Raw genomic sequence first — 54,965 nt, 5'->3', positions numbered from 1 at the left:
CGGCCCGTACAGGTTCAGCATCGCGTTGAGGGCGTGGTAATCCAAGCCCTCGGTGTCCGACTCCATCCGGGGGGCCGAGCGCTCTACGCGCCCAGCCGGTGCGAGCGTGGTTGACGTTGCCACTGAGTTCCTTCCCAGAACGATCCCAGGCCTTCTCTGACGCGCGCAACGTCGTCGGCCGTTCCCATCAACTCGAAGCGGTACAGGTACGGCACCTGACACTTTCGAGAAATCACATCTCCTGCGGCACAGTATGTTTCACCGAAGTTGGTGTTGCCGGCCGCGATGACGCCGCGTATCAGCGAGCGGTTGTGCGCATTGTTGAGGAACCGGACGACGGGCTTGGGCACCAGCCCCCGCTCCCGGCCGACGATGTGCGCTCCCCCGCCATAGGTCGGGGTGATCAACACGTAAGGCTCGTCTACCCGGAACTCGCCGCCGGAGTCGTGCAACGGAATACGCACGGCGGGCAGTGCGAGCCGGTCGACGAATCGGCGGGTGTTCTCCGAAACGCTGGAGAAATAGACCACCAATCCCATGCCGTCAGCCATGTCGACACCGTTCCGCGAAATTTCGGCGTGCTGCGGCCTCAGGCGGCCACTACTGTCAGCGACTTGATGCGGTCGGGACGGAACCCGGACCAGTGCGTGTCACCGGCCACCACGACCGGAGCCTGCAGGTAACCCAGCGCCATCACGTAGTCGCGCGCTTCGGGGTCCTGAGAGATGTCAACGACGGTGTATTCGATACCGGCCTTGTCGAGCGCGCGGTAGGTGGCATTGCACTGAACGCAAGCCGGCTTGGTGTAGACGGTGACGGTCATAGAAACTTCCCCTTTTCCATGGCCCCGGGGTAGTTACTGCATCGCTCCCGGAACTGGCTGACAGTTGTCGTTAATGGTTTGCTGCTCGGTGCGGAAGTGACACGAATCACGCCGGATCTTCGGGGTTGCTTTCGGCATCGGAGCGAAATTTTGCGGCTCGAGATGCCCTGAATTAGTCCTTCATGGGTTGTGCTTCTTCCGTGCCCCAGACACTACACCTAGTGGCCGACAGATTTAGCAAACACGAGATGTTGCGACTCACATTCATGAAATTCCCTGGTCGTAAGACTTCGGCCGGGAAAAATTACGAAGCCGCCTCGGCGTGTCGCACATCACACCGAGGCGGCTGGCGTGTCGAGGCCGCGTAGAGCTCAGCGCACAGGCAGCAACTCTCGCCGCGACGCCGCGACCAAGCCGTTGATGACCGCACGCAGCTCGTCGGCGAATTCAGCATGCTCGCGCGGATGCTCGGCACCGAACTTCTCGATCGTCTTGCCCACGGTCAGGCCAAGATCATCATGCACTACGCCGCGCGCGACGCCGACCGCCTTCGCGGTGTCGGCCTGCGCCCAGGCGGCGCCGTTGGGGCTCGGCGACGCACTGATGACCGCAACGTGGCGCCCTGCGAGCGCGCCCGCGCCGAAAGGCCGCGACAGCCAGTCGATCGCGTTCTTCAACACCGCCGGGATGGTGCCGTTGTATTCGGGAGTGACCAACAGCACCGCATCGGCCGCGGCAACCGCCTCGCGCAGCGCAGCTGCGGCGGGGTCGAGGCCATCGGCAACGTCGATGTCTTCGTTGTAGAAGGGCACCTCGCCGAGGCCGTCGTACACAACGACGTCCACGCCGGCCGGCGCCGCCGCCGCTGCCGCCTCGGCGATGCGACGCGACATCGCGTCCGCACGAAGACTGCCGTACAGGACCACAATGCGACTGTCACTCATGAACTTCTCCTCGCTTCGAAACTCTCCGCCAGCACGCGGACACACTGCCAGTACAAACGGACCGCGGTCCGAGTTCATTCCCGGTCGGTCGCCGCTGCGTACGATGGCTACTGTGTCCTCGCCCGAATTGCCCGTCCTCAACGGTTTTCCCGCGTTGACCGTGGAGAGCTCCGAGCGCGGTGATGCGGCGCGCAACCGGCGGTTGTTGCTGGAGGCCGCGGCCGAACTGGTCGCCGAACGCGGAGTGTGCGCGGTGACCATGGACGCGGTGGCCAACCGGGCCGGCGTCGGCAAAGGCACCGTCTTTCGCCGGTTCGGCAGCCGCGCCGGCCTGATGAACGCCCTGCTCGACCACTCCGAGCGCGAGTTGCAGCAAGCCTTCATGTTCGGTCCCCCACCGCTGGGCCCGGGCGCCGAACCCGTCGAGCGACTGGTGGCCTTCGGCCGCGCGCGACTCGCCCGCACCGAGGTAGAGGGCGAGGTCCGCATCGCGGCCGAGGATGCCGGCGGGCAACGCTACGAGTTGCCGCCCTATTTGTTGTCGCTGTCACACGTGATGATGCTGCTGCGCTCAGCCGGCGTGGCAGGCGACGTGCGTCTGCTCGCCGATGCACTGCTCGCGCCGCTGGATGCCGAACTAGTTATGCACCAACTCCGCGGTTTAGGGATGCCGATCGAGCAGATCGCCGACAATTGGGAACTGATCGCGCGCCGGGTTTTGGCGGGCGGGTGCGACAGCTAGACCATCGACGCGGAGTGAGAAGGTGACGAGCGGCAGCTTCGATGTGGTGGCCATCGGGCGCTGCGGTGTCGATGTCTACCCTCTGCAGACCGGCGTCGGCCTCGATGAGGTGCAGACCTTCGGCAAGTTCCTCGGCGGCAGCGCGGCCAATGTCGCCGTCGCCGCGGCACGCCTGGGTTGCCGCAGCGCGTTAATCTCCGGCGTGGGCGCCGATCCTTTCGGCGGCTTCGTACGCACCAGCCTGCGCGAGCTTGGGGTGGACGACCGGTACGTCGTGGTCGACGACCATCACCCGACGCCGGTCACTTTCTGCGAGATCTTTCCGCCGGACTACTTCCCGCTCTATTTCTATCGCGGCCCGGCACCACCCGATCTGCAGCTGCGCGCCGACGACATTCCCGCCGATGCCGTGGCCGGCGCGGGGGTGTTCTGGTCGACGGTCACCGGCTTGTGCGCGCAGCCGAGCCGCTCTGCGCACTTCGCCGCCTGGGACCACCGTCGTCGCCGCAGCCACACCGTGCTCGACTTGGACTACCGGCCGATGTTCTGGCCGTCGGTGCAGTCCGCGCGCGAGCAAGTCCGGCAGGCGTTGGCCCTGGTGACGGTCGCGGTGGGCAACCTCGCCGAGTGTCAGATGGCGGTCGGCACCGCGCAGCCGGACGACGCGGCCGAGCGTCTGCTGGACCTCGGTGTCGAGTTGGCGGTGGTCAAGCAGGGCCCGCTCGGCGTGCTGGCCAAGACCAGGACGGAAACCGTCCGGGTGCCCGCCCTCGACGTCGCGGTGGTCAATGGCCTCGGCGCCGGCGACGGATTCGGCGGCGCGCTCTGCCATGGACTGCTACACGGTTGGTCGCTGGAGAAGACCGTGCAGTTCGCCAACGCCGCGGGCGCGATCGTCGCGTCCCGGCTCGAATGCTCGACGGCCATGCCGACAGTCACCGAGGTCACCGATCTGCTCGCCGGCGGTGCCGATGTCTGATCGCCGCTACCACCTGCCCGCGGGTTCCCTTGCGACGCCGCGCTTTTCCTGCGTGGTGACGCCAAAGCGCGCCGGATGGAGCGAAACCAGCCTCTGGATCATCGAACTGGCGCCAGGCGAGGCCGTGCCACTGGAAAGCGCCGAGGACGAGATCGTCGTGCTGCCCCTGCGCGGTTCGGCCGAAGTATCTTGCGGCGCAGAATGCTCCGTGCTGTCCGGGCGCCCCTCGGTGTTTGCCGGCCCCACCGACTTCGCCTATGTGGGCCGCGAGAGCGCGTTCACCGTGACATCGGCGGCTGGTGGGCGGTTCGCATTCTGCGGGGCGCGGGCCCGAAAGACACTGCCGTTCCGTTACGTTCCGGCCTCGGCCGTGGCGGTCGAGTTGCGTGGAGCCGGGCAGTGCAGTCGGCAAGTCCACAACTTCGCCACTGCCGACACGTTCGACGCGGACTCGATCATCGCGTGCGAAGTCATCACGCCGGCCGGCAACTGGTCGTCGTATCCCAGCCACAAGCACGACGAACACACCGAGCACGAGTCGCGGCTCGAGGAGATCTACTACTTCGAATTCTCCGACTCTGACAACGGTTTCGGCTACCACCGGGTATATGGAACCAGCCAGCGCCCCATCGATGTGCTTGCCGAGGTGCGCGCCGGTGATGTGGTGCTGGTGCCGCACGGCTATCACGGGCCGTCTATCGCGACGCCCGGATACGACATGTACTACCTCAACGTCATGGCCGGCCCCGATCCCGAACGGGCCTGGCGGATCACCGACGATCCCGCGCATGGCTGGATTCGCGGCACGTGGGCAGGCCAGCCGGTGGATGCCCGACTGCCGATCGGTAGGCCGCAATGAGCACGATTCGACTTACGGTCGCACAGGCCACAATTCGTTTTCTGGCCAATCAGTACAGCGAGCGCGACGGCCAGCGCCAGCGCCTCGTGGTCGGCTGCTTCGGCATCTTCGGGCACGGCAATCTGGCCGGCCTCGGAACGGCGCTGCTCGAGTCCGAACTCGACGACCCCCGGCGGCTGCCGTATGTGTTGGGCCGCAACGAACAGGCGCTTGTGCATGCGGCGGCGGCCTACGCGCGTGCCCGTAACCGCCTGCAGACGTGGGCAGTGACGTCGAGCATCGGACCGGGAGCGACGAACATGGTCACGGGCGCCGCGCTCGCGACCATCAACCGCCTGCCGGTGCTACTGCTGCCCGGTGACGTCTTCGCCACCCGCAGCGCGCCGCCGGTGCTGCAAGAGCTGGAATGCTTTGGCGCAGGCGATATCAGCGTCAACGACGCGCTGCGGCCGGTGTCGAAATACTTCGATCGAGTGTGGCGTCCGGACCAATTGCCCGCCGCGCTACTGTCCGCCATGCGGGTGCTCACCGATCCGGTCGAGACGGGTGCCGTCACCATCGCGTTGCCGCAGGACGTCCAGGCCGAGGCGTTCGATTGGCCGGATGATCTTTTCGCGGAGCGGGTTTGGCGCGTGCCGCGGTCGGCGCCGGAGGGCGCCGACATCGCTGAGGCCGCCGCCGCGATCCGTGCGGCCCGTCGTCCGCTCATCGTCGCCGGCGGTGGGGTGCTGTATTCGGAGGCGTCGCACGCGCTCACCGAGTTCGCCGCCGCCACCGGCATTCCCGTCGCCGTGACCCAGAGCGGCAAGAGCGCGATCCCCTCGCGTCAGCCCGAATGTGCTGGTGCCATCGGCGTTACCGGCACGGCGGCCGCCAACGCGCTGGCCCGTGACGCCGACGTGGTCATCGGAGTCGGCACGCGCTACACCGATTTCACCACCGCATCGCACAGCGCATTCGGCTGTGCGCAGGTGCGCTTCGTCAATATCAACGTGGCCCGCTTCGACGCGGTCAAGCTCGGCGGAATCGACGTGGTCGCCGACGCACGTGCCGCAATCGACGCTCTCACAAAAGAACTGGGCGGCTATCGGGTAGAGGACGCGTATCACCGCACAGTCGCCGAACGGGTGGCGGACTGGGACCACGCCGTCGCCGAAGCCACCGCCGTCGACGGGTGCGAGCCGCCAACCCAGGCCGCGGTCATCGGCATGGTGAACGCGGCCGCCGGGGAAGACGACGTCGTGGTGTGCGCCGCCGGGTCCATGCCCGGTGACCTGCACAAGCTCTGGCGGGTGACCAAGCCGGGGACGTATCACGTGGAGTACGGCTACTCGTGCATGGGCTACGAGGTGGCCGGCGGCCTCGGCGTCGGACTGGCGCGCCCCGGCGGGGACGTGTTCGTACTGGTCGGTGACGGTTCGTGGCTGATGATGTCGAGCGAATTGGTCACTGCCATCCAGGAGGGCGTCAAGCTGATAGTCGTGCTCGTCGACAACGGCGGCTTTGCCTCGATCGGCGGACTATCCGAATCCGTAGGCGCCCAACGGTTCGGTACCGCATACCGATTCCGCTCGCCATCGGGCCGCCTGGACGGCCCGCCGCTGCCGGTCGACCTCGCCGCCAACGCCGCCAGCCTCGGCGCGCACACCATCAGCGCGACAAGCTGTGCCGAGTTCGCTGATGCGCTCCGGGAGGCGAAGGCATCTGAACATACGACGGTCATCCACGTGCGCACCGACCCGCACACCGTCGCACCGGCGAGCGAGTCATGGTGGGATGTACCGGTTTCGGCAGTACCAGGGGTCGCAGACACCGCCCGCGCCCGCACCGAGTACGACTCGCACAAACGCGCGCAACGAGACTACCTGCGGCCGACTCGCGACTCGCTGAGGGAGGACAGCTAATGAGCGTGATTCATATTGGCACAGCACCCGATTCGTGGGGTGTGTGGTACAGCGACGACCCGCGCCAACCACCGTATCGGCGGTTCCTCGACGAGGCCGCCAGCGCCGGATACGGCTGGATCGAGCTCGGCCCCTACGGCTATCTGCCGACCGATCCCGCACAGCTGCGCGACGAACTCCGCGCGCGCGAGTTGCGGCTGGCCGCGGGAACGGTTTTCGAGCAACTGCACGGCGAAGGCTCCTGGGCGCAGGTGTGGGAGCGGGCGCGTAGGGTCGCCGAGCTCACCGCCGCCGTCGGCGGCCGCCACATCGTCGTGATACCGCAATTGTGGCGCGACGACCGCACCGGCGCCGAGGTCGAGCCGCGGATGCTCGACAGCGCCGCGTGGGATCGGAAGATCCAGGGCATCAACAGGCTTGGCCGCGAGCTTTACGAACACTACGGCGTCCGGATGCAGTACCACCCGCACGCGGACAGCCACGTCGCCAGCCCCGAGCAGGTCGAGAGGTTTTTGGCCGAAACCGATCCGGACTACGTGAGCCTGTGCCTCGACACCGGCCACATCGCTTACTGCGGCGGCGACAACGCGGCACTCATCCGCAATCACCCCGAGCGCATCGGCTACCTGCACCTGAAGCAGGTCGATGCGGAAATCGCCGCCAAGGTCAGCGCAGAGGACCTTTCTTTCGGCGCCGCAGTGGCTTTGGGCGCGATGGTCGAGCCACCGCTCGGCGTTCCCGAGTGGCCGCCGCTGCTCGACGCCATCGCCGGCCTGGACCGAGACATTTTCGCCATCGTGGAGCAAGACATGTTTCCATGCCCGGCCGACGCACCCGCCCCGATCGCCCGGCGCACCCGCAACTACCTCGCCGGCTGCGCCGGTCCGGCGGTTCGGTTCCGATGAGCACCCTGCGCGTCGGCGTGATCGGCGCCGGCGTCATGGGCACCGATCACGCGCTGCGCATCACCAGCGGCACAACGGGAGCCAAGGTGCGGGTGGTCAGCGATGTGTGCGAGGACCGGGCGCGTGCGGTTGCGTCGACGGTTGGGGCGCGGGTCGTCATCGATCCCTTCGACGCGATCACCGATCCCGACGTTGACGCTGTCCTCATCGCCTCGCCTGCACATGCGCACGAAAAGCAGCTGCTGGCCTGTCTGGCCGCAGGTAAGCCTGTGCTGTGCGAGAAGCCGCTCACCACCGACGCACACACCGCGCTGGGGGTCGTCGAGGCGGAGGCCGCGACGGGTCGCAGACTGATCCAACTCGGTTTCATGCGCCGGTTCGACAGCGAGTACATGCAGATGCGCGAGCGAATCGGCAGCGGCAGGCTCGGCACCCCGCTGCTGATCCATTGCACCCATCGAAATGCCTCGGTGCCAAGCTATTACGACAATGCATCGGTGGTCAACGATTCACTCGTGCACGAGATCGACGCCGCCCGGTTTCTGCTTGGCAGTGAAATCGCCGCGGTGACCATGGTTTCCGGTCGATCCTCGCCGAAGGCGCCTGAGGGCCTGCGGGACCCGCAGCTGGCGCTGCTGGAGACCACCGACGGCGTGCTCGTCGACGTCGAGCTGTTTGTCACCACGGGGACCGGATACGAGGTGCGCGCCGAGGTGGTCGGTAGTGACGGCAGCGCGGTGCTCGGCCTACGCGACGGCGTGACCGGTGACTTCCGCCAACGCTTTTCGCACGCCTATGCCCGGGAACTGCAGTGCTGGATCGATGCTGTGCGCGGCGCGCCGGTCGACGTAGCAACCGGTTTCGTGGCCGCCGGATCCTGGGACGGGTACGCCGCGGCCGCGGTGTGCGCGGCGGCACGGCATTCGCTCGTCACCGGCGGACGCGTCACCGTGGAGATGGCGAGCCGTTAGGCCAACCGACGAGTCCGCACCGCCGCCTCGTGCAGCGCCCGGCCGTAGCCGGCGCCGTATCCCGCGGCGTGCACGGCCAGCGGATGCAGTTGGTGCACCGGCACTCTCGCTCGCCAGCCGTCGCGCAACCGATGCTGGTCGGTGTAGCCCGCGATGATCTCGTCGAGATAGGCACAGCCGAACAGGTCGAGCATGGCCAGATCCGTCTCCCGGTGACCGCCGTGCGCCGCCGGGTCGATCAGCACCGCGCCATTGGTCGTCCACATGACGTTGCCGTTCCACAGGTCGCCGTGAATGCGCGAAGGCGGCTCACCGTCATCGAACGTGCCGGCCGCGACGAGATCGCAGGCGCGTTCGATATCACCCAATTGCTCGCCGGTCACGCTGCTGGCGTCGACGGCGATGCGCAGGTAAGGCAACACCCGCTCGGTCACGTAGAACTCGCCCCACCGCGCGTGCTCGGTACTGCTCATCGGGCGCTTACCGATGAAGATCTGGCCGGTGAAGTCGTCCGGGGCACAACCGAAGCCGCGACCATCAACCCCGGCATCGTGCATGCGGGCCAGCGCACCGCCGAGCGCGCGGGCCGCCGCGGCACGCGGTGCAGCGCTGTCGACCCGTTCCAAAACGATGTGCGAGCTGTCCACCTCGAGCACCCGCACTACCGGCGCTCCGGCATCGGCCAGCCACCGTAAACCCGCGGCCTCCGCGGGAAAGAAGTCCGGGTGAACGCCGGCGCGTTGTTTGCGGAAGGTCCGCTCCTGCATCAGGCCGGTGCCGACAGTCGCTGTAATGCGTACTCGGCCACGGCAATCAATGCCGACTTTGCCGAATCCCGCTCGCGCGCATCAATGGCCATCATCGGGACATCCGCGGGAATGGCCAGCGCCTGCCGGATCTCCTCCAGCGGATACCGCGGAGCATCATCGAACACGTTGAGCGCCACCAAAAACGGCAGGTTCTTGGCCTCGAAGTAGTCGACCGCCGCGAAGCTGGAGTCGAGTCGGCGGGTGTCGATCAGCACGATCGCACCGATCGCGCCGCGAATCAGGTCGTCCCACATGAACCAGAACCGCGATTGCCCGGGGGTGCCGAACAAATACAGCACGAGGTCGTCGGCAAGGGTGAGCCGGCCGAAGTCCATGGCGACCGTCGTGGTGTCCTTGTCCGGCGTGGCCGCCAAACTGTCCACGGCGGCACTGACTTCCGTCACCATCGCCTCGGTGCGCAGCGGCACGATCTCCGACACCGCGCCGACCAGCGTGGTCTTGCCGACGCCGAAGCCGCCCGCGATGACGATTTTCGCCGACGTCGCGGCCCGGTCTTGGTTAGATACTCCGAAGCCCACTCAGCACCCTTTCGATCAGCTGCCGCCGCTCGTCGTCGGTGGCGTCGTCGCGCAAGGTGGCCAGCACCTGCACATATCCGGCCTCAACCAGATCCGCGACCAGCACCCTGGCGACGCCCAGGGGCACCCCGACCCGCGCCGCGATTTCAGCAACCGAGGGCGACTGCGCACACAGCGCCACGATCGCCGCCTCGACATCATCGAGTTCCCGATGCCTGTTCACCGGCTCGGGAAGCGCCCTGATGAGCGCCTCCACCGCAAGCTCCACGGCCGGCTTAGTGCGGCCGGATGTGAGCGAGTAGGGCCGAACCAGGCTCGGCCCCTGCGGCTCCGGCGAGCGGTCAGTCATGGTGACGCCCGCCTGTCAGTACGCCGTCGAAGAGCGCGGCGAGGCCTGTACCGCCGCCCCGACCCGGTCGACGAGCAGCGCCATCTCGTAACCCACCTGACCGATATCGCACTCCGAGGAGGTCAGCACCGCCAGATGCGAGCCGTCGCCCACACTCATCAGCAACAGATAACCGCGCTGCATCTCGATCACCGACTGCAGCACGCCGCCGCCGTCGAACAGGTTCGAGACGCCGGTCGACAGGCTGGCCATCCCGGCGGTCACGGCAGACAACTGCTCGGCGCGGTCCAGGGGCAAATGCTCGCTCGCGGCCATGAGCAATCCGTCGGCGGAGACCAGCGCCGCATGCGCGACGCCGGACACTTCGCGAGTGAAGTTGGTCACCAGCCAGTCCAGTGGTCGCCCGGGTGCACCGGCGCTGGCGCTCATCGGGTCGTTCATCGCTCTCCTTCGGTACTCCGCCGCCGCGCCTGGTCGGCCCGGCCGGTTCGCACCCCCCGCTGATGGCGGCCCAGGCTGGACCGGACCGCATCAGGATCGCGGCGCCCCTGCCTCCCCGCCGCTGAACTCGACACCGAGCCCGGCACCAACCGGCTGCCCGGCTGCCGCTTCGGCAACCCCGCTGCCGTACGGCCTTGCACCGTCGCTTCGGTGGCCATGCGGGCCGCCGTCCACCCGGCGTCGGCACGGCTGTTCCACACGTCGGCGACATTGAAGTCGACCTTGTCGGAGTCGGCGAGCCACGCGGACACCATTTCGCCGAAGATCGGCGTGTCCTCGATCGGCTGCGGCGCCTCCTCGAGCCGGGAAGTGAAGAACGACGCCGTTTTCGCGGGGTCGCCGCGGTGCCGCGTCGGTGCCGCGGGCTCGGTGGCGGTGGCGGCAACAGGTATCGCAGTCGGTTCCGGGGCCGGCGCGGCCGGCTGGCGTTGCGGCAGCCCTGCCCCTGGTTGACCCTGCGGCAGCCCTGCCCCGGGTTGGCGCTGCGGCAATCCGCTGGCCGGTTGCCGCTGCGGCAATTCTGGGCTGGGTTCGCCCTGCGGCGGCGGACTGACGGGTTCGCGCTGGGGTAATCCCGGCCCAGGTTGGCGCTGCGGCAATGCGCTGCCCGGTTGGCGCTGCGGTAGGCCGGTGTGGACCGCGTCGACGCCATTCGGCGCGGCAGCGGCGACCGGGGCCAGCGGCGGCCTTGGAGCGACTGGCTCGCGCGGCTCGGCCGACGCCTGCGGCACCGGTGCTGGTGCGGGCGACGGCGCGGCAACCGTCAGTTGCGGGGGCAGGTGAATACTGGCGACGATCCCAGCGTTGCGCGCGGTTTCCAGCGTCGGCCGCAGCCGCACGCTGATCCCGTGGCGGTGCGCGAGCTGGCCCACAACATAGAGGCCCATGCGGCGCGCAGTCTCCGCACTCACCGTCGAGCCTTCGCGCAGTTGCGTATTGATCGCGTCGAGCTGCGCCGGCGGGATGCCGATGCCGGTGTCGGCGATCTCGATGATCCAGCCGCCGTCGATCGCGCGGCCGTAGTGGAAGCCGACCTCGCTGTCCGGCGGCGACGCGCGCAGGGCGTTGTCGAGCAGTTCGGCGATGATGTGCACAACGTCGGCCACCGCGCTGCCGGCGATCAGGCCGTCGGGAACAGCCCCGATGCGCACCCGCTGGTACTCCTCGACCTCCGAGATCGCACCACGCACCACGTCACCGAGCTGTACGGCCGCGTTGCGCTGCTGCCGGGTCTTGGTGCCCGCCAAGATGAGCAGGTTGTCGTTGTTGCGGCGCATCCGGGCGGCAAGGTGGTCGAGCCGGAACAGGCTGTCGAGCCGAGTCGGGTCCTTCTCCTCCTGCTCGAGTGACTCGATGAGGTTGAGCTGGTGATCCACCAGCGACTTGTTGCGGCGCGACAGCGTCTCGAACATGTCGTTGACCTGCAACCGGAGCTGGGCCTGCTCGCCGGCGAGGCGCAGCGCCTGGCCGTGCATGTCGTCCACGGCGCGGGCCACCTGACCGATCTCTTCGGTCGTGCGCACCGGAACGGGCGACACCTGAATGTTCTCGAGCCGCTCGCCGGCCTTGATCCGATCGATCTCTTCGGGCAGTTCGGCGTGCGAGACGCGCAGCGCGCTTTCGCGCAGCCGGCGCAGCGGCGACAGCAAGGAGCGCGAGACCAGGACCGCGAGCACCGTCGCGATGATCAGTGCCGCCAGCACGATGGCGATGTCGCGGATAGCGACGTTCCGAGCGTCGGCCACACGCTGGTCGATCACCGAACTGATGTCGGCTGCCGCCTGGCGGGTCATGTCGGTGTAGGCGGCCTGGCTGGCCAGCAGCGAGGCACGCAGCTTGTCCACCGGCAACGGCTGGTTGTGGCCGCGCGCGTCGAGCAGGGTGGTGATCCGGTCGTTGGTGAGTTTCTGCAGATCGGCGATCTTGGCGGTCAGGTCCGGATTGCTGCGGCGCAAGTTGTCGAGCATCGCGAGTTCGCCGCCGGCCTGCGTGAGCACGTCGGTGCCCGGGTCCTTGGGGTTGAGCAGCATCTGCACCCCGGCCAGCGTCTCGTCGCGCAGCGCCCGGTAGGCCCCCTGCACCTCGAGCAGCCGGTTGGCGGCCTTGTCGATGGCGCTGTCGGACATGGGCCCGACGATCAGGTCGATCGTCTTGGCAGTCTCGTCGGCGAGGCGGTGCAGGACGGCCGCAGTCTCGGGCAGGCCGCGTCCCGGCTGCTTACCGGTGGACCGGACCAACTCGGCCGTGTCGATCATCTGGCTGATCGCGCCCTTGGCGTCGGGGTACAGCCCCGATCGGTTCAGGTCGGCGCGGGCGGCTTGCAGTTGCTTGTCGAACTCGGCCAGGTCGGCGTCGGTCACCGTGTTGGACAGCTGGCCGCCGGAGACGATTCCGGTGATGCCATTGAGCTCGGCGACCGTGGAGATGACGTCCGCGTACTTCGCGGCGTCGTGCAATTTGGTGGCCTGCTGAATTTCACTCGCCACCTGCATGGCACCGAGTACGATGGCAGCAATCAGCGGAACCGCCACCACGGCAACCACTTTCCAGCGCAATCCCCATTGCTGGATGTTCCATGGGCGCGCGGAAGGGGCGACGGGTTCACTCACGTTCGGGTGACTCTCAATCTCGGGTAGCGCATCTGGCGCACGTGCCGGGTTGGCACGGCCTTGAGCATGTCGAAAAGTTTACCGAGAGGGGCTGCCGCCAGCGCAAATGCCTGTGGTGGAGGTAGCCACGACCTTGCTCTCGTGGCTATCGTGGCGCAGGTGACCAGAGCACAGATCATTTCCGAACTCGGCGTCGCCGCAACGATCGATCCGGCCGCCGAGATCCGCCGGCGCACCGACTTCCTCAAGCAGTACTTGGTCACCTCCGGAGCCAAAGGTTTCGTCCTGGGCATCAGCGGCGGCCAGGACAGCACGCTGGCCGGGCGGCTGTGCCAGTTGGCCGCCGAGGAATTGCGTGCCGAGGGGCATGATGCGACGTTCCTGGCGGCGCGGTTGCCGTACGGCACCCAGGCCGATGAGGCGGATGCGCAGATCGCGCTGAAGTTCATCCAGCCCGACCGGACGGTCGAGGTCAACGTCAAGCCGAGCGCCGACGCCGCGGCGGCCGAGAGCGCAGCCGCGATCGCCGACCTGCTCGACGGCGAGACGTCGCTGCGGGACTTCGTTCGCGGCAACATCAAGGCCCGCGAGCGCATGGTGCTGCAGTATGCGATCGCCGGCCAGCTCGGATTGCTGGTCGTCGGGACCGATCATGCCGCGGAGGCCGTCACCGGCTTCTTCACCAAGTACGGCGACGGCGCGGTCGACGTCACCCCACTGGGCGGACTGACCAAACGTCAGGGTGCCGCACTGCTGCGTGAGCTCGGAGCACCCGAGTCCGTGTGGGTCAAAGTGCCCACGGCAGACCTCGAGGACGACCGTCCTGCGCTACCGGATGAAGAGGCGCTCGGCCTGCGCTATGCGGAGATCGACGACTATCTCGAGGGCAAAGACGTCACCCCGGAGGTGGCCGAACGCATCGAGTCGATCTTCAACACCACCCGGCACAAGCGCGCCACCCCGGTCGCGCCGTTCGATGACTGGTGGCGCAGCTGAGCGGCTACACCGGCTGACGGGTGCTGCGGTGCAGCCGCACGTTGCCGTTGCCGGTGCGGGCGCGGATGTCGATGACCGCCTTGCCGGTCGGCGGTGTGTCCTCAACGGGAAGTTCGCTGTGCACCCGGCCGTTGCCGGTGAGCACGTCGAGCCGCGCGGTTTGACCGGCCGGTAGGCCTATGCTCATTCCGCCGGAGCCACTCACGAAATCGATGTCGCCCTCCGCGCACTCGATGCTGGCCGTGCCCGACCCGGTCCGCATGTTGACCGGTCCACGGGCCACCCCGATGTCGAGGCTGCCGCTCCCGCAACGCACTTCGACGCCGCCACGAATCTGATCGATGCGGGCGCGACCCGACCCGGTCTTGACGCTGACATCGCCGGTGACCTCGGTGCCCCGCGCCTGGCCGCTGCCGGAACGGAAACGCAGGTCGCCGTCGACGGTTTCGAAGATCAAATCCGCAGCGCCGGTGACGATGTCGGCGGTTCCGACGGTGCCGGTCAGCGTAATCTGCGACCCGCGAGTGGAGATGCGCACCGGCGTGCCGGTGGGAACGGTGACCTCCACGTCCAGGGCGTCGCGGCGCCCGCCGATCAGCGCGGCAATGTCGGCAAGCCCGAACCGCGGTTGCTGCTCCTCGACGGTCAGGGTGGTGCCCCTCATGTCCACCGTGACCATGGCCTCCGCCGCCGAATCGGGGTGGCGTGACGACAGCGTCACGGTGGCTTCGGTCACGTCGTCGCGGGCGTGCACGGTGAGCGCACCGTAGCCGAGGCGGCAGGCGAGGCTGATGGGGCCAGAGACGGGAAGCGTATAGGTGGTCATAGTTTTCTCTCCCAATGGTCGTGGTCGGCTTATCCGGTGACCCAGCCGGTGACGCGGCCGTGGGTCTGCTTGCCGTAAGACGTTGTGCGCAGCGATAATCCGGCGCGGGCCGTGCGCACGAGCCAGGTGTTCACCGACACCGACTCGCGGTTGGCGGCGCGCTCGATTTCGGCCTTGAGGGCATCGGAGAGCCGCAACGAGATTCGGGCGTTCGCGTCGCCGTCGTCGGATTGCGGTTCGGGCGCGGGGCTGGCCGCCACGTGGATGCGCAGTTCGTCGCCGTCGAGTTGCGTGGAGATGGCCGGTGCACCGTGTGCGTCGGCGTCGATGAGCGCGGCGGTCATCTCATGGGCGGCGTCGGTGACGGCAGACAGGATCGCGAGCCGGACCGCAGACTCTGCCGCGCCGGCCAATGCCGCCGCTGTCTGTTTGGTGCGCTCGTCACCGAGCGCGGCGGCCGCCTCGAGTTGGCGGTGTACCTGTTCGACGTAGGGTTCGAGAAGCATGATGTCATGATGACATCACTTTGGCGGCACTGCAATGTCGACCGCGAAAATCAGCCGCCTGCGAATGGCGGGAGGACGTCGACCCGGTCGCCGAGCAGCTGTCCGCGGTCCCGGGTCAGCTCGTCGCCGACCAGGAACGCGGCGACCCCGAGGATGCGCGTCATGGCTGCGCCGTACTTGTCGGCAAGCACGTCATGCAGGTCGGCCACGGTCGCAGCAGCGGTCAGGTGCAGATCTTCCTTCGCGCGTCCGGCCGCCTCGGCGGCGGCGGCGAAATAGCGAACCTCAACAGTGCGGGTATCAGCCACCGATAGCTCCCATGCTCCGCTCGGGCGGCGCGAAATCGGCCGCATCGATGCCGTGCCCGGCCCACTTGTTCCACATGGCGGCGCGCCACAACTGCGCGAGTTCGGCGTCGTCGGCGCCGTTGCGCATCGGCGTACGCAGGTCGAACTCCCGGTCACTGAACAAGCACGAACGGATCATTCCGTCAGCCGTGAGCCTCGTCCGGTCGCAATCGCCGCAGAAGGACCGGGTGACCGAGGCGATGATCCCGACGCGCTGCGGCCCGCCGTCGACCAGCCACTGCTCCGCCGGGGCCGCGGGATCCGACCGGCCGACCTCGGTGAGCGTGAAGCGTGCAGACAGCACCTCGAGCAGCTGCGCAGCGGTGACCATATTGGTACGAGCCCATTCGTGGTCGGCGTCGAGTGGCATTTCCTCGATGAACCGCAGCTCATGGCCGTGCTCGAGGCACCAGCCGAGCAGATCGGCCGCGCCCGCCAGTGTCTGCGGCATCAGCACCGCGTTGATCTTGACAGGCGTGAGCCCGGCGCCGTGGGCGGCCCGGATGCCGGCTAGGACCGACGGCAGCCGGTCACGCCGGGTGAGCTGAGCAAACTCCGCGCGGTCGACTGAGTCCAGCGAAATATTGACCCGGCTCAGCCCCGCCTCGGCGAGTCCGGGCGCCCGGTGCTGTAGACCGACGGCATTGGTGGTCATCGACAGCGGCACGTCCGGCGCCTTCTCCCGGCAGCCGGAAATGATCTGCTCGAGGTCGCGGCGCAGTAGCGGTTCCCCGCCGGTGAAGCGCACCTCATGGATGCCGAGTAGATGCACCGCTATCCCGACCACCCGCGCGATTTCCTCCGCGGTGAGCAATTCCTCGGCCGGAATAGCCGGCAACCCTTCGGCCGGCATGCAATAGGTGCAGCGCAGCGAGCACTTCTCGGTGATGGAGATGCGCAGATCACGCGCCACCCTGCCGAAGCGGTCGACGAGTTCGGGCACCTCCGGGCGGCCCGCCGCCGTCGGGCGGGCACCACGGACAGCGGGGATGCCCACGTCAACCAGCGTCATTGGTCCAGTATGCCGCGGCCAGCGGCGACCGGGCGCGGGGAGCCGTTAGCCTGAACCCATGACGCGGCGGACCGTGGACGAGCAGATCAGCAAAGTCACGGCGCTCCTGCAGCCGATCGGTGCGCAGCCCGCCGAGCGGGTACCGCTGCGAGAGGCCCTCGGGCGACTGCTCGCCACGGACGTTGTCGCCCCGATCGATCTGCCACTGTTCCGCAACTCGCAGATGGACGGTTTCGCGGTTCATGCGGTCGATCTCGGCGCGATTCCGGCGACGTTACCGATCGTGGGGACCATCGCGGCCGGAGACACCGGCGCCACACCATTGCCGCCGCGGTCCGCGGTGCGGATCATGACCGGCGCACCGCTGCCCGACGGCGCCGACTGCGTCGTCCCAGTGGAGGACACCGCCGTCGACGGCGAAAAGGTGACCATTCACCGCAGACGCACGGCGGGCGAGTTCGTGCGTGAACCGGGCAGCGACGTCGCCGCCGGCGCCAACCTTGTCGACGCGAACACACTGCTGCGGGTCCGACACCTCGCCGCGCTGGCAGCCGTCGGTATCCAGACCGTGGACGTCCGCCGCCGTCTCCGCGTCGCCGTTATCACCACCGGAAACGAGCTGATCCCGGCCGGAGAACCGTTGCGGCCCGGGCAGATCTACGACTCCAACGGGCTCGCTCTCGCCGCGAGCGTCGCCGCCAACGGCGCCGAGGTGGTGTCGGTCGGCCACAGCAGCGATGACCCCGCGGAGTTTCTCGTTGTCTTGACCGCGGCGGCCGCCGCGGCGGATCTGGTGCTCACCTCGGGTGGGGTGTCGATGGGTGATTTCGAAGTGGTCAAGGAAACCTTGCAACCGCGCGGCGGCGACTTCGCGCATGTGGCGATGCAACCTGGTGGACCACAGGGGATTTCGAATTTCGACGGCGTTCCGGTGCTGAGCCTTCCCGGGAATCCGGTGAGCACCCTGGTGTCGTTCGAGATCTTTCTGCGCCCGTTCCTGCGCGCCGCCGCGGGCCTGGCTGCGCGCAAAACGTGCGAACTGCCTACCCAGCGCCGGATCACCTCGATCCCCGGCCGTCGCCAGTTTCTGCGCGGGCGCACCACCGATCTTGGGGTCGAGCAGGTTTCGGGTCCGGGATCGCATTTGGTGGCGGCCATGGTCACCGCCGACGTGCTCATCGACATCGGCGAAGACACCGTCGAGATTCCCGCCGGCGAGTGTGTGCGAGTGTTGCAGTTATGAGCACGTTCTCCCACCTCGATGCCGAAGGCCGGGCACGGATGGTCGATGTCAGCGCCAAGATCGACAGCAGCCGAACGGCCGTCGCGGCGGGCGAGTTCGTCACGACACCCGAGGTGGTGACGCTCGTGCGCGCCGATGGTCTGCCCAAGGCGGACGTGCTGGCCACGGCCCGGATCGCGGGCATCGCAGGGGCCAAGAAGACCTCCGAGTTGATCCCGCTGTGTCACCAACTGGCGTTGTCGTCGGTATCGGTGCGTTTCGACTTCACCGACACGGCGATCACCATCGAGGCGACGGCAAAGACCAAGGGCCCCACCGGGGTCGAGATGGAGGCCCTCACCGCCGTGGCGGTGGCCGGTCTCACGTTGCATGACATGGTGAAGGCCGTCGACCCGGCGGCCACCCTCACCAACGTGCGGTTGTTGACCAAAGACGGCGGTAAGCACGGCCACTGGCAGCGTGAAACCGCCGTCCCGGCAACGGCTCCCGCCAAGCGCTCCGCCACCGTGCTGGTGGCCTCGACGGCCGCGGCCGCGGGCAGTCGCACCGACACGACCGGTCCGCAGATCGCAGACTGGCTGCGCGAGCGCGGTTTTGCGGTCCGCGGTCCGTTGGTGCACGCCGACGCCGACATCGCTGCCGGACTCGCCGACGCCCTCTCGGATTCCCCCGCCCTGGTACTGACTACCGGCGGCACCGGCGCGTCGCCGACCGATGCCACGCCGGAGGCGACCCGCGCCGTGATCGACCGGGAACTGCCCGGGATTGCCGAAGCGATTCGGCAGCGCGGCGCTGCGGCGTTTCCGCTGGCGTCGCTGAGTCGCGGCATCGCGGGCCTTGTGGGTCGCACTGTCGTCGTCAACCTGCCCGGCTCACCGGGTGGCGTCCGCGATGGACTGGCGGTGCTGGAACCGATGCTGGATCACCTGTTGGATCAGGTCGCCGGAGGTGGTCGTCATGACTGAGTTGGTCGCACGGATCTCCGCCGAACCGCTCGACCCCGCAGTCGTGGACGCAGCGGTGGCCGGCCCACGCCACGGCGCCGTGGTCGTGTTCACCGGAGTAGTGCGTGATCACGATGGCGGCCAAGCTGTTTCGATGCTGGAGTATCAGTGCCACCCCGACGCGGAGCGATTCTTGTCGCAGATCTGCGCCGAAATCGCGGGCGCCAACGACCTTCCCGTTGCCGCGATTCACCGGGTCGGCGAACTGAAGGTCGGTGACCTGGCGCTCATCGCGGCCGTGGCGGCCCCGCACCGCGGCGAGGCGTTCCGGGTCTGCGCCGAGCTGGTGGAGCGGATCAAACACGAGGTGCCGATCTGGAAGCGTCAGCACTTCGCCGACGGGGTGTCCGAATGGGTGGGCCTGTAATCACCGGGTGAGCGCGTCGACGCGGAGCATGGCGTGCGGGTCGGGCGGCTGATCCTCGTCGTGCTCTGTCGCCCGGAGTCGGGCGAGTACGTCCGCGCTGTCCAGGCCGATGCCGATGAACACGAGTTGGGTGCGCGCCTGCTCGCCGCGGCGCCACCGGGTCGCGGTGAAGCTGACATGTCTTCCGACCGTGTGCACGACGTGTTTGCGATGGATGTCGGCGGCGAATCCGACGATGCCTTTCGCCCGGAAGAGTCCGGCGGGCGGGTGCTCCAGGAAAGCCATCAGCTTGCGCGGATCGAGCGGGACGTCGGTGCTGAACTCCACAGACTGGTAGCGGTCATGCAGGTGCTCGTGCGTCTCGCATCCGGTTTCGCGCATCAATTCGTCGAGTGAGAGTTGCGCTCCGGCCTGCGAAGTGCGCTTCCCGGATACGTCGAACAGCATGGCTGGGTCGACCCGCCCGTGCGCGGTGGGAAGCACGGGCACGGGTCCGGCCAGCGCACGCACGCGCGCGATGAGGTCGCTGAGTTCGTCCGACCCGACGCGATCCGCCTTGTTGATCACCACGAGGTCCGCCAGCCGTGCGTGTCGTGCAAGCTCCGGATGCGTGTCACAGGTGTCGTCGAACTCGACCGCGTCGACCACATAGACCAAGCCGCCGTAGCGAATTCGCTCGCTGCGGGCGCCGAGCACCATGCGGATCAGCGCGCGCGGCTCGGCGAGACCGCTCGCCTCGATGACGATGCTGTCCAGCGCCGGGCGCACGGCGGCCAGCCTGTGCAGTACCCGGTCGAGGTCATCGGTGTCCACGACACAGCACACGCAGCCGTTGCCCAGTGACACCATCGCATCGACCTGGCCGGCCACCAGCATCGCGTCGATGTTGACTTTGCCGAAGTCGTTGACCACCACGCCTATTCGCGCGCCGGACGGATGCCGTAACACATGGTTGAGTAGGGTCGTTTTGCCCGCGCCGAGAAATCCGGCGACAAGGAGCACAGGAACGTGGGCCACCATCGCAGCCCAGGGTAGCGCTGCTACCCGGTGCCCTTGCCCAGTGCGCCCACCAGCGCTTCGGCGAGCCCGGACAGCAGCGACACCGGGCTCGTCCCGTGCAGGTCGATACCGGCGGCCTGCAGCAGCGGCTGCAGGGTCGAGATCAGGGTGGAAAGCAGCTCGTTCGCCTTGCCGCTGTAGGCCGGCGCGGTAGTCGTCTGCGACAGGCTGTCGCTACCCGGGATCGACTGGGTGCCGAGCGCAGTGGCCGGCGGCAGCGCAGAGGTCGTCACCGCGCCGACGGGCGGCACCGCGTCCGTGGTCGGTACTGCCGCGTTGGTCATGGGCATTGCGTTGGTCATCGGCACTGCGTTGGTCATCGGCACTGCGTTGGTCATCGGCACGGCGTCGGTGGTCGGAATTGCCGCGTTGGTTGTGGGCACGGTGTTGGTTGTGGGCACCGCGGCGTCGGTGGTGGGCACCGCGACGTCGGTGGTGGGCACCGCGTCGGCGGTCGGCAAGGCATCCAGCGGCGTGGCGGCCGCCGCGTTGGTCGTCGCGGCGGTCAGGGCTGCCTTCGGCGAGTTGGCCGACCCGAGCAGGTAGGTGACGACGCCCGTGGTGATGGCGATCGCATTCTTGAGTTGACCGTCCTGCGAGTCGAGAACCTTGGCGTCGTCGGCGTTGGCGCCGTTACCCATCTCGATGAAGGCTAGCGGGATCTTGGTCAGCGCTGGTCCGGCAATGTCGCTGCGCGGCATCACGCCGTCCACCCCTGCATAGGTCGACGGCGTGAATCCGTTCTTCACATATGCATCGCGCATGTCGCGGGTGAACTGCAGGCCCTTTGTCGACTGCACGTCGTTGACTGTCTTGTCCGGAATGGGGAGCGTGGGCACGATCAGGTGGAAGCCGTGGTCTTTGCCAGCCACATCGGCGGGCGTGCCGTCGGCATGGATACTGACCGCGACCTGCGCACCGGAGTTGTTAGCGGCCTGCGCGCGCTCGTCGATGCAGCCACCCCAGCCGGTGTCGTCCTGCCGGCTGAGCACCACCTTCGCGCCGAGGCTCTCCAGCGCACTCTTGGTTAGTTGCGCGACCTTCCAGGCGATGGTGTGCTCCGGCACGCCCTCGACGGTGGTCATCCCGGTGGTCTGGCAGTCCTTGTGACCGCCGCGACCGTCGGGCACCTGCTTGCTCAGCTGTTCCGGCGTCGCGCTGGCCTGGTGACCGGGGTCGAGGAAGATCGTTTTGCCGGCGAGCACCGTCTTGGTGTCGGTACCGGTCGTCGCAGTGGCGGACGTACCCGCGCTCGCAGTGGATTCGGTGTTAGCCGTTGTCGTGTCGGGATCACCGTGGGCGACCGCCGGCACCGCGACGGACGACGCCAACGCGGCGGCAAGGCCGGCTTTAAGAACAGTTCGCTTCATATTTCGGACCGGCGCGGCAGGGCAATGCCACGCCGCCTCCTTCCACATCAATCACACAAGTAGTGATGTTTCACTGTGACAACAGAAGGCAACAGACGCAAACTCTTTGCTCGAGCTCGTTATGAAACCGTTGCGCCGAGCGCGCTTTACACCGTCAAGGGACACTCGGTAGATAATTTCTGGGAAAAACAGTCCTGAAGTTTGAAAAACTCCGTGTAACACCAACCCGTTGCCTGTATACATAGAGGTAGCCCCGCGCTGCTGCTCGACCCCCGACCGTGCAGCAGTGTGGGGTTCTTTACTGCGCATAGCCCGGCTCGTTTCGGGTACTTCCTGCGTCGGACGTCCGGCCCCGGTCGCAGGAGCTTCTCAGCAATGAACCTCGAAGGCTTCCTACTGAAGCAGTTCCGCAAGACGCGGCTCTACCGCATGCTCACGGTTTACCAGTACGTGGCGCTGAACCTGCCCAAAGTGATCACGCTCGTCGGCGCCGGGCTGCTACTCGGGCTGGCGGGCGTGCACATCTACATCCTGGTCAGCGAAAGTGCGCTGCCGACATGGGCTTTCGCGGCCACGGTGGCGTTCATCGTCATCTGCTTCGTGGCCGCGGTCATGCTGACACTGAGACCGGTGGTGTGGGCAGGCTGGGCGCTGGGCGTGATTGCCTCGATCGCGTTCGTGGTGTTCTACGTGGTCAGCCGACTCGCCGGACTGCCCGGTATGCCCGAAGCGCGGACCTGGTGGGACTACTCCCCCGGCAGCCTGGCCGGCGCGTGCGCACTGATGTACCTCGGCCTGTCCGCATCGATCCCGCTCGGCATCGTCATCGCCTACCCCCAGAAACGAGCCTGGCATGACTGAACTCGACTTTCCCGCCTGGCTGCGCATCGAGCACTGGCTCAACGTCCTGTTCATCACGCTGCTCATCCGCAGCGGCATCGAGATCCTGGCCAGCTACCCGAAGCTGTTCTGGCGCGACGACAGCAAGCCGGGCGAGGAATGGGCCCGGTTCACCCGCAAGACCATGCCGACCGACAAGCTCTACGACACCCTCGACGAGGAGGAGAGCTACTCGTCGATCATCGCGCTGCCAGGGCACAAAAAGCTTGGTATGGGCCGACATTGGCACTTCGTCAGCGTGATGGGCTGGATTCTGGTGGGCGTCGCCTATTACGTGTTGCTGTTCGCGACGGGTCAGTGGCGCCGCTACATCCCGATGTCGTGGTCGATAGTGCCCGAAGCATGGACCGACGTCGTCACCTACCTGAGCTTCAATCTGCCGCCGCTACTGCCCGGCGAGCCGCTCGACGCGATCCAGAAGCTCACCTACGCCGGTGTCATCTTCCTGCTGGCACCGTTCCAGATCTTGACCGGTGCCGCCCAATCCCCCGCGGTCGAGGCGCGGTTCCCCTGGTACGTCCAACTGTGGGGCGGGCGACAGTCGGCACGCAGCCTGCACTTCCTCGGCTTGCTCGCGTTCATCGTCTTCATCATCGTCCATTTGTTCATGGTGTTCTTCTGGAGTTGGGGCCAGCTCAACGCGCTGATGATCTTCGGCCACGTCCACAACCTCAACTGGGCCATCGGATGTTCGTTCGGGATCATCGCCGGCATCGTGGCGATCCACGTGGCGGCGACCGTGTGGAGCCTGCGCAGTCCGCGGTCGGTGCAGAAGGTGCTCGGCGCCATTGTCCGCCAGGCCCGGCTCGGTCTGCTGCGCCCGATGACGTCGCGGCAGGACTACTCCAATCGGACGATCTCCGGCGAGCACCGGGTCAACGGCAAACCTCCCGACTGCACCGCCTACAAGGTCATGGCGGTGCACAACTTCGCCGACTGGCGCCTCGACGTCGGCGGACTTGTCGAGAACCCGCGTCAGTTCACCCTCGACGACTTGCGCGGGATGCGGGAAAAGCAGGATCAGACCGTGCTGCACAACTGTGTGCAGGGCTGGTCCAGCATCGGCAAGTGGAGTGGACTGCCGTTGCGCGACCTCGTCGCCGCGGTGCGGCCGCTGCCCGACGCCAAATACATCTGCTTTCTCACCATGCAAGAAACGGGCCGCGACGACCCGAGCGCAGAAGGCGTCGGCCAGTTCTACGAGGTGCTGGATCTCAGCCTCGCCGACGACCCGCAGACACTGCTGGCCTACGAGATGAACGGCGACCCCTTGCCGATCAAACACGGTGCGCCGCTGCGACTGCGGGTAGAGAACCAGGTCGGCTTCAAGATGGCCAAGTGGATCGACAGGATGGAGTTCATCGACGACTACTCCGCCATCGGTAAAGGCATGGGCGGCTGGCGGGAGGACAACGTCTTCTACGACAAGGACGTGGAGGTCTGATGGGCAGCAACGGGCGTCGACCCGAGAACACCGAATTGTCCGACCCGGAAAAGGATTTGGTCCTTGCCCACGTCGAGGACATCGGCGCAAAGTGTCACAGTTGCGGCGGCACCGACTTCGCCGTGGGCGATGCGCTGTATCTGGGATTCCTGTTCCGCAGCGAAGATCAAGACGCCTACATGGTTGCGCTGACGTGCAAAAACCCAGACTGCGAGGTGCCGCACACGGGCGTTCATCTGCACCGCGATCAGTTCTTGCGCGGCGCCTCCCACGAGTCTGCTTGACCTGTAATGATTTTTGGTCGCGGCAGTTTTAGTCGCTGCATATCTGACGCCAATGAGTTCAGGTCCGAACACAACTGACCGTAGCGAGCCCGTTGGTGCTCGGAAAGCACACCGCGATCGTGATAGTAGGCCAGCCGCGGCAGCCGACCGGAAATCATCGCTCCCCACCGGATGCTGAAGTCGTACACCTTGCCGTCGTCGGCGGCCAGATCGGGATTCGCGGCCAACTCGCGCAACAGTTTCACCTGCTCGAACAGGATGTCGAGATCAGTGTCGGCGCCGATGACTGTGCTCATACTCGTGGCTTCGCGACGCTGATGAGATACGGCTCGTCCCGCAGTGTCAGATACACCCGGTGCGGCCCGACCGTCATGCCTGACACCGGCGCCGTGACCCCAGAGGGTCGCACGCTCGCTATGTCGAACGTGCGGACGACGGGGATCGCGCCGTCGGTGTACCCCTCGAAGCTGCGGGTTTCGAGCACCACCACTTTCCGGTCGGTCGCGGCATAGATGCGCGTGTCGTCGGTGCCGATCGCTCTGATCTGGCCACCGAGGTCGGCGGAGCCGACGATCGTCAATCCGTCGCCGCCAGGCCGGGAATCGATCGCGAGTAACCGGTTGGTGCCTTTTTCGGCGATGTAGACGCGGGTGACCTTCGTGCCGTCACCGGCAATGGCGGCCACCGCGGTGGAAAGGTTGCCGGTGTCTTCTGCCGGCGAGGACATACCCTTGTAGTGCGCGATGCCGTTGTTCCCGACGACGTGGAACTCCACCTGCCGGCCGCGAGCCGCGCCCTCGAGTTCGGCGTCGGCGCCGGCGTGCACCGAGGTGGGCGCGAGCGTCGTGCGACGGTGCAGGTCAACGGGAGTCACGGTGGAGCCGTCCTTCGACAGCGCCAACAGGACGCGCAACCCGGAGTCCAGACCGAGATAGGACGGCGACGCACCGGCCGCGAGGGTGCCGGCCGCGCTGAGGTCGGTGGTGCGGATCAGCGCGACTCGATCGCGGGTTGGTTCGGCGACGAAGGCAACAGTGTCGTCGACCGGACTGATCTCGATGTTTTCGCCCACTTCCGGCATCGGCGCGGAAAACGTGGTAGCGCCATGGTCTTTCGCGTCGACCTTCGCGATTCGGTTGTCGCCGGTCAGGCCGAGCAGCGCGGCGTCGGAGAACGACCAGACCGGCGCATGCAGCGGCGCCCCGATCCGTTCGATGTTCACCGCAGGCGACGATTCGAGCACCTCACCTGGCGCAGCGCACCCAGCAGCCACCGCGGTCGCCGCTACCACTAGTAGGTACCTGCCTCGCACCACGTCGCTGGAGGTACCCGGCGGCAGTGTGGCTAAACAGTGGTCAACGTCCGGATCAGTTCCGTCACCGAATCGACCGCGCGGCCAACGGCTTCCGACACCGGCGGACTCAGCGCGATGCCGTCCGCGGTTTCGGCGACCTCGCAGCCGACCACGATTGTGCGCGGCGGGGTGGCACCCAATGCGGTGACGCCGGCGAGCACGGCCACCGGATCCATGCTGTGCGCGTCGAGTTGGCCGGCACCTGCGCCAGCGGTGTCCGCCTCGAACACATGCAACCGGCCGGGAGTGCCGCGATTGGGGATGGCGTCGACCAAAACGAGCGTCTCCCAACCGTTGAGCAGCTCGTAGGCCAGGTGCACACCGCGGATGCCGTAGTCGACGGCACGCACACCGTCGGGCAGCCGGACTGTCGCCATCCGGCGCAGCACCTCCGGCCCGAATCCGTCGTCTCCGAAGAAGATGTTGCCGATCCCGGCGACCAGAATCTTCATGAGTGGCGGGCGGCGATCCAGTCGAACCACTTCGACATGCCTTCGCCGGTCTTGGCCGAAACCGTGAGCATTTCAAGTCTCGGATTGATCGAGCGGGCATAGCGTTCACACGTGTCGACGTCGAACTCGACGTACGGCAGCAAATCCACTTTGTTCACGAGCACCAGGTCTGCTGCGGAAAACATGTGCGGATATTTCAGCGGCTTGTCGGTTCCCTCGGTAACCGATACCACCACCACTTTCGCGGCTTCGCCCAGGTCGAAGAGCGCTGGACACACCAAATTTCCGACATTTTCGACAAAGAGCAGGGAATGCGGTGGCGGATCCAACGAATTGAGCGCGCGCTGCACCATTTCCGCGTCCAGGTGGCAGCCGGCGCCGGTATTGATCTGCGCCACCGCGCAGCCGGTTTGGCGGATGCGTTCGGCGTCGAGCGTGGTCTCCTGGTCGCCCTCGATCACCGCGACCGGCCGCTCCACCTGCGTGATCGTCTTCTCCAGCAGGGTCGTTTTGCCGGCGCCCGGCGAACTCATCATGTTGAGCGCGACGATGTCGCGCCCGGCCAGCCAGCCGCGATTGTGTGCGGCTGCCAAGTCGTTTTTGGCCAGTACCTTCTGTTCCAGCGAAATGGTCTCGGTGGCCGGTGCGTGCGTGTGGCCGTGACCGTGGCCATGACCGTGCTCGTGCGTATGGGCGGCGTTGTCGCCCAAGGTGATTACGGTCGTTTCCGCTTCGCCGCATCCGCAGGTCGCGCACATGGTCAGCTCACTTCCATCGACATGATCCGCAATTCTCGACCGGACATCACCGTCACGTCGGCGCTGCCGCAACGGCACAACACGATGAAGTCGGTAACCTCGAAATCGGCCCCACATTCATGGCAATGCGCGGCCCCGGGCGGCTGTTCGATATCGAGCCGGGCGCCCTCCATGACCGTGCCCTGGGTCGCCAACTCGAAGCAGAACTGCATGGCGTCGGGGACGACGGCGCACAGCACCCCGATCTGCACTTGGACGCTGTGCACCGTGCGATCGCCCGCGTGCTCACACACGGCATCGACAACACTCTGAGTGATCGACATTTCGTGCATCGCTTTTCCCGGTTACCCCGAAATACCGCTTGCGATCACGATATGACTGATCGATTCCGGGGTACAGCAAAAAGGGGTAACGTCGAATTCGCAGCCACACCAACATTGGTGAGGAGGTTCGTCGGGGTGAATTTCGGAATTTCGCATTCGCCGCGCACGTGAGCGCACGCCGCAGGTTGACCGTCCGGGGCGTCGTTCAGGGCGTCGGCTTCCGGCCGTTCGTCGCCCGGCTCGCCGGTGAGCTCGACCTGTGCGGTTACTGCGGCAACGACGATTCGAGTGTCTTCATCGAGGTCGAGGGTCGCCACGACGCCGTCGAAAACTTTGTTCGCCGGCTCCCGGCCAGCGCACCACCGCTCGCCGTGATTTCCGCCGTCGCCGTCGATGACCTGCCGCCGCAGGGCGACCGCACCTTCCGGATCGTCGAAAGCCGGCACACCGCCGGCGGCCGCACTCTTGTGTCCCCCGACATCGCCACCTGCGCCGACTGCCTACGCGAACTTCGGGATCCGCGCAATCGCCGCTATCGGCACCCGTTCATCAATTGCACCAACTGCGGGCCGCGGTTCACGGTCATCACCGACCTGCCCTACGACCGCCCGGTCACCACCATGGCGTCCTTCCCGATGTGCGCCGACTGCGCCGCGGAATACCGCCGTCCCACCGACCGCCGCTACCACGCGCAGCCCATCTGTTGTCACCAGTGCGGCCCGCGGATCTGGCTCGAGACCGACGCCGGGCGCGTCGACGGTGACGACGCCGTGCTCAGTGCAGCGCAGGAGGCGTTGTCGGCGGGACTCATCGTCGCGATGAAGGGGCTCGGCGGGTTCCATTTAGCGTGTGACGCAACCAATCCCGCAGCGGTGCGCCGACTTCGCGAGCGCAAGCACCGGCCGGCCAAACCGTTTGCCGTGATGGCGCCGGACGTTGCGGCGGTTCGTCGCTGCTGCACCGTGTCCGCCGACGAGCAACGCCTACTCGAGGCGCCCACGCGCCCGATCGTGCTGCTGCGCAAGCACGGCTGCGGCCCGATAGCCGACGAGGTGGCTCCCGGAATCGACGAACTCGGCATGATGCTGCCCTACACGCCGCTGCACCATCTGCTGTTGGAGCCGCCGTCGACCCTGTTGGTGATGACCTCGGGCAACCTCAGCGGTGAACCGCTCTGCTACACCAACGACGACGCCCGGGCGCGGCTGGCCGACATCGCCGACGTGTTCCTCATGCATGACCGCGACATCGCGGTGCCGTGCGAGGACTCGGTGCTCGCGGTGTCGGCTGGTCGGGAGGTGCCGATTCGGCGGTCGCGCGGGTTTGCGCCGCTGCCGGTGCTGCTGGACTCACCGGCACCCGTTGTGTTGTCCGTGGGCGCCGAACTGAAGAACACCTTTTGCCTGACCCGGCAAGACTTTGCGTTCTGCTCGGCTCATCTCGGTGACATGGGCACGCTGGAGAGCCAGCGCGCCTTCGAACGGTCGGTCGAGCAGTTGACCACGATGCACCGTGTCACTCCCGAACTCGTCGTGGCCGACGACCATCCCGGTTACGCCACGCGGCAGTGGGCGCAGCGCTACAGCGACGCGACCGGCGTGCCGATGCGCACGGTGCAGCACCACCACGCCCATGTGGCCTCGCTGCTCGCTGAGCATGGTCGGGTCGGCACCCGCATCCTGGGTGTCGCGTTCGACGGCACCGGATACGGCTGCGACCGCACCGTGTGGGGCGGCGAACTGCTCCTGGTTGGGCCGGATCTTCTTGCGGCCTCGCGGGTTGGGCACCTGCGTGACTTCCTGTTGCCGGGTGGCGAGGCGGCCGTGCGCAACCCCGCACGCGTCGCACTGGCGTTGCTGCACGAGGCAAGCATCACCGACATCGACGGGTTGCCGTGCACCCGAGCACTCGACGACCCCGAGCGGGACCTCGTTGCCTCGCAATTGCGCACCGGCGTTGGCTGCGTGCGCACCACGAGCATGGGCCGACTGTTCGACGGCGTGTCGTCGCTGCTCGGAGTCCGGCATCGGGTCAGCTACGAAGCCCAGGCGGCGATCGAACTCGAAGCACTCGCCCGGTCGGCCGACGATGCTGCTGCCGTGCCGATGGCCTTGCGCGACAACATCCTCGACTTCGAGCCGGCACTGCGCGGCATCATCGCCGGTCTGCTGGGTGGAACCGACCCGGCCGCGCTGGCGCTGGGCTTCCATCACGCGCTCGCCACCGCCACCGCGAACCTCGCCGCCACCCTTGCCGACAGCGCCGGCGTCGGCACTATCGGTCTGACCGGCGGGGTGTTCCAGAACCGCATCCTGCTGCGCGCGCTTCGAACGGACCTGGAGCGCCGCGGATTCGAGGTACTCGACCACAAGATCGTGCCGGCCAATGACGGCGGCCTGTCGCTCGGACAGGCCGTCCTCGGGATTGCCGCAACACCTTCGATCGGAGTAGCACCATGACAGCTCAGATATCCGCTCCGCTCATCGATGCCGACCTTGCCGCCGACCTCGCCGCCGCTGCCCTCGCGCTGGCCCGAAAGTTCAACGCCGGCGCCACCTTGTGGGTGATTTCGCCGCAGTGGGAGCCGCACGCGCATCACGTGGCGGTCGAGTTCGTCCACCCGGTGATCATGGGCCTGCGCGCCTTACCGTCGGTGGCGCTCGTCGAGCCCGATCCGGTGGCGCAGTGCCGCGTCGCTACCCGGCCCGGCGACGTGATTATCGCCGTGGCGTCCGCCGACCAGCCGCAGGTGATCGACGCGATGCGCCGAGCGCCGGCGTGGGGTGCGATGACGATCTGGATCGGCTCAGGTCCCCGCCCACCCGTCGGCAGCGCGGATCACACGCTGTGGCTGGCCTCCGACGACCCGATGATCCCGGCAACCGGTCGCTTCGTCCTGATGTACCACCTCCTCTGGGAACTGACGCACGTCTGCTTCGAACACCCCGGCCTGCTCACCGTCGACAGCAGCCACAACGTCTGCATCACCTGTGGAGACGAGGGCCGGCTCGCCGAAGTGATCCTTCCGCCCACCGACAACCAGGCCTTGGTCCGCACCGACACCGGCGAAGAGCTCGTCGACACCACCGTTCTCGGCGACGTCGACGTGAACGACCTGCTGCTCGTGCACGGCGGCACCGCCATCACCCGACTGGAGGAGGTCCAATGAGCGACACCGAAACCACCAACTTCCTCTACCCCTTCATCGACGCCGAGGAAACCGACGCCGACTCGCTGCTGCGCGACCTGGCCAGTTCAGCCCAAGGCAAAGCGACCGAAAGTGCTCGTCTCCAACGAGTTTCGATGGAGGAATGGGGTGAGCAGATCCGGGCCGCCGGGCAGCAGATGGCCGAGCGGTTCCAGCGCGGCGGCCGGCTCTACACCTTCGGCAACGGCGGCAGCTCGACCGATGCCGCCACCCTCGCGACCTTGTTCAGCCGCCCGGCGCGTGGCCGACCGGTGGCGGCCTGGTCGCTCGCGGCTGACCAGGCCGTCGTGACGGCCCTTGGCAACGACGTCGGCTTCGAGCTGATCTTCTCCCGGCAGATCATCGCTCACTCTAAGCCGGTCGACATCGCGATCGCCCTGTCCACCTCCGGTAACTCCGACGACCTCATGACCGCCCTGGCCGAAGCCAAGAAGCGCGGACTGCTCACCATTGGCTTCGCCGGCCACGACGGCGGTCGGATGGCCACCACGCCCGATTTGGACTACTGCTTCACCATTCGGTCGCAAAGCATCCACCGGATCCAGGAGAGCCACGCACTCGTGGGATACCGACTGTGGTCGGTGGTGCAGGACCAGTTGGCGGGTGGCCGGCCATGACCACCCCGACGGACCGTGAAGACCGAGTCCTACAGCGCATAGACGCGTTCCGCCAGCGGCGTCCGCGGTTGCGCGACACCGTGGTGACGCTCGCACACGGCGCCGGCGGAAAGTCGTCGGCGGCGCTGCTCGACGCGGTGTTTCTCGAAGCCTTCCGCAATCCCGAGTTGGAGCAACTCGGTGATGCGGCGGCGTTGACATTGCCGTCCGGCGACAGGGTGGCGTTTTCCACCGACTCGTATGTCGTTTCGCCGCTGCGCTTTCCGGGCGGTTCGATCGGCAATCTTGCCGTCCACGGAACGGTCAACGACCTCGCCGTGTCGGGTGCACGACCGCAATGGCTCTCCGCGGCGTTTGTCATCGAAGAAGGGTTCGAGATCGCCGGGCTGGTCGAACTCGTCTCCGACATGCGCGAATCCGCGCACAACGCAGGCGTGGACATCGTCACCGGTGACACGAAGGTGGTCGGCAAGGGCGCCGCCGACGGCGTGTACATCTGCACCGCCGGAGTCGGGGTAATTCCAGCCGGTCGCGAACTATCGCCGAGCCGGGTACGAGCGGGTGATCGGGTGGTCGTGTCGGGGACCATCGGCGAGCACGGCATGGCCGTGATGCTTGCCCGCGGCGACCTGGCGTTCGAGGCCGACATCGACTCGGACACCGCGCCGGTCAACGGCATGGTCGAGGCACTGCTGGCCGCCGCGCCGGCGACGCGGTGGATGCGTGACGCGACCCGAGGCGGCGTCGCGACCGTGTGCAACGAGCTCGCCCAGACCGCCGGTGTCGCAATAGTTCTGGACGAGGACCGGCTTCCTGTCCAGCCGCAGGTGCTGGGCGCGTGCGACATGCTCGGCATCGACCCGGTGTACGTCGCGAACGAAGGCAAGTTCATCGCGATCGTCGCGCCGGACGAGGCGGACGCCGCGGTTGGGGCGCTGCGATCGCACCCGCTCGGCGCAAACGCGACCGTGATCGGCGAGGTATTGGAACAACCGCACGGCGTCGTGGCGCTGCGCACGGCATTCGGTGGCAGCCGCATCGTCGACATGCTGGTCGGCGACCCGCTACCCCGAATCTGCTGATAACACACAGGAGAACCGCTATGTGCTTGGGAATTCCAGGGCAGGTGACAGAGATAACCGATGCCGAGCAGCACCTGGCCAAGGTGGACGTCAACGGAATCCGGCGGATCATCAGTGTCCGCCTGCTCGCCGAAGACGGCCTGCGGCCCGGCGATTGGGTATTGGTCCATGTCGGCTTCGCCATGTCGAAGATCGACGAGAAGGAGGCGCAGTTGACGCTCGATCAGGTGCAGAAGATGGGCGCGGACTACGTAAACGAAATCGACGCGTTCAACTCGTCGCAGATTGCTTGATACGAAAAACGGGGTGACAGAATGAAGTTCGTCGACGAATTCCGCGACCCAGCGGCTGCTCGGGCGTTGGTGCGCTCGATCACCGAACTTGCCGGTGACGACGAGTTCAAGTTCATGGAGGTGTGCGGCGGCCACACCCACACCATCTACCGTCACGGCATCGAGCACCTGCTGCCGCCGAATGTGGAACTCGTGCACGGTCCGGGCTGCCCCGTGTGCGTCATTCCGATGGGGCGGGTGGACGACGCGATGTCGCTCGCTGATCGACCGGGCATCATCTTCACCACCTTCGGCGACATGATGCGGGTCCCCGGCTCCAACGGAAACCTGTTGGAGTCCAAGGCGCGCGGCGCGGATGTCCGATTCGTTTACTCCCCTCTCGACGCACTCAAGATCGCCGTCGACAATCCCGACAAAGACGTGGTGTTCTTTGCGGTCGGGTTCGAGACCACGGCACCATCGACCGCGGTGACATTGGTGCGCGCCAAACAACTCGGGGTTCGCAACTTCACCGTTTTCTGCAACCACGTCACGATCGTTCCGCCGATCCGGGCCATTCTCGAATCCCCCGACCTGCGACTGTCCGGTTTTCTTGGTCCAGGCCATGTTTCGACAGTCGTCGGTACACGGCCCTATCGATTTGTCCCGGCGGTGTACGGGAAGCCGTTGGTGGTGGCAGGTTTCGAGCCGCTCGATATCCTCGCCTCGGTGCACATGTTGCTGCAGCAAATCCGTGATGGTCGCTGCGAAGTGGAGAACCAGTACACCCGCGTGGTACGCAACGAGGGCAATATTCAGGCGCTCAAGTTGATGGCAGAGACCTTCGAATTGCGGCCGCACTTCGAGTGGCGCGGCCTCGGGTTCATCTCGCAGAGTGCGCTGAAAATCAGCGCCGCCTATGCCGACTTCGATGCCGAACAACGCTTTTCGATGCCTGGCGTGCGGGTCGCCGATCCCAAAGCGTGCCAATGTGGCGAGGTACTCAAGGGCGTCATCAAGCCTTGGGAATGCAAGGTGTTCGGGACCGCGTGCACGCCCGAGACACCGATCGGCACCTGCATGGTCTCGCCGGAGGGCGCGTGCGCCGCGTACTACAACTTCGGCAGGCTGCACCGTGAGACCGCCCTCCTTGTGGGCCGGCGCACGGAAAGCACCGTGGGCTGAATGGCATTCGGCCCAGGCCACCGGCTGTTTGCGCAATATGTGCATGCACCGAATGCGCTGGGGTACTGCGGTCCGGCCGAGGCCCACGCGTTGGCGGCCACAGCCTGCGGCAGGCGCTCGGCGGACCTGACCGACATTGCGCGAAAGTTCACCGGCGCCTGGCCGTATCAGCAACTGATTGCCGAACTTTCCGATGCGCCCGACCCACTCGGCGCAGACGTGGTACGCGCGTATTGGACCGGCAGCGAACTCACTGACCGCATCGATCGACAGCGCTTTGGCGAGGCCTTGCTTGGCCGCTTCGCGAGTCAGGCCGGCCACTACTGGAAGCATCTGACCCCCGCGCTGCTCGATGAGGCGGCGCCCACGCATGCGTTCCACGTGCTCGGCGTCTACCCCTGGTCGCGGTTGCTGAAGACCGGCATGCCACAGCCGCTCGAGGTTCTCGACTCCTGCCGGATCACCGACGGTGTTGTCGTCGACGTCAATGATGAACGCGCGCTTGTGCGCTCGCGGAGGCTGCGGTTCGAGGGGACCCTCGCGCTCGCTGCCGAGGAAGACCGGCCCCTCCGCTATCGTCTCGCCGAAGGGGCATTCGTTGCCGACCTTCGTCGCGGTGACCGTGTCGCCGTGCATTGGGATTTCATCTGCGACCGGTTGACTCGAGAACAGGCGAACTGCTTGCAGCACTGGACGAATTGGCAACTGGACCGCACGAATCGCCGCTTGGCCCGCGAACAGTAGCCGGGCGGTCACGCTGCCTCCCTGGGTATTCGTCTTCGATTGTGAGCCGGGATGGGTTTTCGGTCGGGGTCGAGGGTTTTCGGTGGGAGGAACCAGGGGTGGCCGTCGTCGCCGAGGAAAACCTGCCAGGTGCCGCGGTGGATCATGCGGTGATGTGCTCGGCAGAGGAGCACCATGTTGTCCAATGTTGTGGGGCCGCCTTCGGCCCAGTGTCGGATGTGGTGGGCGTCGGTCCAGTGCGGTGGGCGCCCGCAGCCGGGTACCGCGCAGCCGCCGTCGCGCACGATCAACGCTTTGCGGATGGCGGGGGTGACCAGGCGTTCGCTGCGCCCGACATCCAACGGCACCCGGTTGCCGTCGACCACGACCACGGTGACCTCGCAGTCACAGGCCAGCATCTGGGCGACCTGGCGTGACACCGACCCGGTCCAGGACAGGTGAAACGGCCACCGGGTGTCTTTCACGCGTCCGGCCTCGTCGACGAAGGTGGCCTTGCCGACCAGGTCGTGGGCCTCGGCGACCAGCGTCACCTGCGCCCGCCCCACCCCACCACCACCGCGACCACTCAACTGCGCGTCCAAGAGGTCGCTGAGGGCGTCGGCGCGGCGCTGCGACGCCGAGCGCGGGTCGGGTTCGGCGTCCGGTCCCGGGCGCGGCGCAGCGAGCGGTTCGAGGACCGAGCGCAGTTTTTCGAAGGTGAGTTTGTCCAGGTCGGCGCGCAGTTTGCCGCGCCCGTCACGGCCGGTGCCGTAGTCGAGGCGGTTGAGCTCGGGGTCCTCGGCGACCGGCTCCTGCTCCGGCGCGTGGCTCAACACCAGCTCGCGGCCGGTTTCGCGCACCGCCGCCGGAGTCCCGGCCAAAGCCATGTCGACCAATTGTTGTTCGGCCGCGGCCAGGTCCGCGGCCGGGCACGCCCGTTGCAGGGCGCTGATGGCCGCCACGATCGCCTCGGCGTGCGCCGCGGAAATCTCCCCGCGCTGTAGTGCCGCGGCCATGACCGGCAGCGCCTGCAGTGAGCGGGCCACCGCGACCTGTCGTTTCGCGGTCGCGGGATCCACCCGCCCGGAATCGGCCAGCCACGCCGCCGTCGACGTCGCCCCCAACTGCGCAGCCAACTCGGCGGCCTCGACCCGCGCCAGTAGGCGCGCCTGCACCCCGGCCAACACGTTCTGCGCCTGCGTCACCGAAGCCACCGCGCACACCAGATCCTGATCGGTCAGCTCATCGACCGCCAGCAGCATCCACTGCTGCAGCTGCTCGGGGTCGATGATCACCATGCATCGAACATACCTTCGACCACCGACACATTCACCCCTCACCAGCACCGCCGCGCGCAAAGTTGCTCAGCCGCGCGCGAATTCGCGCCGCCGCGCGCGAATTTGCTGAGGTACAACCGACCAGTGAATCTCGTCAGGCAAGGCCGCCATCGACCCGAATATTCCGGCCGGTGACCCACGCACTGTCCGGTCCGCCGAGCAGGGCTACGAGGTCAGCCACGTCCCTGGCTTGACCGATCCGCCCGAGCACGGTCATGCCGGCCGCGCTTTCCAGCGCTCCGGTTTCAGCACCGGCCGGTACGAGATCGGTATCAATTGGGCCGAGCGACACGCCCGCCGAGCAGGTCGCTCTCCCCTCGGCTTCCGTGCCGAGGCCGAACGCACACCGGATCTGGCGGCGGCCGTCAGCACACTCGCCGCCCGCTACACGACGGCCACCGGACAGCGGCGGGCGCTCAAGCGACCGTCGATCGCGCCGACCTCACATACGCTCAATCTTCATGTACCGCACCATCGCCGGATACTCCCGGCCGATCAGCGCGAGGAAACCTAGCCCGAGAATGGCCAGAACAATATTCCGCTTGTTCATCGAACCCTCCCTCGAATCGATCAGCCCGGTGGCAAATTCGGCATGTGCGGCAGTATCGGCCCGTGCCTCTTCGGGCTCACGCCGGTCGACCGCCGTGCATCGACCGTCCCGTCCTTCTTGTGCCCGATCTGCTTCTTGAACGATCCCGGCGCGTTACCCTCGCGGACACCCTTGGTGTGCGCCGAAATATCGACCTTCACCTGGGGCTTGCCCACCCGAATCTCGCCCATCTCACTCCTCTTTCTCAATTCCATTCTGCGACGTGCGGCGGCCTCGCAGACCGGCGAAGAACTCCTCGATCGCCGGCCACACCCGACTCCCACCCGACAGGCCACGCCATTCCTGCCGAATGACGGCCACCAGTCGGAAGCAATCGTCGATGGGCACGATCCATGCCTCATCGGCCGACCGCGCCGTGTTCAGCAACAGCGCCTGCACGCCGGGTTCCAGCTCACCCAACACTGGTTGCCGCTCGCACAGCGCCGCCCACACTTCAGAGTCCAGTTCCCACTGGGTCGCACCCATCGGACTCGGATAGTTTGCGACCACCGATCCATCCGGCTGAACGACAAAGAATGCCAAACCAACTGGCACCCCAAGCTCTTTCGGTGAAAGCGGCGGCAGCATGGTCCGACCCTCGGGAACGAGTCGGTAGTGCCCGCGGCCCGCCGCCTCCCGATTGAACAGCAGCGAGCAGGCCTGACACGCGCACAACAGACTGTTGTCCTGCAGGTCCAGCACGTGTCGGTGCCGAGCCATCAACCCCGCCCCGCACAGGTCACATCGCTCGAGCGCCGACCCTTCGACACGCGGCGACCGGGCGATGGCCCGTCGCAGGGCCGCCCCGGCCGCCTTCGTGGGTGCGTTCACGACCGCGCCCCCGCGGCCGAATGCGTTCGCACCTGCAACGATTCGAGCGGAACGAAAGTAGCGTCATGCCGGGCCGCCGCGACCACCTCGACCCCCGACAGCTCCGGCGCCACCGCCAGCACCCGGTCACGGACGGCATCGGCGACCCCGGCCGTGCTGGATCCGCAACCCTTGGCGGACAACGCAACCCGCGCCACACCCGCCTCCAACCCGACAAACTGCAGGTCACCCCCACCTTTGACGACGACGGGGCGCAACTGGTCGACCACCCGGGACACCCGCTGCTCGACCGGGTCGGGATGAATCCCATGCATCGCGAGCAGATGCCCCAACAGCTCGTCGGCGACAAAAGCCGCACGCACAGAATCCGATTCGAGCGCATAACCAACAGCGCGTGCGAGTGCCTCCCCGTAGATCTGCGCCAGTGACGACACCGCCTCCAGCGCGATCTCGCCCGCCGGTCCGGGTGTCTGCTCCAGCTGGGCCAACATGTCGTCCAGCTGCGAAAGCCGCTCGCGCACCGCGGCATCACGCAGGCGCGGCGGGCCCTCGTCAGCCATGATCGGCACCGAACATCGGCGAGTGCACCTTCTCAAGCGTCTTGCCGTTCCCCAGGTACATGTGCACACCGCAGGGCAGGCACGGGTCGAAACTGCGCACCGCACGCATGATGTCGACGCCCTTGAAGTTGTCCGGACCGTTCTCTTCGAAGATCGGCATGTCCTGCACGGCATCCTCGTACGGCCCTGGCGTGCCGTAGCTGTCGCGCGGGCTGCCGTTCCATGGCGTCGGTGGATACGGGTGGTAGTTGGCTATCTTGCCCTTCTGGATCACCAGGTGGTGCGACAGCACACCGCGCACCGCCTCGTGGAATCCGCAACCGATGGCCTCGTCGGGAACGTCGAAGTCCTGGAACACCTTCATGTCACCGGCGCGCATCCGCTCCATCGCCCGCTCCAGGAAGTACACCGCCATGGCCGCGGCATAGGCGACGAAGTAGACCCGGGCCCGGTCCCGTTCAATGGCATTGGACCACTGCGGAATATGCCATTCAACGGTCTGCTCGGGCAGTTCGGCGCTCTTCGGCAGGAAGATCTGCACGCTGTGTCCGGTGGACTTGACATACGGCGTGTCCACCAAACCGGCCAGCGCCGTGGAGTAGAAGCGCGCAAACGGGCCTCCGCCGGTGTCCAGCGCCAAATGCTCACCGGAATTCTTGTCGTACCAGCGTGGGCTCATCACCCAGCTGTACTTGTCACCGAAGTCGCGCTTCTGCGGATCCGGCAGTGTGGTCTGGTTCCACGGATGGCGGTGATCCACGGGGTTGCCCAGCGGGTCCCGCGTGACGAACGGCTCTTCGTTGACCCAGTCCTTGTAGTAGCTGCTGCCCAACAGGATTCGGATGCCGAGGTTGATGTCGACCAGATCCGTCGTCACCAACTTTCCGTCGACCACCACACCGGGCGTGACGTACATGGCCCGGCCCCACTTGGTCATGTTCTTGTAGTCGTAGTCGACGACATCGGGATCCTGGAAAGCGCCCCAACAGCCCAGCAGCACACGCCGGCGACCCACCTCTTCATACCCGGGCAACGCCTCGTAGAAGAAGTTGAAAACGTCGTCGTTCAGCGCCACCGACTTCTTGACGAAATCGAGGATGCGCATCAGCCGGCTGAGGTAGTCGGTGAACAACGTCGGTTCCGGCATCGTGCCCACCCCACCCGGATACACGGTGGACGGGTGCACGTGGCGGCCTTCCATGAGACAGAACATCTCCCGCGTGGTGCGCGAGACCTGCAACGCCTCCTTGTAGATCTGGCCTTCGAACGGGTTGAACGCCCGCATGATGTCGGCAATGGTGCGGAAGCCGTGCATCCCGGCGTGCGGGGCTTCGGTCTTTTCGGCGCGCGCCAGCACGCTCGGGTTGGTCTGCTTGACCATCGCTTCACAGAAGTCGATGAAGACCAGGTTGTCCTGGAAGATGGTGTGGTCGAACAGATATTCCGCCGCCTCTCCCAAGTTGATGATCCACTCGGCCATCACCGGATTCTTGATGCCATAGGCCATGTTCTGCGCGTACACCGAACAGGTCGTGTGGTTGTCACCGCAGATTCCGCAAATCCTGCTGGTGATAAATCCGGCGTCACGCGGATCCTTGCCCTTCATGAACACCGAATAGCCGCGGAACAGCGACGATGTGCTGTGGCATTCGGTGACAACCTGATTGGCGAAATCGATCTTCGTGTAGATGCCCAGGTTGCCGATGATGCGGGTGATCGGGTCCCAGGACATCTCCATGATTTGCGGAGTTTTGCTGGTGCCCGTCGCGGCGTCCTGCGTTGCCGTCATTTCGGTTCCTCTCTCAACGTATTGCGGCGCAGGCTGTTACGGACGCCAGCGCGGGTTGTAACCGGTGGTCAGCGCTTCTTCGTTGTGCCGCCACTTCGGTTCCTTGTTGGCGGTGTAGTTGGTAATGCCACGCATGCGGCGGATGAACGCGCCGTAGGGCTTGACGACCATCGACGACAGGCTGCCACCGGGCGGCATGTCCATGAACGGCATGAACTTGTCGGGGAAGCCCGGCATGGTGCACGCAATGCAGATACCGCCAACGTTCGGGCAGCCGCCGATACCGGCCATCCAGCCGCGCTTCGGCACATTGCAATTGACCACCGGGCCCCAGCAGCCGATCTTCACCTGGCACTTCGGCGAGTTGTAGTCCTTGCCGAAGTCGCCTTGCTCGTAATACCCGGCCCGGTCGCAGCCCTCGTGCACGGTCTTGCCGAAAAGCCATTGCGGCCGAAGCAGATTGTCCAACGGTGGTGGCGGTGCCGAGCCTGCCGCGTGGTAGAGGACCCAGGTCAGCGTTTCCATGAAGTTCTCCGGCTGCACCGGGCACCCAGGGATGTTCACGATCGGCAGCGCCCCTTGGGACTTGTAATCCCAGCCGAGGTAGTCGGCCAGCCCCATCGATCCGGTCGGGTTACCGGCCATGGCGTGAATGCCGCCGTAAGTCGCACACGTTCCCACCGCGACGACCGCCCAGGCATGTGGCGCAAGGTGATCGATCCACCAGTTCAGCGTGAGCGGTTCGCCCGTGTCCAAGTCGTTCCCAAACGACGTCCAGTACCCGTCGCCGTTAATGTTCTCGTTGGGAATCGAACCCTCGATCACCAGAATGAACGGTTTCAGCTCCCCCCGAGCTGCCGCGCGGAAGGGCTTGAGGTACTCCTCCCCGCCGAGCGTCGGCGAGAGCACCTTGTTGTACAGATTCACGGTGGGCAATCCGGGTATCAGGCCCGTCACCACGTCCTCGATGGCGGGCTGGCCGGCCGCGGTGATGGAGACCGTGTCCCCGTCGCAACTCATGCCCTCCGAGATCCAGAGAATGTTCATCTCGTCGAAGCCGTGCGGCCGCGGCTGCGTATGCGTCATCTCGCCTTTCCTTCCTATGCGTTGCGAGCGTTCATGTCCGCGGCCTGCCTTGGATCCGGTCGCGCACCCGGTCGTAGATCGCGAGCACCGGCGCGCCGAGGGCAAGACTCGGCGGCTCGTCCGGCGCGCCGGGGTGGGCGCGCGTCGGTGCCAGCTTCTTGGCGTCATCGAGCGCCTGTCCCAGTTCGTCGAGCGCCGACTGGTCCAGCGCCTCACTCAACTTCGGCAGCAGACTGCCCTCGTCACTGCGAATGTGTTGGCTCACCTCGGTTTCCAGCTCGCGCATCAGCCGATCGGTGCGCTCGTCGCCGGGCTCGAGGCCGTCCAACTCCACCAGGGTCTTCTTGACGTCCATGTGCTCGGCGAGGCGCTCGTTGACCGCCTGCTCGCCGTCGGGCAGTACGTCTTTGGCCAGCGGATAGACCATCAGTTCTTCCAGCGCCGCGTGCTTGGACAGCTCACGCACCATGATTTCGACGACGCCCCGGCGCTGAGAGTCACTGGCAGCCGACTGATAGTCGGCAAACAGTTGCTCGACCATGCGATGGTCGTGTTGCAACAATTCGATTGCATCCATCCGGACCTCCCCGTTAGATCTCTGGTTCACCGCCTGCGGACACCGGAACCACTTCCTCCGGCGTGAAGTAGTAGAAGCGCCCGTACCACTCGTGCAGGTCAGCGCCTGGGTCGTCATCGAGCGTCACCGCGAGGAAGCGGGTGCCGTCGACGTCGAGCTTCACCTCGGCCACGGTCGCGGTGCGGCCGGCCAGGAAAATGTCGTGTACGTCGGTCCCGTGCGTGCGCGGTTTCAACTGGACGCGAGCACCTTTGGCAACCGCGACACCGTTCACATAAACCGCTTCCGAGGCCGGGTCCACCCGCTGCAACGACCGCACCGCGCCGTGCAGACGCTCGAAAACGGCGCTGGGAATGCCGTCGACGCGGTCGATGATGGCGGCAGCCCGGGGATCAGTCGCGCGTGCCTCGGCCTTCTCGGCGTCGGTCAGCGTGAGGGTGCGCAGGGAAAGAATTTCGTCGATCTCGGTTGCGTCGAAAAGGTCGCCGGGACTTTCCGGGCTCACGGCGGGATGGTCATACAGCAGGATCGGCGAGGACAACACCGTGTCGGCGCGGCCGCGATCACCGGTAAGCACCGGGAAGGCGTGGATGTTTCGGCATGCCTTGGCCGCCGACGCCGCCCACTCGGGCGGGTCCAGCAACGACAGCATCCTCCCGCCTAACACGCCGATGAGAGCGTGGGTCGAGACCAGCGATCGCGCGAGCGCCCGCTGGCGAGGCAGGTCGGGATCGATCCCGACACAATCGTTCTCGATGACCACGCGGAGCAACCGCAACCGGAAGGGCGCCTCGGCGCGGTGCAACGACAGCCGCACGACGGCCGAAACCTTTTGTCGCGTTCGGACGATCCGCCCCGCAGCACCGATCGGCTCGAACTCTTCGCCCGCCGGTGCGGTGAGGATTTCCTCGTGCGGGCCGGCGCGCAACTGCGCCAGCGTGGCGACCACATCGAACTGCTGCGGAACCGCCTCGTCGAAGCTCAGGTAGCGCTGCTGTCCCGTGTCGATCTCATCGACGGGTGCAAAGCTGCCGTCGGTACCAGCCGCCTCGACCCGGCGCTGCTGCACCTGCAAGAAGCGCACCCGCACGTGGACGATTGCGTCGTCAGGCGCCTCGAACAGACACTCGGTTTGCTGATACCAGGTATCGGCCGACCCGGATACCGAACTGTCTGCGGCCGCTTCGGGCGAGAGCCAGTCCCGCGGCGCCAGAATGCCGAATTGCCAACGGACACGGTTCTTGCCGGAGGACTTGCGGTAGGGGTAGAGCAGGTAGCCCTCGTAGAGAACTGCATTCCCTACGTCCTGCGCGCCGGCGAACCCTGCCGGTTCGCTCATTGCACCACGCCGCCAGTCACGGGCGGCCTCCCTCCTGCGGGCCGATCTCGTGCAAGGTCGCCAACAGCGAGTGCGCTTCGGCGGCATCGATCGTGGAAAGGGCGAAACCGAGGTGTACGAGCACCCAGTCACCGACGTTCGGCGCGGCGTCGAGGAGTCCGACGTTGACCGACCGACGCTGGGTGCCGACCGAAACCTGGGCGAGCCCAGGTCTATCCGCGTCGATGGCCACAACCTCCCGCGGAACGGACAGGCACATCGGCGTTGCCTCCTCCCACCACGCCTCAGAGGATGGGCGAACCGAAGATCGCGATGGCCGTCAGATAACCGGAGCGAAGCTCGGCCGCATGCAACGGCGAGTACCCGGCCTCCGGGGCCTAAAACTCACCATACGACGGAAATGATCGACCCGATATAGGGCGAAACTGATTCGTAAGAAATGCGAACGGAGCACGACATTTCCTCCCGATTTGTCCGCTTCATTATCGCGAGAAAATGCTTCTTCAGTTGAACAGTTGTGCAGACGTACGATGGATTTACCAGCGTGCCGACGCGTCAACCTCGGGGGTTTGCAGCGTGAGCAGCCAAATGACAACACTGCGCAGACTCGCGGTTTCCTGGCACGGGCTCGACGGCGCACAGCGGCGCAGCCTCGCGGGAATGGCAACGACGGTCCTGGCCCTGCATCTGGCCGGCTGGATCGTGTTGCTGATGCTGGTGGTGCCCGGGAATTTTGCGATTCAGGGCGGCGTCTTCGGCGTCGGCCTCGGTGTCACGGCGTACACACTGGGCATGCGGCACGCGTTCGACGTCGACCACATCGCCGCGATCGACAACACCACCCGCAAATTGGTAGCCGAATCCAAAAAGCCTATGTCGGTAGGATTTTGGTTCTCTCTTGGCCATTCGACCATCGTCTTCGCGTTGGTCGCGTTGCTGGCCGCAGGGGTGCGCCAACTCGCCCGCAGCCTCGACGACAACTCCTCGGCGCTGCAGCGCTGGACCGGCCTGTTCGGCACGACCGTCTCCGGCAGCTTCCTCATCCTCATCGGCGTTGTGAACCTGGTGTCGCTGATCGGCATTTACCGGGTGCTCGCCACTCTGCGCCGGGGCGAATACGACGAGAGCCGCCTCGAACAAGCGCTCTCCGAACGGGGTGCGCTCAACCGCCTGCTCGGTCCGGTGGTCGCAATGGTGACCAAGCCGTGGCATATGTATCCGGTGGGCCTGCTCTTCGGAATGGGTTTCGACACGGTCACCGAGGTGAGCCTGCTGGTAATCGCCGGCGGTGCGGCCGTGACCGGCCTGCCGTGGTACTCGATTCTGGTATTGCCGATTCTTTTCAGCGCGGGAATGTCGCTTTTCGATTCACTCGACGGATCATTGATGAATTTTGCCTATGGATGGGCTTTCGCCCAGCCGGTGCGAAAGATTTACTACAACCTGATCATTACCGGCCTGTCCGTTGCGGTCGCCTTGTTGATCGGTGTTCAGGAAATCATTTCGATCGTCGCCAACAAGCTCGATATCACCGACGGAGTACTGGGCGCCGTCGGCGGGCTGGACCTGTCGGCAATGGGATTCATCATCGTCGGCCTGTTCATTACGACCTGGCTGGTGGCTGTCGCGCTCTGGAAGTACGCCGGCGTGGAACGGCGGTGGTCGGCCGAGCTGACGGCGAGCGACCTGGGCGGAGAATAGACACTATGTCCTCGCCGTCGGAGCCCGCACCGCTGAACCCGACCGATTCAGCGCTGGCGGCCGCGGCCTTGGAAATCCCCGGAATCAGTGCCTGGGCGGACCGCTTCGAGTTGCTGTCTGACGTCAATCGGTTGCGGCTGCTGCTGTGCTTGCACTACGCGCCGAGTATCAGTGTCACGGATTTGGCCGCGGCGCTGCACATGTCGACGTCGTCGGTGTCGCACGCTTTGCGACTGTTGCGGCATCAAGGCTGGGTGGCCGCGCAGCGCGACGGCAAAATCGTTCGATACCGACTCGCCGACAACACAGTTCACCAACTGTTGCACTCCATTGGGGCAACCCATCAACACTCACACGATTGACCAAAGCCCTCACTGACCGCTAGGGGTGCCTCCCGCCTCCATCAGCAGCAGTGCGCCTTTCACCCACCCGCTCCCTGTCTTGAACGGCGTGCACAGGACACGAATTTCGGTGTGCCGCCCACGCCGGTTGATGGCCGACAGCGTCACGCTGCCCTGGAAGGACGGGTCGACGAACGCATTGCCCAGCATTGGGCGAAGCTCGGTGAGCGGAAGGCCGATATCCAGCCGGCTCAACGAATTCCCCTCGGCCTCGTCGCTGCGGACGCCCCAGAGTTCTTCGCAGCCGCGGTTCCACACGACGACCCGCATTTCCCGGTCGATGACGACCAATCCCATGCGCACCGAATTGACGACCGAGTCGAGGAACTCCTTGGACTCGTCGAGTTCGATCGTGCGATCCCGCAGGGTGTCGTTGATCGTCTGAAGCTCATCGTTGGTCGACTGCAGCTCCTCGTTCATGGTCTCGAGTTCTTCGTTGGTCGACTGCAGCTCCTCGTTGGTGGTTTCGAGTTCCTCGACCGTGGATTGCAGTTCCTCGTTGGTCGTTTCGAGCTCCTCATTGGTGGACTGCAATTCCTCGTACGCCGACTCCAGCTGCCGATTGGTTTGCACCAACTTGTCCAGCAAGGACCGCGTCGCGCTCACGTCGAAAAACACGATCGAGACGCCGAGCAGGCCATTGTCGGCGGCTACCAGCGGGTTGACGTGAATTTCCAGCCAGGTCGATTCCGCACCGGGGCGCTGCCATTCGACGTCTTGAATGCGCGCATTACGACGCTCGACCTTGGCCTGCTCCAGATATGTGCGCAATTCGATGGGCCGGTAGGACACCTCGAGGTCACGCAGTAATCTGCCGATGTCTCGGGGCGACAGGCCGAAAAGCGTCTCCGCCTGTTGGTTGATCATCGCGACGGTGTCATCGCCGGTGATGACGATCTGCGGCACCGGGCTGGCGCGAAAGGCGAGTTCGCGCACGGGGTCAAGACCGGGAAGATCACCGAAACGCTCGGCCGGGTACTCCACCGGATCTGCAGGTTCCAATGGCGCGTGCGTCCCCATCGCCTTGCGGAAAATTCGGTGCTTCAGGTTCAGCGGAGTGAACCGCTGGCTGTGGCTCAGCAACATTTCCGCGTGACCGAGAAACAATGCGCCGTGCGCCGCGAGCGCAAAATGGAGCCGCCCGAGCACCCGTTTCTGCGTTTCAGCGTTGAAGTACATCAACGTGTTGCGGCACACCAGCAGGTCGATCCGGGAGATCGGTGCGTCCTGGACGAGGTCGTTGCGCCCGAAAATCACCGCTCGGCGCAGATCCTTTCGGAATACATACCGAACACCCTGCGCGTCGAAGTACTTGCTCAATAACTCCGCCGGCACCGATTCGACCGCAGCCGCGTCATAGGTGGCCTGCCGCGCCTCGCTGAGCGCATGCTCATCGACGTCGGTGGCATAGACCTTCACCCGCTGTCGAAACGCGTCGGTGCCCATCGCCTCGGCGAACAACATCGCCAGCGTGTACGCCTCCTGCCCGGACGCGCAACCGGCGCTCCAGACCCGGATCGGGTCGGTAGGGCTGCGCTGGGCAAGCAGCGCCGGGATTATCTCGTCGCGAATCACCTCCCAAGCATCGGGATCGCGAAAGAAGCTGGTGACGTTGATGAGGATCGTGTTGAACAGCGCCGCAAATTCGTCGGAATCGGCTTGTAGCAAGTCGAGGTATTCGGCGAACGTCTCGATGCGGAGGTGGTCCATGCGATGGCGGACACGCCGCATCAGCGATGTCCGCTTGTAGCCGGTGAAATCGAACCCGCGTGAGTCGCGCAAAAACCGCAGCAAGGACTCGAAGGCGTACTCCGGCTCCTCATGCCGCGTGAAGGTCTGCTTCGTCACATGCCGGACGATACTCGCTACAGACGGTTTTCCGGTCCGAGCACCGTCCACACCACCTTGCCGCCCAGCGCGTTCGGGCTCGCCCCCCAGCCGCGACACAGCGCCGCCAACAGCCCGTGGCCGGCGACCTGATCAGTACCATGCGGAGTTTCGTGCCGCGTGGGCAACGTCGGATCCAGATCGCTCACGGCAATCCACAGCAGGTCTCGCGCAGCCTCTAACCGCAGCGTAGGTGCCAGAGATTTGGCCAGCGTTTCCTCGACGAGGTGCGTGCCGACGACGGCAGCGATGTCGAGGTAGGACGTCATTCCCCAATTCGTCAGCGTCTCCGCCATGAACCGTCGCGCAATGGCGCTGCTCTGCGCTACGGGCTCCAACGCCATGGTGGCGCGCTGCCGCGTCTCCGGATCCCCGATTGCCTGCAACGCGGTAGTCAGTGTCGGTCGGCAGGGCACATAGCGAGAAATTCCATTGCGCTGCAATGTTTCCAAGATTCCGGTGTCATAGGCGAACACGACGAGCGGCACCCCGGGCCACTGCGCGAGCTGCCAGCGGGCGCTGGTCAGCACCGACCACGCCGACCCAGTGGGCACGTCGAGCCGATCCGCTTCGACCAGCACTGCACGCGGTTGGTCGACACCGACTTTCAACAGGGAATCGCGCAGTTGCAGATAGGTTTGCGAATCGAGCCGTCCCTCCGGCCGCACAATCACGACCGATTCGTCGACGACTTCGCGCCAGAATCGCAACTTCGGCGTTAAACCGCTCATTCAGACACCGCTTCGGGTGGACGTTCGTGCACTTGCGAGAGGTGGTCGCGCAGGACTTGCGCGGCGTGACGCGCCTCCTTCGCCGACGCCGCATACCGCTGTCCCAATGCTCCCGCCGCGCCGGCGCGGTCGGCCAGCGTTTCCGACAGCTTCGCCTTCTCGTCGAGGCTGCGCAGCGCGACCCACAGCGCGCTTTCCACCTCGACGTCCTGTGCTTTCAGCAATGCCTCCGCTGTCCAGCCATGCCCGATGCGACAACGAAAGCTACCGCGGCTCAACGTCATCAATGTTCCACCGCAGTCGGGACAACTGAAGCCGGCCGGCTGACCGACCTTGTCGGCATCGAAATCGACGGCAAACTTCGCTCCGCGGGCGATTCTGTTCTCCAGTTCCAAGTTGGCGTCGGGCTGAGCTTGGCGTTGGCCGACCTGCTCCGCGGCCAGCTTGCTCAGCGCAGCGCCGAGTTCGGGGAGCGGAATCACATGATCGACGACGCCGGCGTGAATCGCGTTGGTCGGCATCGCCGGAAAAATGCAGTCGGCCGGATCCTGCACTGCGGTCACCCCGCCTTGCGACCGAATCGCCGCCAGTCCGGCAACGCCGTCGTCAAGCACTCCGGACAGCAGCAGCCCGATCGCGGCCGGACCATAGTCGAGCGCAACCGATCGAAACAGCGCATTGATCGACGGTCGGTGACCGCTCTCGGTCGGTCCATCGGTCAAGTACGCGGTGCGATCATCGATGATCAGATGCCGGTCCGTTGAAGCAACGTAGATGACGCCCGGTTCTATCGGCTCGCCGTTCTCGGCGGGACGCGCGCGCAAGGCACCGGCGCGATCCAGGATCCCAGCCAACGCACTCTTGGCGCCGCCCGAGAAATGAAGGACAACAACTACAGCTACCGGAAAATCGCGCGGCAGCATTCCCGCCATCGAGATCAGCGCCTGAACGCCCCCCGCCGAGGCTCCGACCGCGACGATTTCGCGCTTAGTGTCGAGCGTCATCGTTGCTGGTCACCTCCGCTTCTCCTCCGACGGTACTCGTTAGTCGCGGTGATAAACAGCAGAGCAACAATGAAGTTCCGGCCGGTGCGCATGCACGCGCGGATACCCTCGATCGGGCTTTTCGAACGTGCGAGCGGTGGTGATTTGCGACTCAGCGACGCCGGCGCAGCGGATTGAAAGCACCCTTGCGCTTGTCTGCTGGAGGTTGTTGTTCGTCGGCTGTCGGCCGATTCGGCGGGACCGACCGAATTGCACGCGGGTCTGCTTGCACGGGCCGCGCAGGGGTGCTCGGTGCTGCCGGGGCGGGACCTGGACGAGCCTGATCGATGAGTTGCTTGAACTGCGCGGTGCTCGGGGTCGGCGCGCCGCGGCCGACGCCGAAGACGTTGCGCAGACCGGCCTCCACCTGTTCAGCGCGATCGGCGACTCGCGGGTCGCTGATTCCCACGCCCTGTTCGGAGAGCAGGTAGTCGATGTGGCGGACCACCGCAGCGGACACCATCGAATCGAGCTTCGCCGTGTCGACGACGACACGACGCACGCCGACCAGGAACGCTGCCGAATCCAGCCCGTCGCGCTCGACTTGGAAAACCGTCGATCCTTGCGCGTTCACCGCCACCGCCTTTCAAATCTTCTCCAGGCTACCCGTGATCGGCCTCGGGTCCAGGTGTTCATTTCTGTGCGCACCGCATGAAAACCGTTGCCACAGCTCACACCGCGGCCCGTAGGTGACCCGAGCAACACGGCGGCAATGCGTCTGTGCAGGACTGGTTACCGGTGCCTAGCCGAGACAGCTAGGTGCACTGTGACGGGTGCGACAGACAATTCGTGGCCTGGCGTACCCATCCGGTTGCGGTTGCGCGGCGAATACCGATATGAGACCGGCGTCGTGCCCCCGACCGCGGCGCCGGTCGCCCTACTCACCGGGTCGACACGCTCAATACGTGGTCAATGGCCGTGAGCGTGGCAGCCCGGAAAACCGCGGGATCGGTCAGGAACACGTCGTGGTCGCGGTCGATTTCGATGGCCTTTGCGTTGAGTCGTGTCGCCAGTTCGCGTTGATCGGGCGACGGAACCGCCCGGTCGCGAGCCGTGATCACCACCGCCGCGGGAATCGAGTTGATCTCCTCGACGTGCGGACGGAAGTCGAAGTCGTACTCGGCCAGGATGACGTCGAGAATGGTGACCGGATCGCATTGCACCAGTTCTCCGCGCAGCCACGGCCAGAGCGCCGCAGTGTTCGGATTCTTCCGTCGCGCATGGTTGAAGTAGCGCAGCGGCAACGTGCGTCCGACTCGGCGGTGCCGTTTGGCCAGCGGTCGTAACAGCCGATAGATGGGCCGCGCGATTTTGTCCGTTGGGCTGTCGAACGCCAACGCCGTTGCTTCGAAGACAAGCCCCGCGACGCGCGACGGGTATCGCCGTGCGAATTCGAGACCGATGGGCCCACCGAGCGAATAGCCACAGACGACGACCCGATCGATACCAAGGCTGTCCAGGATGGCCGCCGCGTCGTCGGCGCAGTCCGCAAGGGCGAACCGCTTGTTACGCAACGCAATTCCACGCCCGTGTCCGCGGACGTCGGCGGCGAGCACGCCGTGCCGAGCGGCGATCTCGTTGATGACGTGGCAAAAGTTGACATCGGCAGTCAGTGCCCAGCCGTGCAGCAGCAGGACCGGCACCTTGCCTGGGACGAAGCGGACCGTCGTCTCCCCTGATTCGAGTGCGAGCGTCCGCGGTGGTGGCAGTGGCGGCGCACCGGCGGTGCGGTCGGGTGGACCGACCGGGCGCAGGAAGGAGGTGGCGCGGCTCAGGTCGGCGAACATCCTCTCAAGCTAGCCATGAATGCTTACGGTTGGGCGGTGCGCAACTCATACTTCATGAACGCGGCCGAGGAGTTCCTCGCCGATTCCCTGCGCGGATTCGTCGCGGCGCATCCGGGGATCACCTGGCATCGCGACCCTGGGTTCCTCGCGCGCGCCACCCCAAAAACCGCCGGTCAGGTGGCGATTGTTTCCGGTGGCGGGTCGGGCCATGAGCCGATGCATGCGGGGCTGATCGGCGCCGGCATGCTCGACGCGGCCTGTCCCGGCCTGATCTTCACCTCCCCTAACGCGTTGCAGATCGCCGCCGCGACCAGGCACATCGACGCGGGCGCGGGCGTTTTGCACATCGTCAAGAACTACACCGGCGATGTCATGAATTTCCGGATCGCGCGCAGCATCGTCGCTGACGACGGCATCGACACCGACGTTGTCCTCGTCGATGATGACGTGGCCACAGAATCGGACTCCGATGCCCCCGGTCGTCGGGGAACCGCGGCCACCATTGTCGTCGAAAAGATCTGCGGTGCAGCGGCTGTGGACGGCGCATCGCTCGCCGACGTGTGCGCGCTGGGCCGCCGGGTGGCCGCAAATGCCCGCAGCATGTCGGTGGCGTTGGCGCCCTGCGCCGTGCCCGGGTCGACGGTGCCGTCCTTCGACCTCGGCGACGACGAGATGGAACTCGGCATCGGCATTCACGGCGAACGCGGGACCAGTCGATTGCCCATCGCCACCGCTGACCAGATCGTCGGGACCCTCCTCGAGCGCATCACCGGCTCCCTCGGCCTCACGCCCGGTGACGAGGTGATCGCCGTGGTCAACGGTCTCGGCGCGACCCACTCGCTGGAGCTCAACCTCCTGTTCGGCAACGTGCTCGCGGGTTGTCGCAACCGGGGACTGCGCGTGGTGCGCACGCTGGTCGGCACCATGGTGACCGCGCTGGACATGCGTGGGGCATCGGTCACGCTCGTCCGATCGGACGCGGAAATGGTGCGCCTGTGGGACGCGCCGACCGACGCACCGGCCTGGCCGCGACTAACCAGCGCCGAGCCGGCCGCGTTGATCGACACGTCGTTTGCGCCACCGGATGACGCCGCCGATTCGGGGACCGAATGCGGCTGGCTGAGCGCATTCGTGTCCCGAGTCCAAGGCAATGTCGATGAGCTCGCCGCGCTGGACCGCCAGGCCGGCGATGGCGACTTCGGCGCGAACATGATGGCCGCGCTGAGCCATTTCACGATGCCGATGCGCGGTCCCGATCACGAGGTGCTCGACGCACTGTCGCGGTCGTATTTCGTTCGAGCGGGCGGCACTTCGGGAGCCGTGTTCGGAACAATGTTTCGTGCCTTCGCAAAATCCTTTGCCGCAGCGGAGGATTTCGCTACGGCGTTGGCAACCGGAACGAGCCAGGCCCTTTCCGAGATCGTCGCGCTCGGTGGGGCGCGGGTGGGCGACAACACAGTTGTCGATGCGCTGCATCCCGCGAACGAAGCGTTGCGGGCCGGCGACGGGTTGGCGGACGTGGCTGCCGCGGCCGAGGCTGGCGCCGAGTCGACGCGCCAGTTGGTCGCCCACAAAGGGCGCGCGAGCTACGTCGGCGAAGCCGGCCGCGGCGTCATCGACCCGGGGGCACTGGTGGTGGCGTGGTTCTATGCCGCGGCGGCGCAAAGGTGACGGCCGAGCGAGCATCGCAGCGCGGAACGCGCAAGGAGCGGAACGAAGGCCAGAACCGACAGTCGGCGCAACCTAGCTTTCGTTCTCGGTGGCGGGTTCCGGGCGCAGCGGCCCCGCCATCCGCGGGCCGGCCAACTTGCGTTCCAACCCGCGCAGGCCGATGCGGAACGGCTGCGCCAAATACTCACCCAACACGACACCCGCCGCGAGGGCGATGCTGATGCCCGCCGCGGTGACCAGCGTCGCCGCGTTGCCGCCTGGCTCCACGCCGAGTTCGTACATTCCGCGGTACGTCAATAGACCCGGGACCATCGGCGTGATTCCGGAAACAGCGGTGACCAGTGGAGTGATCCGAAGGCGCCGAGAGATCAGGCCACCGGCGATACCGACGAGGAGCGCGGCCACCGCGGCCGACCCGACCGCGCCCAATTCGGTCAGAGCCAGTGCGCCATAAACTGTTCCACCGAGCCCACCGGCAATCGCCGCGACGGCCGCGGCCCGTCCTCGCGAATACGAGGCGAGCGCGAAGCACCCCGCGGCGCCGACGCTGCCGAACATCATCAATGGGAGTTGCTGCCCCGTCGTCACCGTTATCTCAGGCAGCGGCGCTCGTGGAAATCCCAGTGCGAGACTAATTTTCAGGGCGATCAGCACGCCGGTGATAAGACCGACGCTCATCATGACGATTTCCATGGTCCGACCCGCAGCGGTCACGTTGTATCCGGTGATGGCGTCCTGTACCGCCGAGACCGTCGCCAGCCCGGACAACAGAACCGTCAACGCCGCGGCGACGAGCAGGGTGGGCTGCGCGCGGCTCATGATGCCGGTGCTGGCTATCGCGGTTGCCGCAAAGGTTGCGACCGCCCCACCCGCGACCTGCTGAAAGAATTGTGGGAGTGCGACTTTGCTCAGCAGCCAGACCATCCGGTCGACCACAATGGTGATGGCCACGGCCGAGAGTGCGATGTCGATTCCGCCGCCGAGAATGACGGTGATGAATCCGGCCATCCCACCCCACGCGGCGACGGCCACCCACTTCGGGTACGGATGCGGCGCTCGCGAGATCCGACGGACCTCTTCCTGCGCAGCCCTGGCATCGATGCGTCCGCAGACGATCTCGTTGACCAGGTTTTCGGTTTCGGTCAGCCGGCTGTAGTCATTGCTGCGTGAGCGGACCACCCGAACTGTCGTCACCGGCGCCATCATCGAACCGCGATGACAGGTAACCGTGATCGAGGTGAGGATCACGTCGACCTGGCAGGTGGTGAGACCGAGCGCACGGGTTACGGCAAGGATCGTCGCCGTGACGTCGGACGCGCCGGCGCCGCTGTACATCTGAATTTCGCCGATGCGCAGCGCCAGGTCCAGGACCAGGTTCACCGTGGCGTCGTCGGGAAGCTGCGGTTCCGGGTCTGTCGATGCTGCAGCCTGCCGCCGACGCAACGAGCGCAGCGCCGGTCGGGCGTGCACCAGGTGGCTTTGTCGATGCTTGCGGAACCGTTCGCGCGTGTCGCGCAGTCGGGAACTCGATGTCGGAGCGGTCAACCATTCCACTCGTCTCACCGTACCGAGCGGTGGTCGGTGGGCTCTGCGGCGGTGGTCAGGTTGCGGCTGTCGGCTTCGGTACGAAGCGTTAGCCCAGCGCGGCCGCCTTCAGTGGTGCCGGCATCGAGGTATCGGAGCTCGAATCGACCCTCGGATAGGTCGGATACTCGATTCCCGAAATGAACTGCACCGTCCGAACGACCTGGCACGAGTAGCCAAACTCGTTGTCGTACCAGAGATAAAGGATCGCCGTGTCGCCGTCGACGATCGCGGAGTTGGCGTCGACGACCGAGGCCGCCCGGGACCCGATGAAGTCGCTCGACACGGCATCGGTCGCGGCGGTGTAGTCGAGGTTGCGGCTCAATGGGCCGGCGAGGGACACCGAGCGCAAGTGGTTCAGCACCTCCTCGCGCGTAGCTTCGCGTCGGAGTTGAAGATTCAGAATGGCGATCGACACATCTGGGGTGGGCACCCGGACCGAATTGCCGGTGATCTTGGCCTTCAGCTCGGGAAGCGCCTTGGCCACCGCAGACGCCGCGCCGGTCTCGGTGATGACCATGTTGAACGGGGCCGATCGACCGCGCCGGTCGGCGCGGTGGAAGTTGTCGAGCAGATTCTGGTCGTTGGTGAACGAGTGCACCGTCTCGACATGCCCACGGACGATGCCGAACTCGTCGTCCATGGCTTTCAGCGGCGGCACGATTGCATTCGTAGTACACGACGCACACGAGAGGATCCGCTCGGCCGGGTCGATGCTGCGATGGTTGACCCCATGCACAATGTTGGGCAGGTCACCCTTGCCGGGAGCGGTGAGGACAACCTTGTCGATGCCCGGCCGAAGGTGCGCTGACAGCCCGGACCGATCACGCCACTTGCCGGTGTTGTCGATCAATATGGCGTCGTTGATGCCGTAGGCGGTGTAGTCGACGGTCGTCGGGTCGTCGCTGTAGATGAATCGGATGGCGTTACCGTTGGCGACGATCATGCTGTTCGCCTCGTCGACGAGGATGGTGCCGTCGAAGTGACCGTGTACCGAGTCTCGGCGCAACAGCGACGCCCGCTTGGCCAGGTCGCCCTCGCCGCTGCGTCGCACGACGACCGCTCGTAGCCGTAGGCCGTTTCCGGAGCCGGCCTTCTCGATTAGCAGCCGCGTCACCAGCCGGCCGATGCGGCCGAAGCCGTACAGAACCACGTCACGCGGGCCCTTTGGTTCGATTTTGTTCTCGCCGGTGATCTCGGTCAGTGCGTGGGCGGTGAACTCGGGAATCGACAGACCGCGATCATCAGCCTCGTAAGCCAGGTGCAGCAGGCCGAGGTCCACCTTGGCTGGTCCCAGGTCCAAATCGGCGAGCGCCGTCAAGAACGGAAAAGTGTCGGTGACAGACAGTTCCTCGCCCTCGATCTGGCGCGCGAAGCGATGCGTGCGCAGGATGCTGATCACCGACTTGTTCACCAAGGACCGGCTGTGCAGCAGGATCGTCACTCCCTTGCTGCGGTGCAGTCTGCCGATTATCGGGATCATTGCCTGGTCAAGCCCCTAGAAGTGGTGTAACTGAATTGTGATCCTTCGTTGGTGATCAGGCGGGTAGTTGCATCAGTGCATCAGTGGTCACCTCCGTCTGCGAGCTGGTGTCGGTGTCGGTGGTCAGGGTGAGTCGGCAGCGGCCCAGGACTTCGAGTCCGAGGTATCGGCGTCCTTCGGCCCATTCGTCGGTCTGCTCGGCAAGGACGGCGCCGATGAGGCGGACGATGGCATCTCGGTTGGGGAAGATGCCCACGACGTCGGTGCGGCGGCGGATCTCTCGGTTGAGCCGCTCGGTGGGGT

At 66.0% G+C, this 54,965-nt stretch carries 62 protein-coding genes (1 of these 62 running past the window's edge); 24 read left to right on the top strand and 38 right to left on the bottom strand.

Annotated elements, in window-relative coordinates:
* From nrdE to FOS14_RS04240, 4 genes are all read right to left on the bottom strand, one after another.
* Positions 1-66, bottom strand: the 5' portion of a protein-coding gene (gene nrdE / locus FOS14_RS04255; protein WP_143769316.1) for a class 1b ribonucleoside-diphosphate reductase subunit alpha. Its footprint begins 2,061 nt before the window's first position; 66 of the gene's 2,127 nt are visible here — the first part of the coding sequence; it begins with the start codon at positions 64-66; its stop codon lies off the left edge, out of view.
* Between the two features lie 17 nt (positions 67-83).
* Complete coding sequence (gene nrdI, locus FOS14_RS04250) at positions 84-539, bottom strand: class Ib ribonucleoside-diphosphate reductase assembly flavoprotein NrdI (protein ID WP_143769317.1); 456 nt, start codon at positions 537-539, stop codon at positions 84-86.
* 50 nt (positions 540-589) lie between these two features.
* Complete coding sequence (nrdH, locus tag FOS14_RS04245) at positions 590-823, bottom strand: glutaredoxin-like protein NrdH (protein WP_143769035.1); 234 nt, start codon at positions 821-823, stop codon at positions 590-592.
* A 371-nt stretch (positions 824-1,194) separates the two neighbouring features.
* Positions 1,195-1,767 (bottom strand): NAD(P)H-dependent oxidoreductase, encoded by a 573-nt coding sequence (locus FOS14_RS04240; RefSeq protein WP_143769034.1) that lies wholly within the window; start codon positions 1,765-1,767, stop codon positions 1,195-1,197.
* Between the two features lie 112 nt (positions 1,768-1,879).
* Between FOS14_RS04240 and FOS14_RS04235 the strand changes: the two genes are divergently transcribed.
* The 6 genes from FOS14_RS04235 to FOS14_RS04210 are packed head-to-tail and all read left to right on the top strand — an operon-like array spanning position 1,880 to position 8,127.
* On the top strand, positions 1,880-2,509 hold the full coding sequence (locus FOS14_RS04235) for a TetR/AcrR family transcriptional regulator (RefSeq protein WP_370512162.1): 630 nt from the start codon (positions 1,880-1,882) through the stop codon (positions 2,507-2,509).
* Between the two features lie 22 nt (positions 2,510-2,531).
* A complete protein-coding gene (gene iolC / locus FOS14_RS04230; protein ID WP_143769032.1) occupies positions 2,532-3,488 on the top strand; it encodes a 5-dehydro-2-deoxygluconokinase in 957 nt (318 codons plus the stop codon).
* Positions 3,481-4,347 carry a 5-deoxy-glucuronate isomerase gene (gene iolB, locus FOS14_RS04225; protein WP_143769031.1) on the top strand — a complete coding sequence of 289 codons (867 nt, stop codon included), beginning with the start codon at positions 3,481-3,483 and terminating at the stop codon, positions 4,345-4,347. Before iolC ends, iolB begins: the two co-directional genes overlap by 8 nt.
* On the top strand, positions 4,344-6,251 hold the full coding sequence (iolD, locus tag FOS14_RS04220; RefSeq protein WP_143769030.1) for a 3D-(3,5/4)-trihydroxycyclohexane-1,2-dione acylhydrolase (decyclizing): 1,908 nt from the start codon (positions 4,344-4,346) through the stop codon (positions 6,249-6,251). The genes iolB and iolD overlap by 4 nt, the downstream gene beginning before the upstream one ends.
* Entirely contained in the window at positions 6,251-7,156 is a 906-nt protein-coding gene (locus FOS14_RS04215; RefSeq protein WP_143769029.1) for a sugar phosphate isomerase/epimerase, read from the top strand. The genes iolD and FOS14_RS04215 overlap by 1 nt, the downstream gene beginning before the upstream one ends.
* Positions 7,153-8,127, top strand: coding sequence for a Gfo/Idh/MocA family protein (locus FOS14_RS04210; protein WP_143769028.1), 975 nt, complete (start codon positions 7,153-7,155; stop codon positions 8,125-8,127). The genes FOS14_RS04215 and FOS14_RS04210 overlap by 4 nt, the downstream gene beginning before the upstream one ends.
* Here the strand turns inward: FOS14_RS04210 and FOS14_RS04205 are convergent.
* From FOS14_RS04205 to FOS14_RS04185, 5 genes are read right to left on the bottom strand one after another with little or no spacing between them, the layout of a single operon-like run.
* On the bottom strand, positions 8,124-8,894 hold the full coding sequence (locus tag FOS14_RS04205) for a fructosamine kinase family protein (protein ID WP_143769027.1): 771 nt from the start codon (positions 8,892-8,894) through the stop codon (positions 8,124-8,126). The genes FOS14_RS04210 and FOS14_RS04205 overlap by 4 nt on opposite strands.
* A complete protein-coding gene (locus FOS14_RS04200) occupies positions 8,894-9,475 on the bottom strand; it encodes an ATP/GTP-binding protein (protein WP_143769026.1) in 582 nt (193 codons plus the stop codon). Before FOS14_RS04200 ends, FOS14_RS04205 begins: the two co-directional genes overlap by 1 nt.
* Entirely contained in the window at positions 9,456-9,824 is a 369-nt protein-coding gene (locus FOS14_RS04195; protein WP_143769025.1) for a DUF742 domain-containing protein, read from the bottom strand. The genes FOS14_RS04200 and FOS14_RS04195 overlap by 20 nt, the downstream gene beginning before the upstream one ends.
* Before the next feature lie 15 nt (positions 9,825-9,839).
* Complete coding sequence (locus tag FOS14_RS04190) at positions 9,840-10,265, bottom strand: roadblock/LC7 domain-containing protein (RefSeq protein ID WP_185981613.1); 426 nt, start codon at positions 10,263-10,265, stop codon at positions 9,840-9,842.
* Positions 10,262-12,934, bottom strand: a complete 2,673-nt coding sequence (locus tag FOS14_RS04185) for an ATP-binding protein (RefSeq protein ID WP_255450062.1) — start codon at positions 12,932-12,934, stop codon at positions 10,262-10,264. Before FOS14_RS04185 ends, FOS14_RS04190 begins: the two co-directional genes overlap by 4 nt.
* A gap of 159 nt (positions 12,935-13,093) precedes the next feature.
* Here FOS14_RS04185 and nadE point away from each other — a divergent pair, with 159 nt between their 5' ends.
* Positions 13,094-13,930 carry an ammonia-dependent NAD(+) synthetase gene (gene nadE, locus FOS14_RS04180; protein WP_370512160.1) on the top strand — a complete coding sequence of 279 codons (837 nt, stop codon included), beginning with the start codon at positions 13,094-13,096 and terminating at the stop codon, positions 13,928-13,930.
* A 4-nt stretch (positions 13,931-13,934) separates the two neighbouring features.
* Here nadE and FOS14_RS04175 read toward each other — a convergent pair whose 3' ends face one another.
* The 4 genes from FOS14_RS04175 to moaA are packed head-to-tail and all read right to left on the bottom strand — an operon-like array spanning position 13,935 to position 16,621.
* Entirely contained in the window at positions 13,935-14,756 is an 822-nt protein-coding gene (locus FOS14_RS04175) for a DUF4097 family beta strand repeat-containing protein (RefSeq protein ID WP_143769023.1), read from the bottom strand.
* A gap of 29 nt (positions 14,757-14,785) precedes the next feature.
* Positions 14,786-15,262: a hypothetical protein gene (locus FOS14_RS04170; protein ID WP_143769022.1), complete on the bottom strand. Its 477-nt coding sequence runs from the start codon at positions 15,260-15,262 to the stop codon at positions 14,786-14,788.
* Between the two features lie 50 nt (positions 15,263-15,312).
* Complete coding sequence (locus tag FOS14_RS04165) at positions 15,313-15,570, bottom strand: MoaD/ThiS family protein (RefSeq protein WP_255450061.1); 258 nt, start codon at positions 15,568-15,570, stop codon at positions 15,313-15,315.
* Positions 15,563-16,621 carry a GTP 3',8-cyclase MoaA gene (moaA, locus tag FOS14_RS04160; RefSeq protein ID WP_143769020.1) on the bottom strand — a complete coding sequence of 353 codons (1,059 nt, stop codon included), beginning with the start codon at positions 16,619-16,621 and terminating at the stop codon, positions 15,563-15,565. Before moaA ends, FOS14_RS04165 begins: the two co-directional genes overlap by 8 nt.
* A gap of 58 nt (positions 16,622-16,679) precedes the next feature.
* Here moaA and glp point away from each other — a divergent pair, with 58 nt between their 5' ends.
* The 3 genes from glp to FOS14_RS04145 are packed head-to-tail and all read left to right on the top strand — an operon-like array spanning position 16,680 to position 19,235.
* Positions 16,680-17,864 (top strand): gephyrin-like molybdotransferase Glp, encoded by a 1,185-nt coding sequence (gene glp, locus FOS14_RS04155; RefSeq protein WP_143769019.1) that lies wholly within the window; start codon positions 16,680-16,682, stop codon positions 17,862-17,864.
* Complete coding sequence (gene moaCB, locus FOS14_RS04150) at positions 17,861-18,829, top strand: bifunctional molybdenum cofactor biosynthesis protein MoaC/MoaB (RefSeq protein WP_143769018.1); 969 nt, start codon at positions 17,861-17,863, stop codon at positions 18,827-18,829. The genes glp and moaCB overlap by 4 nt, the downstream gene beginning before the upstream one ends.
* The gene (locus tag FOS14_RS04145) at positions 18,822-19,235 is read left to right on the top strand and encodes a molybdenum cofactor biosynthesis protein MoaE (RefSeq protein WP_143769017.1); all 414 of its coding nucleotides are present in this window, start codon (positions 18,822-18,824) and stop codon (positions 19,233-19,235) included. The genes moaCB and FOS14_RS04145 overlap by 8 nt, the downstream gene beginning before the upstream one ends.
* Here FOS14_RS04145 and FOS14_RS04140 read toward each other — a convergent pair whose 3' ends face one another.
* Positions 19,236-20,255 carry a GTP-binding protein gene (locus tag FOS14_RS04140; protein ID WP_143769016.1) on the bottom strand — a complete coding sequence of 340 codons (1,020 nt, stop codon included), beginning with the start codon at positions 20,253-20,255 and terminating at the stop codon, positions 19,236-19,238.
* Positions 20,256-20,275: 20 nt separating this feature from the next.
* Positions 20,276-21,664, bottom strand: a complete 1,389-nt coding sequence (locus FOS14_RS25425) for an N-acetylmuramoyl-L-alanine amidase (protein WP_185981612.1) — start codon at positions 21,662-21,664, stop codon at positions 20,276-20,278.
* 375 nt (positions 21,665-22,039) lie between these two features.
* Between FOS14_RS25425 and FOS14_RS04130 the strand changes: the two genes are divergently transcribed.
* From FOS14_RS04130 to FOS14_RS04120, 3 genes are read left to right on the top strand one after another with little or no spacing between them, the layout of a single operon-like run.
* On the top strand, positions 22,040-22,525 hold the full coding sequence (locus FOS14_RS04130; protein WP_143769015.1) for an oxidoreductase: 486 nt from the start codon (positions 22,040-22,042) through the stop codon (positions 22,523-22,525).
* The gene (locus FOS14_RS04125; protein ID WP_143769014.1) at positions 22,518-24,008 is read left to right on the top strand and encodes a molybdopterin-dependent oxidoreductase; all 1,491 of its coding nucleotides are present in this window, start codon (positions 22,518-22,520) and stop codon (positions 24,006-24,008) included. Before FOS14_RS04130 ends, FOS14_RS04125 begins: the two co-directional genes overlap by 8 nt.
* The gene (locus FOS14_RS04120; RefSeq protein WP_143769013.1) at positions 24,008-24,292 is read left to right on the top strand and encodes a hypothetical protein; all 285 of its coding nucleotides are present in this window, start codon (positions 24,008-24,010) and stop codon (positions 24,290-24,292) included. The genes FOS14_RS04125 and FOS14_RS04120 overlap by 1 nt, the downstream gene beginning before the upstream one ends.
* On the opposite strand, the gene FOS14_RS04115 is transcribed toward FOS14_RS04120, so the two are convergent.
* The 5 genes from FOS14_RS04115 to FOS14_RS04095 form a co-directional block, all read right to left on the bottom strand.
* Entirely contained in the window at positions 24,256-24,588 is a 333-nt protein-coding gene (locus FOS14_RS04115) for a hypothetical protein (protein WP_143769012.1), read from the bottom strand. The genes FOS14_RS04120 and FOS14_RS04115 overlap by 37 nt on opposite strands.
* A complete protein-coding gene (locus FOS14_RS04110; protein ID WP_255450060.1) occupies positions 24,585-25,514 on the bottom strand; it encodes a hypothetical protein in 930 nt (309 codons plus the stop codon). Before FOS14_RS04110 ends, FOS14_RS04115 begins: the two co-directional genes overlap by 4 nt.
* A 122-nt stretch (positions 25,515-25,636) precedes the next feature.
* A complete protein-coding gene (locus FOS14_RS04105; protein WP_143769312.1) occupies positions 25,637-26,098 on the bottom strand; it encodes a hydrogenase maturation protease in 462 nt (153 codons plus the stop codon).
* Positions 26,095-26,856, bottom strand: a complete 762-nt coding sequence (gene hypB, locus FOS14_RS04100; RefSeq protein WP_143769011.1) for a hydrogenase nickel incorporation protein HypB — start codon at positions 26,854-26,856, stop codon at positions 26,095-26,097. Before hypB ends, FOS14_RS04105 begins: the two co-directional genes overlap by 4 nt.
* A 2-nt stretch (positions 26,857-26,858) precedes the next feature.
* Positions 26,859-27,188 (bottom strand): hydrogenase maturation nickel metallochaperone HypA, encoded by a 330-nt coding sequence (locus FOS14_RS04095; RefSeq protein ID WP_143769010.1) that lies wholly within the window; start codon positions 27,186-27,188, stop codon positions 26,859-26,861.
* Positions 27,189-27,346: 158 nt separating this feature from the next.
* Here FOS14_RS04095 and hypF point away from each other — a divergent pair, with 158 nt between their 5' ends.
* The 7 genes from hypF to FOS14_RS04060 are packed head-to-tail and all read left to right on the top strand — an operon-like array spanning position 27,347 to position 34,287.
* Entirely contained in the window at positions 27,347-29,638 is a 2,292-nt protein-coding gene (hypF, locus tag FOS14_RS04090) for a carbamoyltransferase HypF (protein ID WP_143769009.1), read from the top strand.
* A complete protein-coding gene (locus FOS14_RS04085) occupies positions 29,635-30,348 on the top strand; it encodes a hydrogenase assembly protein HupF (RefSeq protein ID WP_143769008.1) in 714 nt (237 codons plus the stop codon). Before hypF ends, FOS14_RS04085 begins: the two co-directional genes overlap by 4 nt.
* Positions 30,345-31,004 (top strand): SIS domain-containing protein, encoded by a 660-nt coding sequence (locus FOS14_RS04080; protein WP_143769007.1) that lies wholly within the window; start codon positions 30,345-30,347, stop codon positions 31,002-31,004. Before FOS14_RS04085 ends, FOS14_RS04080 begins: the two co-directional genes overlap by 4 nt.
* On the top strand, positions 31,001-32,086 hold the full coding sequence (hypE, locus tag FOS14_RS04075; RefSeq protein WP_143769006.1) for a hydrogenase expression/formation protein HypE: 1,086 nt from the start codon (positions 31,001-31,003) through the stop codon (positions 32,084-32,086). Before FOS14_RS04080 ends, hypE begins: the two co-directional genes overlap by 4 nt.
* Before the next feature lie 20 nt (positions 32,087-32,106).
* On the top strand, positions 32,107-32,379 hold the full coding sequence (locus FOS14_RS04070; RefSeq protein ID WP_143769005.1) for a HypC/HybG/HupF family hydrogenase formation chaperone: 273 nt from the start codon (positions 32,107-32,109) through the stop codon (positions 32,377-32,379).
* A 21-nt stretch (positions 32,380-32,400) separates the two neighbouring features.
* Positions 32,401-33,543 carry a hydrogenase formation protein HypD gene (gene hypD, locus FOS14_RS04065; RefSeq protein WP_143769004.1) on the top strand — a complete coding sequence of 381 codons (1,143 nt, stop codon included), beginning with the start codon at positions 32,401-32,403 and terminating at the stop codon, positions 33,541-33,543.
* Positions 33,544-34,287: a DUF6390 family protein gene (locus FOS14_RS04060; RefSeq protein WP_143769003.1), complete on the top strand. Its 744-nt coding sequence runs from the start codon at positions 33,544-33,546 to the stop codon at positions 34,285-34,287.
* An 8-nt stretch (positions 34,288-34,295) separates the two neighbouring features.
* Here the strand turns inward: FOS14_RS04060 and FOS14_RS04055 are convergent, their stop codons facing one another.
* Both FOS14_RS04055 and FOS14_RS25420 read right to left on the bottom strand, forming a co-directional pair.
* Positions 34,296-35,564 (bottom strand): HNH endonuclease signature motif containing protein, encoded by a 1,269-nt coding sequence (locus FOS14_RS04055; protein ID WP_143769002.1) that lies wholly within the window; start codon positions 35,562-35,564, stop codon positions 34,296-34,298.
* Positions 35,565-35,697: 133 nt separating this feature from the next.
* A complete protein-coding gene (locus tag FOS14_RS25420) occupies positions 35,698-35,838 on the bottom strand; it encodes an SDR family oxidoreductase (RefSeq protein ID WP_370512174.1) in 141 nt (46 codons plus the stop codon).
* On the opposite strand from FOS14_RS25420, the gene FOS14_RS25130 reads away from it, so the two are divergent.
* A complete protein-coding gene (locus FOS14_RS25130) occupies positions 35,794-36,117 on the top strand; it encodes a hypothetical protein (protein ID WP_255450059.1) in 324 nt (107 codons plus the stop codon). The genes FOS14_RS25420 and FOS14_RS25130 overlap by 45 nt on opposite strands.
* A 56-nt stretch (positions 36,118-36,173) precedes the next feature.
* Here the strand turns inward: FOS14_RS25130 and FOS14_RS04045 are convergent, their stop codons facing one another.
* The 8 genes from FOS14_RS04045 to FOS14_RS04010 are packed head-to-tail and all read right to left on the bottom strand — an operon-like array spanning position 36,174 to position 42,633.
* A complete protein-coding gene (locus FOS14_RS04045) occupies positions 36,174-36,383 on the bottom strand; it encodes a hypothetical protein (RefSeq protein WP_143769001.1) in 210 nt (69 codons plus the stop codon).
* 1 nt (position 36,384) lies between these two features.
* Complete coding sequence (locus FOS14_RS04040) at positions 36,385-37,023, bottom strand: DUF5947 family protein (protein WP_221936656.1); 639 nt, start codon at positions 37,021-37,023, stop codon at positions 36,385-36,387.
* A complete protein-coding gene (locus tag FOS14_RS04035) occupies positions 37,020-37,583 on the bottom strand; it encodes a NifU family protein (RefSeq protein ID WP_143769000.1) in 564 nt (187 codons plus the stop codon). Before FOS14_RS04035 ends, FOS14_RS04040 begins: the two co-directional genes overlap by 4 nt.
* Entirely contained in the window at positions 37,576-39,372 is a 1,797-nt protein-coding gene (locus tag FOS14_RS04030) for a nickel-dependent hydrogenase large subunit (RefSeq protein WP_143768999.1), read from the bottom strand. The genes FOS14_RS04035 and FOS14_RS04030 overlap by 8 nt, the downstream gene beginning before the upstream one ends.
* A 36-nt stretch (positions 39,373-39,408) precedes the next feature.
* Positions 39,409-40,458: a hydrogenase expression protein HypE gene (locus FOS14_RS04025; protein WP_143768998.1), complete on the bottom strand. Its 1,050-nt coding sequence runs from the start codon at positions 40,456-40,458 to the stop codon at positions 39,409-39,411.
* Positions 40,459-40,489: 31 nt separating this feature from the next.
* Entirely contained in the window at positions 40,490-41,035 is a 546-nt protein-coding gene (locus FOS14_RS04020) for a hemerythrin domain-containing protein (protein ID WP_143768997.1), read from the bottom strand.
* A gap of 13 nt (positions 41,036-41,048) precedes the next feature.
* Positions 41,049-42,374: a hypothetical protein gene (locus FOS14_RS04015; protein WP_143768996.1), complete on the bottom strand. Its 1,326-nt coding sequence runs from the start codon at positions 42,372-42,374 to the stop codon at positions 41,049-41,051.
* Between the two features lie 16 nt (positions 42,375-42,390).
* Complete coding sequence (locus FOS14_RS04010) at positions 42,391-42,633, bottom strand: HypC/HybG/HupF family hydrogenase formation chaperone (RefSeq protein ID WP_143768995.1); 243 nt, start codon at positions 42,631-42,633, stop codon at positions 42,391-42,393.
* A gap of 329 nt (positions 42,634-42,962) precedes the next feature.
* Here FOS14_RS04010 and FOS14_RS04005 point away from each other — a divergent pair, with 329 nt between their 5' ends.
* Together FOS14_RS04005 and FOS14_RS04000 are read left to right on the top strand one after the other, a co-directional pair.
* The gene (locus FOS14_RS04005; RefSeq protein WP_221936662.1) at positions 42,963-44,075 is read left to right on the top strand and encodes a HoxN/HupN/NixA family nickel/cobalt transporter; all 1,113 of its coding nucleotides are present in this window, start codon (positions 42,963-42,965) and stop codon (positions 44,073-44,075) included.
* Positions 44,076-44,080: 5 nt separating this feature from the next.
* Positions 44,081-44,437, top strand: coding sequence for a helix-turn-helix transcriptional regulator (locus tag FOS14_RS04000; RefSeq protein WP_143768993.1), 357 nt, complete (start codon positions 44,081-44,083; stop codon positions 44,435-44,437).
* Between the two features lie 9 nt (positions 44,438-44,446).
* Here the strand turns inward: FOS14_RS04000 and FOS14_RS03995 are convergent, their stop codons facing one another.
* The 5 genes from FOS14_RS03995 to FOS14_RS03975 form a co-directional block, all read right to left on the bottom strand.
* A complete protein-coding gene (locus FOS14_RS03995) occupies positions 44,447-46,324 on the bottom strand; it encodes a CheR family methyltransferase (protein WP_255450058.1) in 1,878 nt (625 codons plus the stop codon).
* 17 nt (positions 46,325-46,341) lie between these two features.
* Entirely contained in the window at positions 46,342-47,094 is a 753-nt protein-coding gene (locus tag FOS14_RS03990) for an STAS domain-containing protein (protein ID WP_143768992.1), read from the bottom strand.
* The gene (locus FOS14_RS03985; RefSeq protein ID WP_143768991.1) at positions 47,091-48,098 is read right to left on the bottom strand and encodes a chemotaxis protein CheB; all 1,008 of its coding nucleotides are present in this window, start codon (positions 48,096-48,098) and stop codon (positions 47,091-47,093) included. The genes FOS14_RS03990 and FOS14_RS03985 overlap by 4 nt, the downstream gene beginning before the upstream one ends.
* Positions 48,099-48,249: 151 nt before the next feature.
* The gene (locus FOS14_RS03980) at positions 48,250-48,711 is read right to left on the bottom strand and encodes a hypothetical protein (protein WP_143768990.1); all 462 of its coding nucleotides are present in this window, start codon (positions 48,709-48,711) and stop codon (positions 48,250-48,252) included.
* 307 nt (positions 48,712-49,018) lie between these two features.
* Positions 49,019-49,924, bottom strand: a complete 906-nt coding sequence (locus FOS14_RS03975) for an alpha/beta fold hydrolase (protein ID WP_143768989.1) — start codon at positions 49,922-49,924, stop codon at positions 49,019-49,021.
* A gap of 54 nt (positions 49,925-49,978) precedes the next feature.
* Between FOS14_RS03975 and FOS14_RS03970 the strand changes: the two genes are divergently transcribed.
* On the top strand, positions 49,979-51,595 hold the full coding sequence (locus FOS14_RS03970; protein ID WP_255450097.1) for a dihydroxyacetone kinase family protein: 1,617 nt from the start codon (positions 49,979-49,981) through the stop codon (positions 51,593-51,595).
* Positions 51,596-51,667: 72 nt separating this feature from the next.
* Here FOS14_RS03970 and FOS14_RS03965 read toward each other — a convergent pair whose 3' ends face one another.
* The 3 genes from FOS14_RS03965 to FOS14_RS03955 all read right to left on the bottom strand — a co-directional run.
* Entirely contained in the window at positions 51,668-53,149 is a 1,482-nt protein-coding gene (locus tag FOS14_RS03965) for a threonine/serine exporter ThrE family protein (protein ID WP_221936655.1), read from the bottom strand.
* Between the two features lie 79 nt (positions 53,150-53,228).
* Positions 53,229-54,662, bottom strand: a complete 1,434-nt coding sequence (locus FOS14_RS03960) for a glyceraldehyde-3-phosphate dehydrogenase (RefSeq protein ID WP_143768986.1) — start codon at positions 54,660-54,662, stop codon at positions 53,229-53,231.
* A 55-nt stretch (positions 54,663-54,717) separates the two neighbouring features.
* A partial coding sequence (locus FOS14_RS03955; protein ID WP_185981611.1) for a transposase occupies positions 54,718-54,965 on the bottom strand: 248 nt, incomplete at its 5' end.

The sequence above is a fragment of the Skermania sp. ID1734 genome (assembly GCF_007489285.1).
Classification (GTDB): domain Bacteria; phylum Actinomycetota; class Actinomycetes; order Mycobacteriales; family Mycobacteriaceae; genus ID1734.
The sequence above is the reverse complement of the archived record's forward strand: the minus strand, read 5'-3'. Positions and strand labels throughout refer to the sequence as shown.

Bases quoted from the DNA above. Each gene is read 5' to 3' on its own strand.
- FOS14_RS04140 (WP_143769016.1), bottom strand. From the start codon at position 20,255: ATGGTGGCCCACGTTCCTGTGCTCCTTGTCGCCGGATTTCTCGGCGCG.
- FOS14_RS04130 (WP_143769015.1), top strand. From the start codon at position 22,040: ATGAACCTCGAAGGCTTCCTACTGAAGCAGTTCCGCAAGACGCGGCTC.
- hypE (WP_143769006.1), top strand. From the start codon at position 31,001: ATGACCACCCCGACGGACCGTGAAGACCGAGTCCTACAGCGCATAGAC.
- FOS14_RS03985 (WP_143768991.1), bottom strand. From the start codon at position 48,098: ATGACGCTCGACACTAAGCGCGAAATCGTCGCGGTCGGAGCCTCGGCG.
- FOS14_RS04105 (WP_143769312.1), bottom strand. From the start codon at position 26,098: ATGAAGATTCTGGTCGCCGGGATCGGCAACATCTTCTTCGGAGACGAC.
- FOS14_RS04000 (WP_143768993.1), top strand. From the start codon at position 44,081: ATGTCCTCGCCGTCGGAGCCCGCACCGCTGAACCCGACCGATTCAGCG.
- FOS14_RS04205 (WP_143769027.1), bottom strand. From the start codon at position 8,894: ATGCAGGAGCGGACCTTCCGCAAACAACGCGCCGGCGTTCACCCGGAC.
- iolD (WP_143769030.1), top strand. From the start codon at position 4,344: ATGAGCACGATTCGACTTACGGTCGCACAGGCCACAATTCGTTTTCTG.
- glp (WP_143769019.1), top strand. From the start codon at position 16,680: ATGACGCGGCGGACCGTGGACGAGCAGATCAGCAAAGTCACGGCGCTC.
- FOS14_RS04120 (WP_143769013.1), top strand. From the start codon at position 24,008: ATGGGCAGCAACGGGCGTCGACCCGAGAACACCGAATTGTCCGACCCG.
- FOS14_RS04020 (WP_143768997.1), bottom strand. From the start codon at position 41,035: ATGGATGCAATCGAATTGTTGCAACACGACCATCGCATGGTCGAGCAA.
- FOS14_RS04240 (WP_143769034.1), bottom strand. From the start codon at position 1,767: ATGAGTGACAGTCGCATTGTGGTCCTGTACGGCAGTCTTCGTGCGGAC.
- FOS14_RS03990 (WP_143768992.1), bottom strand. From the start codon at position 47,094: ATGAGCGGTTTAACGCCGAAGTTGCGATTCTGGCGCGAAGTCGTCGAC.
- FOS14_RS04095 (WP_143769010.1), bottom strand. From the start codon at position 27,188: ATGCACGAAATGTCGATCACTCAGAGTGTTGTCGATGCCGTGTGTGAG.
- moaCB (WP_143769018.1), top strand. From the start codon at position 17,861: ATGAGCACGTTCTCCCACCTCGATGCCGAAGGCCGGGCACGGATGGTC.
- moaA (WP_143769020.1), bottom strand. From the start codon at position 16,621: ATGACGCTGGTTGACGTGGGCATCCCCGCTGTCCGTGGTGCCCGCCCG.
- FOS14_RS04060 (WP_143769003.1), top strand. From the start codon at position 33,544: ATGGCATTCGGCCCAGGCCACCGGCTGTTTGCGCAATATGTGCATGCA.
- nrdH (WP_143769035.1), bottom strand. From the start codon at position 823: ATGACCGTCACCGTCTACACCAAGCCGGCTTGCGTTCAGTGCAATGCC.
- FOS14_RS04025 (WP_143768998.1), bottom strand. From the start codon at position 40,458: ATGACGCATACGCAGCCGCGGCCGCACGGCTTCGACGAGATGAACATT.
- FOS14_RS04125 (WP_143769014.1), top strand. From the start codon at position 22,518: ATGACTGAACTCGACTTTCCCGCCTGGCTGCGCATCGAGCACTGGCTC.
- hypB (WP_143769011.1), bottom strand. From the start codon at position 26,856: ATGTGCGCGACCTGCGGATGCGGCGAAGCGGAAACGACCGTAATCACC.
- FOS14_RS04175 (WP_143769023.1), bottom strand. From the start codon at position 14,756: ATGACCACCTATACGCTTCCCGTCTCTGGCCCCATCAGCCTCGCCTGC.
- FOS14_RS04045 (WP_143769001.1), bottom strand. From the start codon at position 36,383: ATGGGCGAGATTCGGGTGGGCAAGCCCCAGGTGAAGGTCGATATTTCG.
- iolB (WP_143769031.1), top strand. From the start codon at position 3,481: ATGTCTGATCGCCGCTACCACCTGCCCGCGGGTTCCCTTGCGACGCCG.
- FOS14_RS04055 (WP_143769002.1), bottom strand. From the start codon at position 35,564: ATGGTGATCATCGACCCCGAGCAGCTGCAGCAGTGGATGCTGCTGGCG.
- FOS14_RS04115 (WP_143769012.1), bottom strand. From the start codon at position 24,588: ATGAGCACAGTCATCGGCGCCGACACTGATCTCGACATCCTGTTCGAG.
- FOS14_RS04085 (WP_143769008.1), top strand. From the start codon at position 29,635: ATGACAGCTCAGATATCCGCTCCGCTCATCGATGCCGACCTTGCCGCC.
- nrdI (WP_143769317.1), bottom strand. From the start codon at position 539: ATGGGATTGGTGGTCTATTTCTCCAGCGTTTCGGAGAACACCCGCCGA.
- FOS14_RS04070 (WP_143769005.1), top strand. From the start codon at position 32,107: ATGTGCTTGGGAATTCCAGGGCAGGTGACAGAGATAACCGATGCCGAG.
- FOS14_RS04210 (WP_143769028.1), top strand. From the start codon at position 7,153: ATGAGCACCCTGCGCGTCGGCGTGATCGGCGCCGGCGTCATGGGCACC.
- FOS14_RS04005 (WP_221936662.1), top strand. From the start codon at position 42,963: ATGACAACACTGCGCAGACTCGCGGTTTCCTGGCACGGGCTCGACGGC.
- FOS14_RS03970 (WP_255450097.1), top strand. From the start codon at position 49,979: ATGAACGCGGCCGAGGAGTTCCTCGCCGATTCCCTGCGCGGATTCGTC.
- FOS14_RS04035 (WP_143769000.1), bottom strand. From the start codon at position 37,583: ATGGCTGACGAGGGCCCGCCGCGCCTGCGTGATGCCGCGGTGCGCGAG.
- FOS14_RS25425 (WP_185981612.1), bottom strand. From the start codon at position 21,664: ATGAAGCGAACTGTTCTTAAAGCCGGCCTTGCCGCCGCGTTGGCGTCG.
- FOS14_RS04010 (WP_143768995.1), bottom strand. From the start codon at position 42,633: ATGTGCCTGTCCGTTCCGCGGGAGGTTGTGGCCATCGACGCGGATAGA.
- FOS14_RS04080 (WP_143769007.1), top strand. From the start codon at position 30,345: ATGAGCGACACCGAAACCACCAACTTCCTCTACCCCTTCATCGACGCC.
- FOS14_RS04170 (WP_143769022.1), bottom strand. From the start codon at position 15,262: ATGCTTCTCGAACCCTACGTCGAACAGGTACACCGCCAACTCGAGGCG.
- hypD (WP_143769004.1), top strand. From the start codon at position 32,401: ATGAAGTTCGTCGACGAATTCCGCGACCCAGCGGCTGCTCGGGCGTTG.
- FOS14_RS04015 (WP_143768996.1), bottom strand. From the start codon at position 42,374: ATGAGCGAACCGGCAGGGTTCGCCGGCGCGCAGGACGTAGGGAATGCA.
- FOS14_RS03975 (WP_143768989.1), bottom strand. From the start codon at position 49,924: ATGTTCGCCGACCTGAGCCGCGCCACCTCCTTCCTGCGCCCGGTCGGT.
- FOS14_RS04190 (WP_185981613.1), bottom strand. From the start codon at position 10,265: ATGAACGACCCGATGAGCGCCAGCGCCGGTGCACCCGGGCGACCACTG.
- FOS14_RS04215 (WP_143769029.1), top strand. From the start codon at position 6,251: ATGAGCGTGATTCATATTGGCACAGCACCCGATTCGTGGGGTGTGTGG.
- FOS14_RS04030 (WP_143768999.1), bottom strand. From the start codon at position 39,372: ATGACGGCAACGCAGGACGCCGCGACGGGCACCAGCAAAACTCCGCAA.
- FOS14_RS03960 (WP_143768986.1), bottom strand. From the start codon at position 54,662: ATGATCCCGATAATCGGCAGACTGCACCGCAGCAAGGGAGTGACGATC.
- FOS14_RS04195 (WP_143769025.1), bottom strand. From the start codon at position 9,824: ATGACTGACCGCTCGCCGGAGCCGCAGGGGCCGAGCCTGGTTCGGCCC.
- FOS14_RS04145 (WP_143769017.1), top strand. From the start codon at position 18,822: ATGACTGAGTTGGTCGCACGGATCTCCGCCGAACCGCTCGACCCCGCA.